48 protein-coding genes and 5 pseudogenes (2 of these 53 cut by a window edge) are annotated in these 56,607 nt (G+C 71.2%); 25 read left to right on the plus strand and 28 right to left on the minus strand.

Going from position 1 to position 56,607, the window contains the following annotated elements:
- Together ACWDAG_RS03275 and ACWDAG_RS03280 are read right to left on the minus strand one after the other, a co-directional pair.
- A protein-coding gene (locus tag ACWDAG_RS03275) for an MFS transporter (protein ID WP_450693846.1) crosses the window boundary here: on the minus strand, positions 1-750 show its start. The gene continues 1,674 nt to the left of window position 1, outside the view; 750 of the gene's 2,424 nt are visible here — the first part of the coding sequence; the start codon lies at positions 748-750; its stop codon lies beyond the left edge, outside the window.
- Between the two features lie 146 nt (positions 751-896).
- Positions 897-1,340, minus strand: a complete 444-nt coding sequence (locus ACWDAG_RS03280; protein ID WP_450693847.1) for an SRPBCC family protein — start codon at positions 1,338-1,340, stop codon at positions 897-899.
- Between the two features lie 179 nt (positions 1,341-1,519).
- Here ACWDAG_RS03280 and ACWDAG_RS03285 point away from each other — a divergent pair, with 179 nt between their 5' ends.
- From ACWDAG_RS03285 to ACWDAG_RS03295, 3 genes and pseudogenes are all read left to right on the plus strand, one after another.
- Positions 1,520-2,563, plus strand: coding sequence for an Rv2578c family radical SAM protein (locus ACWDAG_RS03285; protein ID WP_450693848.1), 1,044 nt, complete (start codon positions 1,520-1,522; stop codon positions 2,561-2,563).
- A 135-nt stretch (positions 2,564-2,698) separates the two neighbouring features.
- Positions 2,699-4,300: an alpha/beta hydrolase gene (locus ACWDAG_RS03290; RefSeq protein WP_450693849.1), complete on the plus strand. Its 1,602-nt coding sequence runs from the start codon at positions 2,699-2,701 to the stop codon at positions 4,298-4,300.
- A 62-nt stretch (positions 4,301-4,362) separates the two neighbouring features.
- Positions 4,363-4,714: pseudogene (locus ACWDAG_RS03295) on the plus strand (RidA family protein); the annotation flags it as partial.
- A 55-nt stretch (positions 4,715-4,769) separates the two neighbouring features.
- On the opposite strand, the gene ACWDAG_RS03300 reads toward ACWDAG_RS03295, so the two are convergent.
- Positions 4,770-5,345, minus strand: coding sequence for an adenylosuccinate lyase (locus tag ACWDAG_RS03300; RefSeq protein WP_450693850.1), 576 nt, complete (start codon positions 5,343-5,345; stop codon positions 4,770-4,772).
- Between the two features lie 398 nt (positions 5,346-5,743).
- On the opposite strand from ACWDAG_RS03300, the gene ACWDAG_RS03305 reads away from it, so the two are divergent.
- The 10 genes from ACWDAG_RS03305 to ACWDAG_RS03350 all read left to right on the plus strand — a co-directional run bounded on the left by ACWDAG_RS03305 (position 5,744) and on the right by ACWDAG_RS03350 (position 18,203).
- Entirely contained in the window at positions 5,744-7,549 is a 1,806-nt protein-coding gene (locus ACWDAG_RS03305; RefSeq protein WP_450693851.1) for a 3-hydroxybutyryl-CoA dehydrogenase, read from the plus strand.
- 136 nt (positions 7,550-7,685) lie between these two features.
- The gene (locus ACWDAG_RS03310) at positions 7,686-8,501 is read left to right on the plus strand and encodes a TetR family transcriptional regulator (protein WP_450693852.1); all 816 of its coding nucleotides are present in this window, start codon (positions 7,686-7,688) and stop codon (positions 8,499-8,501) included.
- A 413-nt stretch (positions 8,502-8,914) separates the two neighbouring features.
- Positions 8,915-10,258, plus strand: coding sequence for a crotonyl-CoA carboxylase/reductase (ccrA, locus tag ACWDAG_RS03315; protein WP_450693853.1), 1,344 nt, complete (start codon positions 8,915-8,917; stop codon positions 10,256-10,258).
- A gap of 17 nt (positions 10,259-10,275) precedes the next feature.
- Positions 10,276-12,324 carry a protein meaA gene (locus ACWDAG_RS03320; protein ID WP_450693854.1) on the plus strand — a complete coding sequence of 683 codons (2,049 nt, stop codon included), beginning with the start codon at positions 10,276-10,278 and terminating at the stop codon, positions 12,322-12,324.
- Positions 12,321-13,286: an HpcH/HpaI aldolase/citrate lyase family protein gene (locus ACWDAG_RS03325; RefSeq protein WP_123972515.1), complete on the plus strand. Its 966-nt coding sequence runs from the start codon at positions 12,321-12,323 to the stop codon at positions 13,284-13,286. Before ACWDAG_RS03320 ends, ACWDAG_RS03325 begins: the two co-directional genes overlap by 4 nt.
- A 5-nt stretch (positions 13,287-13,291) precedes the next feature.
- Positions 13,292-13,804 carry a MaoC family dehydratase gene (locus ACWDAG_RS03330; protein ID WP_099932427.1) on the plus strand — a complete coding sequence of 171 codons (513 nt, stop codon included), beginning with the start codon at positions 13,292-13,294 and terminating at the stop codon, positions 13,802-13,804.
- A 3-nt stretch (positions 13,805-13,807) separates the two neighbouring features.
- Positions 13,808-15,013 carry an acyl-CoA dehydrogenase family protein gene (locus tag ACWDAG_RS03335; protein WP_062710448.1) on the plus strand — a complete coding sequence of 402 codons (1,206 nt, stop codon included), beginning with the start codon at positions 13,808-13,810 and terminating at the stop codon, positions 15,011-15,013.
- Positions 15,014-15,183: 170 nt separating this feature from the next.
- A complete protein-coding gene (locus ACWDAG_RS03340) occupies positions 15,184-15,840 on the plus strand; it encodes a phosphatidylserine decarboxylase (protein ID WP_099932426.1) in 657 nt (218 codons plus the stop codon).
- Positions 15,827-16,681 carry a CDP-diacylglycerol--serine O-phosphatidyltransferase gene (gene pssA, locus ACWDAG_RS03345; protein ID WP_450693855.1) on the plus strand — a complete coding sequence of 285 codons (855 nt, stop codon included), beginning with the start codon at positions 15,827-15,829 and terminating at the stop codon, positions 16,679-16,681. Before ACWDAG_RS03340 ends, pssA begins: the two co-directional genes overlap by 14 nt.
- Positions 16,682-17,039: 358 nt before the next feature.
- Positions 17,040-18,203, plus strand: a complete 1,164-nt coding sequence (locus ACWDAG_RS03350) for an alpha/beta hydrolase (protein WP_450693856.1) — start codon at positions 17,040-17,042, stop codon at positions 18,201-18,203.
- A 31-nt stretch (positions 18,204-18,234) separates the two neighbouring features.
- On the opposite strand, the gene ACWDAG_RS03355 is transcribed toward ACWDAG_RS03350, so the two are convergent.
- Positions 18,235-19,353 carry a glycerate kinase gene (locus ACWDAG_RS03355; RefSeq protein ID WP_450693949.1) on the minus strand — a complete coding sequence of 373 codons (1,119 nt, stop codon included), beginning with the start codon at positions 19,351-19,353 and terminating at the stop codon, positions 18,235-18,237.
- A 289-nt stretch (positions 19,354-19,642) separates the two neighbouring features.
- Between ACWDAG_RS03355 and ACWDAG_RS03360 the strand changes: the two genes are divergently transcribed.
- Positions 19,643-20,758: an ADP-ribosylglycohydrolase family protein gene (locus tag ACWDAG_RS03360; RefSeq protein WP_450693857.1), complete on the plus strand. Its 1,116-nt coding sequence runs from the start codon at positions 19,643-19,645 to the stop codon at positions 20,756-20,758.
- A 39-nt stretch (positions 20,759-20,797) separates the two neighbouring features.
- Positions 20,798-21,292 carry an NUDIX domain-containing protein gene (locus ACWDAG_RS03365; RefSeq protein ID WP_450693858.1) on the plus strand — a complete coding sequence of 165 codons (495 nt, stop codon included), beginning with the start codon at positions 20,798-20,800 and terminating at the stop codon, positions 21,290-21,292.
- 12 nt (positions 21,293-21,304) lie between these two features.
- Here ACWDAG_RS03365 and ACWDAG_RS03370 read toward each other — a convergent pair whose 3' ends face one another.
- Positions 21,305-21,505, minus strand: a complete 201-nt coding sequence (locus ACWDAG_RS03370; RefSeq protein ID WP_450693859.1) for a DUF2191 domain-containing protein — start codon at positions 21,503-21,505, stop codon at positions 21,305-21,307.
- Between the two features lie 76 nt (positions 21,506-21,581).
- Between ACWDAG_RS03370 and ACWDAG_RS03375 the strand changes: the two genes are divergently transcribed.
- Together ACWDAG_RS03375 and ACWDAG_RS03380 are read left to right on the plus strand one after the other, a co-directional pair.
- Complete coding sequence (locus ACWDAG_RS03375; protein ID WP_450693860.1) at positions 21,582-22,319, plus strand: SIR2 family NAD-dependent protein deacylase; 738 nt, start codon at positions 21,582-21,584, stop codon at positions 22,317-22,319.
- A gap of 124 nt (positions 22,320-22,443) precedes the next feature.
- Positions 22,444-23,331, plus strand: a complete 888-nt coding sequence (locus ACWDAG_RS03380) for a TIGR03619 family F420-dependent LLM class oxidoreductase (RefSeq protein ID WP_450693861.1) — start codon at positions 22,444-22,446, stop codon at positions 23,329-23,331.
- A 157-nt stretch (positions 23,332-23,488) separates the two neighbouring features.
- Here the strand turns inward: ACWDAG_RS03380 and ACWDAG_RS03385 are convergent.
- The 4 genes and pseudogenes from ACWDAG_RS03385 to ACWDAG_RS03400 form a co-directional block, all read right to left on the minus strand.
- A pseudogene (locus ACWDAG_RS03385) lies at positions 23,489-23,575 on the minus strand (hypothetical protein); the annotation flags it as partial.
- Between the two features lie 73 nt (positions 23,576-23,648).
- Positions 23,649-24,890 (minus strand): serine hydrolase domain-containing protein, encoded by a 1,242-nt coding sequence (locus tag ACWDAG_RS03390; protein WP_450693862.1) that lies wholly within the window; start codon positions 24,888-24,890, stop codon positions 23,649-23,651.
- Positions 24,891-25,067: 177 nt separating this feature from the next.
- Positions 25,068-25,559 (minus strand): methylated-DNA--[protein]-cysteine S-methyltransferase, encoded by a 492-nt coding sequence (locus ACWDAG_RS03395; protein WP_450693863.1) that lies wholly within the window; start codon positions 25,557-25,559, stop codon positions 25,068-25,070.
- A gap of 11 nt (positions 25,560-25,570) precedes the next feature.
- Positions 25,571-27,052, minus strand: a complete 1,482-nt coding sequence (locus ACWDAG_RS03400; protein WP_450693864.1) for an AlkA N-terminal domain-containing protein — start codon at positions 27,050-27,052, stop codon at positions 25,571-25,573.
- Positions 27,053-27,199: 147 nt separating this feature from the next.
- On the opposite strand from ACWDAG_RS03400, the gene ACWDAG_RS03405 reads away from it, so the two are divergent.
- Positions 27,200-28,348 (plus strand): MFS transporter, encoded by a 1,149-nt coding sequence (locus ACWDAG_RS03405; protein ID WP_450693950.1) that lies wholly within the window; start codon positions 27,200-27,202, stop codon positions 28,346-28,348.
- Positions 28,349-28,928: 580 nt separating this feature from the next.
- Here ACWDAG_RS03405 and ACWDAG_RS03410 read toward each other — a convergent pair.
- Together ACWDAG_RS03410 and ACWDAG_RS03415 are read right to left on the minus strand one after the other, a co-directional pair.
- A complete protein-coding gene (locus ACWDAG_RS03410; RefSeq protein WP_450693865.1) occupies positions 28,929-29,816 on the minus strand; it encodes a M56 family metallopeptidase in 888 nt (295 codons plus the stop codon).
- 60 nt (positions 29,817-29,876) lie between these two features.
- Positions 29,877-30,260: a BlaI/MecI/CopY family transcriptional regulator gene (locus ACWDAG_RS03415; RefSeq protein ID WP_450693866.1), complete on the minus strand. Its 384-nt coding sequence runs from the start codon at positions 30,258-30,260 to the stop codon at positions 29,877-29,879.
- A gap of 136 nt (positions 30,261-30,396) precedes the next feature.
- Here ACWDAG_RS03415 and ACWDAG_RS03420 point away from each other — a divergent pair, with 136 nt between their 5' ends.
- From ACWDAG_RS03420 to ACWDAG_RS03435, 4 genes and pseudogenes are all read left to right on the plus strand, one after another.
- On the plus strand, positions 30,397-31,905 hold the full coding sequence (locus ACWDAG_RS03420; protein ID WP_450693867.1) for a hypothetical protein: 1,509 nt from the start codon (positions 30,397-30,399) through the stop codon (positions 31,903-31,905).
- On the plus strand, positions 31,902-32,957 hold the full coding sequence (locus ACWDAG_RS03425) for a lysylphosphatidylglycerol synthase transmembrane domain-containing protein (protein WP_450693868.1): 1,056 nt from the start codon (positions 31,902-31,904) through the stop codon (positions 32,955-32,957). Before ACWDAG_RS03420 ends, ACWDAG_RS03425 begins: the two co-directional genes overlap by 4 nt.
- A 50-nt stretch (positions 32,958-33,007) precedes the next feature.
- A pseudogene (locus ACWDAG_RS03430) lies at positions 33,008-33,532 on the plus strand (hypothetical protein).
- Positions 33,529-34,422 (plus strand): COG4705 family protein, encoded by an 894-nt coding sequence (locus ACWDAG_RS03435; RefSeq protein WP_450693869.1) that lies wholly within the window; start codon positions 33,529-33,531, stop codon positions 34,420-34,422. Before ACWDAG_RS03430 ends, ACWDAG_RS03435 begins: the two are co-directional and overlap by 4 nt.
- On the opposite strand, the pseudogene ACWDAG_RS03440 reads toward ACWDAG_RS03435, so the two are convergent.
- The 6 genes and pseudogenes from ACWDAG_RS03440 to ACWDAG_RS03465 all read right to left on the minus strand — a co-directional run bounded on the left by ACWDAG_RS03440 (position 34,403) and on the right by ACWDAG_RS03465 (position 38,885).
- Positions 34,403-35,729 (minus strand): annotated as a pseudogene (locus ACWDAG_RS03440) (sensor histidine kinase). The gene ACWDAG_RS03435 and the pseudogene ACWDAG_RS03440 sit on opposite strands and share 20 nt — an antisense overlap.
- 56 nt (positions 35,730-35,785) lie before the next feature.
- Positions 35,786-35,932, minus strand: a pseudogene (locus ACWDAG_RS03445) (DNA-binding response regulator); the annotation flags it as partial.
- Between the two features lie 78 nt (positions 35,933-36,010).
- A complete protein-coding gene (locus tag ACWDAG_RS03450; RefSeq protein WP_450693870.1) occupies positions 36,011-37,036 on the minus strand; it encodes a phosphatase PAP2 family protein in 1,026 nt (341 codons plus the stop codon).
- 230 nt (positions 37,037-37,266) lie between these two features.
- On the minus strand, positions 37,267-37,533 hold the full coding sequence (locus tag ACWDAG_RS03455; protein ID WP_450693871.1) for a hypothetical protein: 267 nt from the start codon (positions 37,531-37,533) through the stop codon (positions 37,267-37,269).
- 66 nt (positions 37,534-37,599) lie between these two features.
- Complete coding sequence (locus ACWDAG_RS03460) at positions 37,600-38,205, minus strand: phosphatase PAP2 family protein (RefSeq protein ID WP_450693872.1); 606 nt, start codon at positions 38,203-38,205, stop codon at positions 37,600-37,602.
- Positions 38,202-38,885, minus strand: a complete 684-nt coding sequence (locus tag ACWDAG_RS03465; protein WP_450693873.1) for a DedA family protein — start codon at positions 38,883-38,885, stop codon at positions 38,202-38,204. The genes ACWDAG_RS03460 and ACWDAG_RS03465 overlap by 4 nt, the downstream gene beginning before the upstream one ends.
- Positions 38,886-38,986: 101 nt before the next feature.
- On the opposite strand from ACWDAG_RS03465, the gene ACWDAG_RS03470 reads away from it, so the two are divergent.
- Both ACWDAG_RS03470 and ACWDAG_RS03475 read left to right on the plus strand, forming a co-directional pair.
- A complete protein-coding gene (locus ACWDAG_RS03470; RefSeq protein WP_450693874.1) occupies positions 38,987-39,412 on the plus strand; it encodes a BlaI/MecI/CopY family transcriptional regulator in 426 nt (141 codons plus the stop codon).
- A gap of 79 nt (positions 39,413-39,491) precedes the next feature.
- Positions 39,492-40,466, plus strand: coding sequence for a M56 family metallopeptidase (locus tag ACWDAG_RS03475; RefSeq protein WP_450693875.1), 975 nt, complete (start codon positions 39,492-39,494; stop codon positions 40,464-40,466).
- Between the two features lie 36 nt (positions 40,467-40,502).
- On the opposite strand, the gene ACWDAG_RS03480 is transcribed toward ACWDAG_RS03475, so the two are convergent.
- Positions 40,503-41,327: an alpha/beta fold hydrolase gene (locus tag ACWDAG_RS03480; RefSeq protein ID WP_450693876.1), complete on the minus strand. Its 825-nt coding sequence runs from the start codon at positions 41,325-41,327 to the stop codon at positions 40,503-40,505.
- A gap of 253 nt (positions 41,328-41,580) precedes the next feature.
- On the opposite strand from ACWDAG_RS03480, the gene ACWDAG_RS03485 reads away from it, so the two are divergent.
- Positions 41,581-43,431 (plus strand): M1 family aminopeptidase, encoded by a 1,851-nt coding sequence (locus tag ACWDAG_RS03485; RefSeq protein ID WP_450693877.1) that lies wholly within the window; start codon positions 41,581-41,583, stop codon positions 43,429-43,431.
- Positions 43,432-43,504: 73 nt separating this feature from the next.
- Here ACWDAG_RS03485 and ACWDAG_RS03490 read toward each other — a convergent pair whose 3' ends face one another.
- The 10 genes from ACWDAG_RS03490 to ACWDAG_RS03535 form a co-directional block, all read right to left on the minus strand.
- Positions 43,505-45,463 carry an ArnT family glycosyltransferase gene (locus ACWDAG_RS03490; RefSeq protein WP_450693878.1) on the minus strand — a complete coding sequence of 653 codons (1,959 nt, stop codon included), beginning with the start codon at positions 45,461-45,463 and terminating at the stop codon, positions 43,505-43,507.
- Positions 45,464-45,533: 70 nt separating this feature from the next.
- Positions 45,534-46,619 (minus strand): NlpC/P60 family protein, encoded by a 1,086-nt coding sequence (locus tag ACWDAG_RS03495; RefSeq protein ID WP_450693879.1) that lies wholly within the window; start codon positions 46,617-46,619, stop codon positions 45,534-45,536.
- A 43-nt stretch (positions 46,620-46,662) separates the two neighbouring features.
- A complete protein-coding gene (locus tag ACWDAG_RS03500) occupies positions 46,663-47,145 on the minus strand; it encodes a poly-gamma-glutamate biosynthesis protein PgsC/CapC (protein WP_450693880.1) in 483 nt (160 codons plus the stop codon).
- Positions 47,142-48,623 carry a poly-gamma-glutamate synthase PgsB gene (pgsB, locus tag ACWDAG_RS03505; RefSeq protein ID WP_450693881.1) on the minus strand — a complete coding sequence of 494 codons (1,482 nt, stop codon included), beginning with the start codon at positions 48,621-48,623 and terminating at the stop codon, positions 47,142-47,144. Before pgsB ends, ACWDAG_RS03500 begins: the two co-directional genes overlap by 4 nt.
- Positions 48,624-48,638: 15 nt before the next feature.
- The gene (locus ACWDAG_RS03510; RefSeq protein ID WP_450693882.1) at positions 48,639-50,840 is read right to left on the minus strand and encodes a HAMP domain-containing protein; all 2,202 of its coding nucleotides are present in this window, start codon (positions 50,838-50,840) and stop codon (positions 48,639-48,641) included.
- Positions 50,841-51,196: 356 nt separating this feature from the next.
- The gene (locus ACWDAG_RS03515; RefSeq protein WP_450693883.1) at positions 51,197-52,540 is read right to left on the minus strand and encodes an alpha/beta hydrolase family protein; all 1,344 of its coding nucleotides are present in this window, start codon (positions 52,538-52,540) and stop codon (positions 51,197-51,199) included.
- Between the two features lie 386 nt (positions 52,541-52,926).
- On the minus strand, positions 52,927-53,439 hold the full coding sequence (locus ACWDAG_RS03520) for an O-acetyl-ADP-ribose deacetylase (RefSeq protein ID WP_450693884.1): 513 nt from the start codon (positions 53,437-53,439) through the stop codon (positions 52,927-52,929).
- Complete coding sequence (locus tag ACWDAG_RS03525) at positions 53,436-54,845, minus strand: phytoene desaturase family protein (RefSeq protein ID WP_450693885.1); 1,410 nt, start codon at positions 54,843-54,845, stop codon at positions 53,436-53,438. Before ACWDAG_RS03525 ends, ACWDAG_RS03520 begins: the two co-directional genes overlap by 4 nt.
- A 132-nt stretch (positions 54,846-54,977) precedes the next feature.
- A complete protein-coding gene (locus tag ACWDAG_RS03530; RefSeq protein ID WP_450693886.1) occupies positions 54,978-55,823 on the minus strand; it encodes an inositol monophosphatase family protein in 846 nt (281 codons plus the stop codon).
- A gap of 126 nt (positions 55,824-55,949) precedes the next feature.
- On the minus strand, positions 55,950-56,607 hold the final stretch of the coding sequence (locus ACWDAG_RS03535) for a gamma-glutamyltransferase family protein (RefSeq protein ID WP_450693887.1). The gene runs 1,193 nt beyond the window's last position; only the last 658 of its 1,851 coding nucleotides appear in the window; its start codon lies beyond the right edge, outside the window; the stop codon is at positions 55,950-55,952.

A 56,607-nucleotide genomic window follows, 5' to 3' on the forward strand; every position in this document is an offset into this window, starting at 1 on the left:
GGCGTACTCGGTGCCACCCCAACTGGTCAGCAGCACAAGGCAGGTGGAGGCGGCGGCGAGCAGCAGCGCGCCCGGTACGTCGAGCCGCGCCTTGGCCTGCGGCTTCGGGAGCTTCAGGACGACGGTGACGACGGCCAGGGTGACCAGGCCGAAGGGGACGTTGAAGTAGAAGCAATAGCGCCAGGAGAGGTGGTCCGTGAAGTACCCGCCCAGCAGGGGACCGGCCACGGACGCCAGGCCGAACGCGGCGCCGATCAGACCCATGAACCTTCCGCGCCGGCGCGGTGGCACGATGTCCGCGATGATCGCCTGCACGCCGATCATGAGCCCGCCCGCTCCGACGCCCTGGACCGCGCGGAAGGCGATCAGCTGGTCCATGCTCTGCGCCCGGCCCGCGAGCGCGGCGCCGATCACGAAGACGACGATGGCGAACTGGAAGACGCCCTTGCGGCCGAGCAGGTCGCCGAGCTTGCCGTAGACCGGGAGGCCCACGGTGGCCGTCAGCAGGTAGGCGGTGATCGCCCAGGACATCCTGTCCAGGCCGTGCAACTCGCCGACGATCTTCGGGAGCGCGGTGGCGACGATCATCTGCTCCAGGGCGGCGAGCAGCAGCGCCAGCATCAGCCCCAGGAAGACCAACCGAATCCGGCGCGGGCTCAGTTCGACCGGCCCGGCCGGCGCGGCGGGGGCCTGCGGGAGCGCCACGGCGGGTTCCTGCCGCCGTTCGCCCTGCGCCGTCGTCCCGCTCACGTCCCGCTCCCCTCGCCGCGCTGCCACACAATTCCGCTCAAGGCGGCAACTACGGGCAAGCGCGACGAGTTACGGCGGACCGGCAGGGCGCAAGGAGATCCACTCGATCCGGTGAGGGGCGTCAACGGCCCCCGAGCGGCCGGGACTTACTTCTCGACCTCGGTGGCGAGCTTGGCGAGCACGGCGTCGTAGATCCGGCCGAGCCCCTTGGGGGCGAACGTCTTCTCGAAGAAGCCGCCGATGCCGCCGGCGCCGTTCCAGACGGTGGTCACGACGACGCGGGACTTGCCCTCACCCGCCGGGGTGACCCGCCAGGTGGTGACCATGGAGGAGTTGCGGTCCTTCTCGACGAGCTCGCCGTCGGTGGGCTCGCTGACCTCCAGGAGGCAGTCGCGCACGCGCTTGCTGGTGGCCTGGAGCTTCCAGTGGACGAGGGTGCCCTCGCCGTCGCCGCCCTCGCGCACCTCGTACTCGCTGAAGTGTTCGGGCAGCAGCTTCGCGCGGGTGCCGCTGTAGTCGGCGACGGCGTCGAACACCTTCTCCGCGTCTGCCGCGACGACCCGCTCGGTAGTGGCTTCGACCTGCGCCATCGGTTTCCTCCAGGACTTGCTTCTCTCGGGGTTGGGGCAAGCCAACCACCCCCGCCCACGGCCGCCCAAATCGGGGTGGCCCAGGACGCTCCCGGAGTTCCCGGAGCGGTCGGAAACAGGCCTTGCACGGGAAATCGAACACGTGTTTCACTCGGGGACAGCGCTACCGAGGAGGCGTCATGCGGTGGGAGAACCTCACAGTGGAGTCCGGCGAACACAGCCGGGCGGCGGACGCCGCGCTGTTCGGCGCGGACGCGGTCGTGAGCAGGACCTTCGACACGCCTGAGTTCCGTGGAATCACCTTCCACGAGGTGCGGGCCCGCTCGATCATCAACCGGGTGCCGGGCGTCTCGCGCATGCCCTTCGAGTGGACGGTCAATCCGTACCGCGGCTGCTCGCACGCGTGCGTGTACTGCTTCGCCCGCAAGACGCACACCTATCTGGACCTCGACTCGGGGATCGACTTCGACTCGCAGATCGTGGTCAAGGTGAACGCCCCGGAGCTGCTGCGTCGCCAGCTCGGCTCGCGCCGCTGGCAGGGCGAGCACATCGCGATGGGCACGAACGTCGACTGCTACCAGCGCGCCGAGGGCCGCTACCGGCTGATGCCGGGCATCCTGTCCGCCCTGCGCGACCACGCCAACCCCTTCTCCATCCTGACCAAGGGCACGCTGATCCTGCGCGACCTGGATCTGCTGGTGCAGTCGGCCCAGGTGACGGATGTCGGCATCTCGGTGTCGGTCGGCTTCACCGACCCCGAGCTGTGGCGCACGGTGGAGCCGGGCACGCCCGCGCCGGAACGCCGCCTGGACGTGGTCCGCACGCTCGCCGAGCACGGCATCGGGTGTGGCGTCCTGATGGCCCCGGTGATCCCGTTCCTGAGCGACCGGCCCGCCCAACTGCGCGCCACCGTGCGGGCGATCGCGGCCGCCGGGGCCACCTCGGTCACCCCCCTGGTGCTGCATCTGCGTCCCGGCGCCCGCGAGTGGTTCATGGCCTGGCTGGGGCAGCACCACCCGTACCTGGTGAGGCGTTACGAGCGCCTGTACGCGGACGGCGCCTACGCCCCCAAGTGGTACCAGCGCCGGATCACCCGTCAGGTCCATGAGCTGGCCCAGGAGTACGGGATCGGCCCCACGCGCGCGGGGATGCCACGGCGGATCCCGCCACCCGAGGCCCCCGAGCCGACGGTGTCCGAACCGACCCAACTCACGCTTATTTGAGAGCATACGAGCGCATCCCGCGACCCAATCGGGTCAAGTCTTGCCAGAACGAGTTCTTCCGAGGCGGCTTTCCGGGACGATGCGGCGAGGACCGTGGGACTCGCGGTCCGAAACCCTCCGTCCTGGGAGGACTTCATGAGGAAACGCGCAGCGGTGCTGTGCGGTGCCGCCGTCGTCGTGGCCGGGAGCTTCACGGCTCTGCCCGCCGGCGCGAGCACCTCGCAGTCCCCGCAAACCGCTCCAGCCGCGAAACTCAGCTGGAAGAACTGCGCCACCACGAACTATCCGACGCTCCAGTGCGCGTCGCTCGACGTGCCGCTCGACCACCGGCACCCGCTCGGACAGCAGATCACGCTTGCGCTCTCGCGCGTGCGGCACACCGCCCAGAAGAGCCAGGGCCCGCTGCTGGTCAACCCCGGCGGCCCCGGCGGCAGCGGCCTCACGCTCGCCGGATTCGTCGCGTCCTCCCTGCCCAAGGAGGTCGCGGCCCAGTACGACGTCATCGGCTTCGACCCGCGCGGGGTGGGCAAGAGCAAGCCCGCCCTCGACTGCAAGCCGGGCCACTTCAACCCGGTCCGCCCGGACACCGTGCCGAGGACGCCGGCCCTGGAGAAGACCAACCTCGACCGCGCCAAGTCCTTCGCCGCCGCCTGCGGATCGAAGTACGCGAGCCTGCTGCCGTACATCAACACCGTTCAGGCCGTGCAGGACATGGACTCGATCCGCGCGGCCCTGGGCGCCGGGCAGACCAGCTACTTCGGCTACTCGTACGGCACCTACCTGGGCGCGGTGTACGCCAAGCTCTTCCCGCAGCGCGTGAAGCACCTGGTCCTGGACTCGATCGTCGACCCGACGGGCGTCTGGTACGACGACAACCTCGCGCAGGACTACGCCTTCGACGCCCGCCACAAGGCCCTGATGGCCTGGATCGCCAAGTACGACTCGACGTACAAGCTCGGCACCGACCCGGCCAGGATCGAGGCCAAGTGGTACGCGATGCGCAAGGCGCTCGCCAAGACGCCGGCCGGCGGCAAGGTGGGGGCCTCCGAGTTGGAGGACACGTTCATCCCCGGCGGTTACTACAACGGCTACTGGCCGTATCTGGCCGAGGCGTTCGCGGCGTACGTGAACGACAAGAACTCCGACCCGCTGGTCGAGGCCTATCAGAACTTCGCCGCCGTCGACGCCTCCGGGGACAACGGCTACAGCGTCTACGCCTCGGTGCAGTGCCGTGACGCCTCCTGGCCGCGCGACTGGAACCAGTGGCGCAAGGACAACTGGGCGGTCTACGACAAGGCGCCGTTCATGGCCTGGAACAACGCCTGGTACAACGCGCCGTGCGCGTTCTGGCCGACGGACTCGCTCAAGCCGGTGCATGTCGCCAACGACAAGCTGCCGCCGGTGCTGCTGTTCCAGGCGACCAACGACCCGGCCACCCCGTACGAGGGCGGCGTGACGGTGCACCGTCTGCTGGCCGGTTCGAGCTTCGTGGTCGAGCAGGGCGGCGGGAACCACGGCATCACGCTGAGCGGGAACGCCTGCCTGGACAAGTACCTGGCGACGTATCTGTCCGACGGCACGGTGCCCCGCAGCGGCGGCCCGATCGACGCGGTGTGCCCGAAGACACCCGACCCCAAGCCGCAGAGCAGCAAGACGGCGCTGAGCACGAAGGCGGCGTCGAGCTCCGCCGCCGTCGGCGGCGCCACGCTGCACGGGCTGATCGGCTTCCGCGGCTGAGTACGACCCGAAGGTGAGGTCCCGTCGGGGGCGCTGTCAGACCCATGGTCCACGATGGACGCATGAGTGAGCTGACCAGGATCACCGCCCCCGACGGGGTCTTCCCCGTCGCGCAGTACGGCCATGTCTAGCTTGCCGTCCTCGTCCAGGGCGAGCTGGCCGGCGATCGCGACGAAACGGCCCGTGTCCATGACGGCCCGTCAGGTCTTCGAGAACCTCCGCCGCTGCCTGGCCGCCGCCGGGGCGACCTTCGACGACGTCGTCAAACTCACCTACTTCGTCACGGACACGGCGCACCTGCCGGCGATCCGCGCGGCCCGCGCCACCCACATACCCGACGACCGCCTCCCCGCCGCCTCCGCGGTACCGGTCGCCGCCCTGGTCCGGCCCGAGTTCCTGATGGAGATCGAGGCTCCCCCACTGCCCAAAGGCGTGGGGTTACCCCCAGCGGTCGTGGGCCGACCCGGCCTCACCTCTGTCTCGGGATCCGTGCCAGCGCCCGCACCGCCGCCTCCGCCAGGGCCGGGTGTGCCAGTGCCTCGTTGAGTACGGGTCTGGCGCGGGCGTCCTCCAGGGTGCCGAGGCCCTCCACGCAGGCGAGCGCCACCCGGCGGTAGGGGTCGTGCGGGCGGAGCCTGCGCTCCAGGGTGGTGATCAGTGCGGGCACGGACTCGGGGGCGCGCAGCTCCGCCAGCAGCCGGACCGGGTGGAGGGCGTAGGCGACGCGGAGTTCGTTGGTGGCGAGGGCGGCCGCCGCGCGGGCCGTGCGCGGATCGTCGAGACGGGCGAGGGCGTGGGCGGCGGAGGCGCAGCGCTGCGGATCACGGTGGTTGAGAAACAGGACGAGGGACTCGAAGGCACGCCGGTCACCCGCGAGCCCCATCCGGAACGCGGCCAGCTCCCTGGCCCACAGCGGCCGACCGGGCTCGGTGAGCACCCGCGCCAGCTCGTCCGGGTCCTCGGTGGCGACGAGACGGTCGTACTCGGCAGTCGCCCCCGACTCCGCCCGTAAACGCTCCGTGAGCGATCGCAACTCTTCGTCCATGACACCGAAGATTAGAGGGGCCGCCGATCTCCGGGGACGTACATCACAAACACGGGGACTAGCGCGCTCGTTACCCGCCGGTTAAGCTCAGACGAGCGAGTTACCCACTCGCATCCCTTATGGCGGCCTGGTGACGCAGCTGCCGTGAGAGCAAGTCGGTTCGGTACTTCAGGTACCGCAGCACGACCCGGCCACGGGACAGGGCCGGTCGAATCACCCACCGTTCGCTCCAGGCGTGTGCGCGCCCACGGCGACGGCAGGTACCGGGCGTGTGCGCTTGCAGCCCGGAAACACCCGCATTCCTTCACGCACCCGGTGCGCCAGATCGGCTTCGGCCGGCCATCCTCGGCGCACCCGGGCGCTCTCCCAGTCGTCACCCTCATGCCTGGAGTCCCGCGATGGCCACTCCCCTGTCCCACACCCCTTCCTCTTCGCTCACGACCATTGCCGTCGTCGGCCTCGGCACCATGGGCACCGGTATCACCGAGGTCCTCGCCAAGGCCGGCCGCAAGGTCGTCGGCATCGACATCAGCGAGGCCGCGGCCACCAAGGCCCTCGCCACTCTGGAGGCGGCCACCGCCCGCGCCGTGGAGAAGGGCCGGCTGACCGAGCAGGAGCGCGCGGACGCCCTCGCCCGTGTGAGCACCTCCACCGATCTGCGGGCCGCGGCCGACGCCGACCTCGTCATCGAGGTGGCTCCGGAGTCGTACGAGATCAAGCACCAGATCTTCCGCGAACTCGACGGCATCGTCCGCCCGGAGACCATCCTGGCCACCGGCACCAACGCCCTGTCCGTGACTCGTCTGGCGGCCGACTCGGCCCGTCCGGAGCGCGTCCTGGGCCTGCACTTCTTCAACCCGGCTCCGGCGATGAAGCTCGTCGAGGTCGTCTCCTCGGTGCTGACCGCGCCGACGGCCGTCACCGCGGTCACCGACCTCGCCCTCGACCTCGGCAAGGAGCCTGTCGCGGTCGGCGACCGGCCCGGGTTCGTCGCCGACGGGCTGCTGTTCGGCTACCTCAACCAGGCGGCCGCGATGTACGAGGCGAAGTACGCCTCCCGCGAGGACATCGACGCGGCGATGCGGCTCGGCTGCGGTCTGCCGATGGGCCCCCTCGCGCTGCTCGACCTGATCGGTGTCGACACCGCGCGCACGGTCCTGGAGGCCATGTACGCCGAGTCCCACGACCGGCTGCACGCCCCCGCCCCGATCCTCAAGCAGCTCAGCGAGGCGGGCCTGACGGGCCGTAAGTCGGGCCGTGGCTTCTACACCTACGAGGCTCCCGGCAGCGCCACCGTCGTGCGGGACGCGCTGACGCCGCTGGACGGCTCCGCCCTCACCCCGGGCCGCCAGGTCCGCTCCGTCGGCGTCGCGGGCTCCGGCACCATGGCCTCCGGCATCGCCGAGGTCTTCGCCAAGGCCGGGTACGACGTCGTCCTCGCCGCCCGCAGCGAGGAGAAGGCACAGGCCGCCAAGGCCCGTATCGGCAAGTCGCTCTCGCGCTCGGTCGACAAGGGCCGGATGACCGCCGAGGCCGCCGCACAGACCCTGGACCGGATCTCCGCGGCGGGTTCGTACGAGGCCTTCGCCGACGTCGACCTGGCCGTCGAGGCCGTCGCCGAGGACCTGGAGATCAAGCAGCAGCTGTTCCAGGCGCTGGACAAGGTCTGCAAGCCGGGCGCGGTCCTGGCCACCACGACCTCCTCGCTGCCCGTCGTCGCCTGCGCCCGCGCCACCTCGCGCCCGCAGGACGTGATCGGCATGCACTTCTTCAACCCGGCGCCGGCGATGAAGCTGGTCGAGGTCGTCCGTACGGTGCTGACGGCCGAGGACGTCCACGCGACGGTCCGCGAGGTGTGTGGACGGATCAAGAAGCACGCGGTCGACTGTGGCGACCGTGCGGGCTTCATCGTGAACGCGCTGCTTTTCCCGTACCTCAACAACGCGATCAAGATGGTGCAGGAACACTATGCATCTCTTGACGACATTGACGCGGCGATGAAGCTGGGCGGCGGCTACCCGATGGGCCCCTTCGAGCTCCTGGACGTCGTCGGGCTCGATGTCTCCCTGGCGATCGAGAAGGTCCTGCACCGCGAGTTCCGCGACCCGGGCCTGGCCCCGGCGCCGCTCCTGGAGCACCTGGTGGCCGCGGGCTGCCTCGGCCGCAAGACGGGCCGTGGCTTCCGCGAATATGCCCGCCGCTGACGGCGCCGGCGACTGGTTCCGAGGCGAGACGGACTGGGGCGGACTGCTCGGCCCCGCCGGAGGACCCCCGCCCGCACAGGGCGGGGTCATCCCCGTACACGCGCAACAAGCTGCGCACATGCAGTACGTTCGGGTCATGTCCCAGCCCGCCAAGTCCTCACGTACACCAGCTACGCCCGACGCGCCGGAAAGTGCCGCAGGCAGTCGCGCGGCCGCCCAGCGGCTCAAGATGCGCCGCGAACTGGCGGCCGCGGCGATGGAGCTGTTCGCGACCAAGGGGTACGAGGCGACCACCGTCGACGAGATCGCGGCCGCGGCCGGGGTCGCGCGCCGCACCTTCTTCCGCCACTTCCGCTCCAAGGAAGAGGCGATCTTCCCCGACCACGACGACACGTTGATCCGTGCGGAGGCCGTGCTCAATGCGGCTCCCGCGCACGAGCACCCGCTCGACACGGTGTGCCGCGGCATCAAGGAAGTCATGCGGATGTACGCGGCGCGGCCGGAGATCTCGGTCGCCCGCTACAAGCTCACGCGCGAGGTGCCCACCCTGCGCGAGGCCGAGATCGCGTCGGTGGCCCGCTACGAGCGCCTCTTCACCCGCTATCTCCTCGGCCACTTCGACGAGCACGCGCACGACGACGACGCCAACGACGACCCGCTGCTGGCGGAGGTCGCCGCGTCCGCCGTGGTCACCGCCCACAACCACGTCCTCAGACGCTGGCTGCGGGCCGGCGGGCAGGGCGACGTGGAGGCCCAGCTCGACCACGCCTTCGCGATCGTGCGCAAGACGTTCGGGACGGGCATCGGGGCGGGGCGCAGCACGACGGCCACCAGGCCGGCGGTTCCCGCGGCCGTCTCCACCCAGGGCGAGGTCCTGGTCACCGTCGCCCGCACGGACGCCCCGCTGGACGAGGTCATGCGGACCATCGAGCAGGCACTCAAGGAACGCTGAGCCCCTCCCAGCCCTGTGATGACGGCCACCCCTCGGGGTGGCCGTTTTGGCATGTCAGAGCCCCTTTTCCAGCATCTTTCAGCCCCCGTTCGATCGATCATCGCTCATTTGTTACGTAAAGATTTCACCTGAGAGCAATCTCTGGCACTCAGTGCCTTGCGAGGTGACACGCGGTGTCATACGTTGAAGGGGTCCGGGCGGCCGGCGTGCAGAGACCTACCGCACGTCGGCTGTCCCCTCAAGCCCATGGCTTGCGCGCCCGGACGCCTGCGTCACAGGCAACCTCCCGCGCCACAAAGCGCTGCCGAACAGCACCACCGCCGAACCGACGGCACTTCTCAAAAAACCCTCAGCAGCACCGACGTAACCCTCAGCGTCCCTCCCTCAGGACGCGTATCGCCGGAGGCAACACCGTGACCACGAAGGACATCCTGGACGCGATCCAGTCGCCGGACTCGACGCCGGCCGACTTCGCCGCCCTGCCGCTCCCCGAGTCGTACCGCGCGATCACCGTGCACAAGGACGAGACGGAGATGTTCGCGGGCCTGGAGACCCGCGACAAGGACCCGCGCAAGTCGATCCACCTGGACGAGGTTCCGCTGCCGGAGCTCGGCCCGGGCGAGGCCCTGGTGGCCGTCATGGCCTCCTCGGTCAACTACAACTCCGTGTGGACCTCGATCTTCGAGCCCCTGTCGACCTTCGGATTCCTGGAGCGCTACGGCAGGCTGTCGGAGCTGACCAAGCGCCACGACCTGCCGTACCACATCATCGGCTCCGACCTCGCGGGCGTCGTCCTGCGCACCGGCCCCGGCGTCAACGCCTGGAAGCCCGGTGACGAGGTCGTCGCGCACTGCCTCTCCGTCGAGCTCGAGTCGTCGGACGGCCACAACGACACGATGCTCGACCCCGAGCAGCGCATCTGGGGCTTCGAGACCAACTTCGGCGGCCTCGCCGAGATCGCGCTCGTCAAGTCCAACCAGCTGATGCCGAAGCCGGACCACCTCAGCTGGGAGGAGGCCGCCGCTCCGGGCCTGGTCAACTCGACCGCGTACCGCCAGCTGGTCTCCCGCAACGGCGCCGGCATGAAGCAGGGCGACAACGTGCTGATCTGGGGCGCGAGCGGCGGCCTCGGCTCGTACGCCACCCAGTTCGCGCTGGCGGGCGGCGCGAACCCCATCTGTGTCGTCTCCAGCCCCCAGAAGGCCGAGATCTGCCGCGCCATGGGCGCCGAGGCGATCATCGACCGCAACGCCGAGGACTACAAGTTCTGGAAGAACGAGCACGAGCAGGACCCACGGGAGTGGAAGCGCTTCGGCAAGCGCATCCGCGAGCTGACCGGCGGCGAGGACGTCGACATCGTCTTCGAGCACCCCGGCCGCGAGACCTTCGGCGCCTCCGTGTACGTCACGCGCAAGGGCGGCACCATCGTCACCTGCGCCTCGACCTCGGGCTACAACCACGAGTACGACAACCGCTACCTGTGGATGTCCCTGAAGCGGATCATCGGCTCGCACTTCGCCAACTACCGCGAGGCCTGGGAGGCCAACCGGCTCATCGCGAAGGGCAAGATCCACCCGACGCTGTCGAAGGTCTACTCCCTGGAGGAGACCGGGCAGGCCGCGTACGACGTGCACCGCAACCTCCACCAGGGCAAGGTCGGCGTGCTGTGCCTGGCCCCCGAGGAGGGCCTCGGCGTGCGCGACGAGGAGATGCGCGCCAAGCACATCGACGCCATCAACCGCTTCCGCAACATCTGAGACACCCGGGGTCATAGATGACTGAGCGTCAGCCCGCCGAAGGCGTGCGGGAGAAGGACCGGCCGTGGCTCATGCGCACGTACGCCGGTCACTCCACGGCCGAGGCGTCCAACGAGCTGTACCGGCGCAACCTCGCCAAGGGTCAGACGGGCCTGTCGGTCGCGTTCGACCTGCCCACGCAGACCGGCTACGACTCCGACCACATCCTCGCCCGCGGCGAGGTCGGCCGGGTCGGTGTGCCGGTCGCGCACCTCGGTGACATGCGCCGGCTGTTCCAGGACATCCCCCTGGAGCAGATGAACACCTCGATGACGATCAACGCCACCGCCATGTGGCTGCTGGCGCTCTACCAGGTCGTCGCCGAGGAGCAGGGTGCGGACATCACCAGGCTCCAGGGCACGACCCAGAACGACATCGTCAAGGAGTACCTGTCCCGCGGCACGCACGTGTTCCCGCCGGGGCCGAGCCTCCGTCTGACGACGGACATGATCGCGTACACGGTCTCCCACATGCCGAAGTGGAACCCGATCAACATCTGCAGCTACCACCTGCAGGAGGCGGGCGCCACGCCGGTCCAGGAGATCGCGTACGCGATGTCCACGGCGATCGCGGTCCTGGACGCCGTCCGGGACTCCGGTCAGGTGCCGCAGGAGCGCATGGGCGACGTCGTCGGTCGCATCTCCTTCTTCGTGAACGCCGGCGTCCGGTTCATCGAGGAGATGTGCAAGATGCGCGCCTTCGGGCGGATCTGGGACAAGATCACGCTTGAGCGCTACGGGATCCAGAACCCCAAGCACCGCCGCTTCCGCTACGGCGTCCAGGTCAACTCCCTGGGCCTGACCGAGGCGCAGCCGGAGAACAACGTCCAGCGGATCGTGCTGGAGATGCTGGCCGTGACCCTCTCCAAGGACGCACGCGCGCGTGCCGTCCAACTCCCGGCCTGGAACGAGGCGTTGGGCCTGCCCCGCCCCTGGGACCAGCAGTGGTCGCTGCGCATCCAGCAGGTCCTGGCGCACGAGAGCGACCTGCTGGAGTACGAGGACATCTTCGAGGGCTCACACGTCATCGAGGCGAAGGTCGCGAAGCTTGTCGAGGAGTCCCTCGCCGAGATCGAGCGCATCCAGGAGATGGGCGGCGCGATGGCCGCCGTCGAGTCCGGCTACCTCAAGTCGCAGCTCGTCTCCTCGCACGCCGAGCGCCGCGCTCGTATTGAGTCCGGTCAAGAGAAGATCGTCGGCGTCAACATCTTCGAGACGACCGAGCCCAATCCACTCACCGCGGATCTCGATACAGCCATCCAGACAGTTGATCCAGCTGTCGAGGCCCGGGTCATCGCCTCCCTGCAGCACTGGCGCGACACCCGCTACCAGCCGCCCTTCAACCACCCGCGCCCGTGCAAGGCGCTGGAGAAGCTGAAGGAGGCCGCCAAGGGCACCGACAACCTCATGGAGGCCACCCTGGAGTGCGCCCGCGCCGGGGCCACGACCGGCGAGTGGGCCGGGGCCCTGCGCGAGGTGTTCGGCGAGTTCCGGGCCCCGACGGGCGTGTCGTCCGCGCCGGTCGCGGTCGCCGCGGCGGAGGGCTCGGCGCTGAGCGAGGTGCGCCGCAAGGTGGAGGACACAGCCCGCGACCTCGGCGTCGGCAAGCTGCGCTTCCTGGTCGGCAAGCCGGGCCTGGACGGGCACTCCAACGGCGCCGAGCAGATCGCCGTGCGGGCCCGTGACGCCGGCTTCGAGGTGGTCTACCAGGGCATCCGGCTGACGCCCGAGCAGATCGTGGACGCGGCCCTCGCCGAGGACGTGCACGCGGTAGGGCTGTCCATCCTCTCCGGTTCGCACGCCCAGCTGGTCCCGGACGTGCTGGAACGCCTCCGTGTGGCCGGTGCCACAGATATACCGGTGATCGCCGGTGGCATCATCCCCAATGGTGACGCCGAACAGCTGCGGGCCGCCGGAGTGGCCGCGGTCTTCACCCCGAAGGACTTCGACATCACCGGAATCATCGGCCGCATCGTCGACGAGATCCGGACAGCGAACAAGCTCGACCCCCTGGAGGTCCCCGCATGACCACGCCCGTCAACCGTCTGCGTCCGCGACGCTCCTGTCTCGCGGTCCCCGGGAGCAACCCCCGCTTCCTGGAGAAGGCGCAGGGCCTCCCCGCCGACCAGGTCTTCCTCGACCTCGAGGACGCGTGCGCGCCGCTCGCCAAGCCCGAGGCGCGGCACACGATCGTCAAGTTCCTCAACGAGGGCGACTGGACCGGCAAGACGAGGGTCGTGCGCGTCAACGACTGGACGACCGAGTGGACGTACCGCGACGTCGTCACGGTCGTCGAGGGTGCCGGCCAGAACCTCGACTGCATCATGCTGCCGAAGGTGCAGACGGCCCAGCAGGTCGTCGCCCTCGACCTCCTGCTGACCCAGATCGAGAAGACCATGGGCTTCGAGGTCGGCAAGATCGGCATCGAGGCGCAGATCGAGAACGCCCAGGGCCTCAACAACGTCAACGAGATCGCGACGGCGTCCCAGCGCGTCGAGACGATCATCTTCGGCCCGGCCGACTTCATGGCCTCGATCAACATGAAGTCGCTGGTCGTGGGCGAGCAGCCGCCGGGCTACCCGGCGGACGCCTACCACTACATCCTGATGAAGATCCTGATGGCCGCCCGCGCCAACAACCTCCAGGCGATCGACGGCCCCTACCTGCAGATCCGCAACATCGACGGCTACCGCGAGGTCGCCCGGCGCGCCGCCGCGCTCGGCTTCGACGGCAAGTGGGTGCTGCACCCGGGCCAGGTCGAGGCCTCGAACGAGATCTTCTCGCCCTCGCAGGAGGACTACGACCACGCCGAGCTGATCCTGGACGCGTACGACTACTACACGTCCGAGGCGGGCGGCAAGAAGGGCTCCGCGATGCTCGGCGACGAGATGATCGACGAGGCCAGCCGCAAGATGGCGCTCGTCATCTCCGGCAAGGGGCGTGCCGCGGGCATGCAGCGCACGTCGAAGTTCGAGATCCCGGAGGCCTGAGCGCGATGCAGTTCGGACGCACCTACGAGGAGTTCGAGGTCGGGGCGGTCTACAAGCACTGGCCCGGGAAGACGGTCACGGAGTACGACGACCACCTCTTCTGTCTCCTCACCATGAACCACCACCCGCTCCACATGGACGTCAACTATGCGGAGAACACGACGGACTTCGGCAAGAACGTCGTCGTAGGCAACTACATCTACTCGCTGCTGCTGGGCATGTCCGTGCCGGACGTGTCGGGCAAGGCGATCGCCAACCTGGAGATCGAGTCCCTGCGGCACGTGGCGCCGACCTTCCACGGCGACACGATCTACGGCGAGACGACCGTCCTCGACAAGACGCCGTCGAAGTCGAAGAACGACCGCGGCATCGTCTACGTCGAGACCAAGGGCTACAAGCAGGACGGCACGCTGGTGTGCGTGTTCCGCCGCAAGGTCATGGTCCCCACCGAGACCTACATCAAGGAGCGCGGCGGCGAGCAGCCGGGCCGCCCCGAGCTCAAGCAGCAGGAGAAGTAAGCCATGGCCCGTCTCGCCCAGACCGCCGGTCTGACCGACATCCAGCAGGAGATCCTCTCCACCGTCCGCGACTTCGTGGACAAGGAGATCATCCCGGTCGCCACCGAGCTGGAGCACCGCGACGAGTACCCGCAGCAGATCGTCGACGGCCTCAAGGAACTCGGCCTGTTCGGCCTGATGATCCCCGAGGAGTACGGGGGCCTGGGCGAGTCGCTCCTCACCTACGCCCTGTGCGTCGAGGAGATCGCCCGCGGCTGGATGTCGGTCTCCGGCATCATCAACACCCACTTCATCGTGGCGTACATGCTCAAGCAGCACGGCACGCAGGAGCAGAAGGACCACTTCCTGCCGCGCATGGCGGCCGGCGACATCCGCGGCGCCTTCTCCATGTCGGAGCCGGGCCTCGGCTCGGACGTGTCCGCCATCACCTCGAAGGCGGTCAAGGACGGCGACGAGTACGTCCTCAACGGCCAGAAGATGTGGCTGACGAACGGCGGAACGTCATCTCTGGTCGCCGTACTGGTCCGAAGTGATGAAGGACACCCCGAGGGCACCGCGCCCCACAAGTCGATGACGACCTTCCTGGTCGAGAAGGAACCCGGCTTCGGAGAGGTCCGCCCCGGCCTCACCATCCCCGGGAAGATCGACAAGATGGGCTACAAGGGCGTCGACACCACCGAGCTGATCATGGATGGCCTGCGGATTCCGGCCAACCGCGTGCTCGGCGGCGAGACCGGCCGAGGTTTTTACCAAATGATGGACGGCGTGGAGGTCGGCCGTGTGAACGTGGCGGCGCGTGGCTGCGGCGTCGCTCAGCGTGCGTTCGAGCTCGGCGTCCAGTACGCCCAGCAGCGTCACACTTTCGGCAAACCGATCGCCCAGCACCAGGCCATCCAGTTCAAGCTGGCCGAGATGGCTACCAAGGTCGAGGCCGCGCATGCCATGATGGTGAACGCGGCACGCAAAAAGGACTCTGGGGAACGAAACGACCTTGAGGCCGGGATGGCGAAGTACCTCGCCTCCGAGTACTGCAAGGAGGTCGTGGAGGACGCGTTCCGAATCCACGGCGGCTACGGCTTCTCCAAGGAGTACGAGATCGAGCGCCTCTACCGTGAGGCTCCGATGCTGCTGATCGGTGAAGGTACCGCCGAAATCCAGAAAATGATCATCGGTCGCAGGTTGCTCGAAGAGTATCGGTTCCAGGGTTAGATGTCCGGATACGGGGTGTTTTCTTGGAGAAGAAGATCACACCCCGTCAGCACTCTTCGGTCGCCGACTCGGCTTCCTGGCTTGCCCAGTTGCGGCCCGCGACCGGTACCATCCCGGGAAAGCCGCCGTCCCCCGTTACTGCGCGGCATCATCCGCTACGAAGGTCATCCATGCCCCACAGCCAAACCTCTGCACCACGCGACAGCCGGGCCGGCGTACGCCTCGCGCGCGGAGCATCGCCGTGGCTTCTGCCGACCGTCGCCACCGCAGCCCTCAGCCTGGCCCGTGCGCGCCGCTCCGGCGTCGCCAAGGCCGTGGCCGTGCCCGCCACCGCGCTAGCGGCGGGCATGCTGTGGTTCTTCCGCGACCCCGAGCGCGAGATCGCCCCGGGCCGGGTCATCTCGCCCGCCGACGGTGTGGTGCAGAGCATCATGCCGTGGAAGGACGGCCGTACCCGCGTCGCGATCTTCATGAGCCCGCTCAACGTCCACGTCAACCGCGCGCCGCTCTCCGGCACGGTGACGTCGGTCGAGCACATCCCCGGCGGGTTCGTTCCGGCGTTCAACAAGGAGAGCGAGAACAACGAGCGCGTAGTCTGGCACTTCGACACCGAACTCGGCGACATCGAGATGATCCAGATCGCCGGCGCGGTGGCCCGCCGCATCGTGCCGTACATCCCGCAGGGGACGAAGGTCGAGCAGGGTGACCGCATCGGTCTGATCCGCTTCGGCTCGCGCGTCGACATCTACCTGCCCGAGGGCGTGGACGTCGCGGTCGAGGTCGGCCAGAAGACCGTGGCTGGGGTGACTCGCATTGACCGTGATTGATCCTGATACCCAGGCGGGCTGGGTGCCCGAGGCCGACGAGGTGGACGAAGAGGAGGAGATGCCCCTCTCCCTCCGCCTCTCAATAGCGGACACCCTCACCCTCGGCAACGCCACGTGCGGCTTCATGGCGGTGTACTTCACCACCACCGGCATCCTGATCCCGCACCTCACCGGCGACCAGGAGACCGGCATGGCCCGCAACAGCGCGGCCACGGCGGTCATCCTGATGCTGTGCGCGGCGGTCTTCGACCTGTTCGACGGCCTGGTGGCGCGCAAGCTGCGCTCCTCCCCCATGGGCGCGGAGCTGGACAACCTGTCGGACCTGATCAGCTTCGGTCTGGCGCCGGCGTACTTCGTCCTCGTCTACGGCATGGTCGCGGAGGGCGCTCATCAGCGGGTGGCCGCGGTCGGGGCAATCGTGGTGCTCTTGGCCGTGGTACTGCGCCTGGCGAGATTCTCGTGCGTGACCGTCCCGAACGGCATGTTCCAGGGCATGCCGTCACCGTTCGGCGCACTGACGGTCGTCTCGATCGTCCTGCTGGAGCTGCCCTTCTTCGCGACGCTCCTGGCGATCCTCGGTACGGCCTGGCTGATGGTGAGCCGGGTCGAGTACCCGAAGCCGCGGGGTCGTCTCGCGGTGGCGATGCTGTCCTGGATCGTCGTGTCGATGGGCCTGCTGGCGGCATGGGCGTTCGACGCCCCCAGCGGCCAGCTGCTCCTCCAGACGGGGTGTGCGCTCCAGTTGGTCACCGGTGCGGTGATTCCGCTGTTCGCCACGGCCCGCCGGGTGAACAACTTCCGCGACAACCGGCGCGAGGCGCGGGCGGCGCAGCTGCCCTGACCCTCGCCCCCACTGACGGGTGTGGCCCGAGCCTTGAAGGCTCGGGCCACACCCGTTTCGCGTCACCCGTTCTGCGTCACCCGTTTCGGGTTCAAGGGCGTACGGCTTTGCCCTTGACCGGTCAACTACCCCTGGACCGGGCCGGGTTGCAGAGAAGAGGGGCGGGGAGGATGGTGGAAACCGGGGGATTCCACTGGAAATTGACCGGGACATATCCCCATTCGGGGGCGCGGGATTCAGCGATGGGGATTCATCCCTCCTCTCGGATCGGAGGACAGCCATGCCCGCATCCGGACTCACTCCCACGGATCATGTCGTCCCACACATCTCGACGATTCCGGCGAACGGGAGTCAAACGGTGGGCCTGTTCGTGCGCGAGTACCGCAAGCCCAACACGCCCGACGCGCCGCCGGTGCTGATGCTCCACGGCAGAAGCACACCCGCGGTCGCCGGCTTCGACCTCGTGGTCCCCGCCGGCTCCGGCGGCCCCGCCACCCGCTACAGCTGGGCGCAGCAGCTCGCCCAGCACGGCTACGACGTCTTCCTGATGGACCTCCAGGGCAACGGGCGATCGCCCCGCCCGGAGATGGACAACCCGTGCAACGCCAACCCGGCGCAGCAGGAGTCGGTACTCGTCCCCAACCCGCTGACCGCCAAGTGCACACCGAGTTACCCGCACCAGCTGGGCAACGCCGAGAGCGAGTGGGCAGAACTCAACACGGTGGTCCAGTTCATCAAGACCCAGACCGGCACGACCGGCCCGATCGACTTCATCGGCTGGTCCGCCGCGGCCTTCGTCATGGGGCCCTACATCCTCCAGCACCCCGAGAACGTCAAGAGCCTGTTCCTGCTCGCCCCGATCTTCCCGCCGGGCGGCCGCTGGTCCGGCGACATCTCGAACCCCTTCGGGCGCCCGGCGGAGGCGGCGACCCTGCCCCTGTCCACACCGGCAGTCCTCTGGGGCTTCCCGATGAACGTCGGCAGCAAGACCGGCTTCAAGAGCGCCTGGGACCGCGAGCAGGGCAGCCCGCTCCAGCGGGAGCCCAACATGGGCGACGTGGTGTGGGACGCCATGATGGCGAACGACGCCGTGGGCAGCACCTGGGGACCGGAGCTGTCACCGGGCGTCTTCGAAGGCGTCCTGCGCTACCGCAACACGTACTGGTGGGGCTGGAACAACCAGACCGCACCGCTCAAGGACGCGTCGGACACCGCCATACTCGGTGACCGGGTGCCCGTGGCCATCGTCTACGGCGAGCTGGACAGGCAGGCCAACACCCCGCCGGTCCCGGTGCTCCCGCCGGTTCTGACGTTCTCCGTCCCCGCCCTGTACAACGCGGTGCAGGGGTCGCACAAGCTGATGTTCGAGCTGGCCGATGTGGGACACTCCGTCGTCTGGGAGCGCCCCGCCAAGGTGGTGCACCACATGTCCATGCAATGGCTCGACAAGGGCAGGATCGAGGACCAGACCAGCGGCAGCTTCTACCGTGACGACGACGGCGGGCTGACTCCGCTCCCCTAGGATCTCCGCCCGGCTTCCTGGGGCCCCGGGCTCAGCTCAGGAAGTCCCGCCCGATCTGCTCCGCCACCCGCTCCAGGATGGGGCCGGCGTCCGCGATGCACTTCGCGACGTCCGGCTCCTCCGCCGTGAGGGGATACGCCCGCCGGATTCCGGCCCGACCGAGCGCCTCGGGCGGCAGGGCGAGCCGCCCGCACACCGCCACGACCTCCTTGTCGCGGGCACGTGCGGCTGCCGCGACCCCCGCCGGGGCCTTGCCGTGCAGGGTCTGCTCGTCCAGGGAGCCCTCGCCGGTGATCACCAGATCCGCCCACTCCAGCGCCGCCGCGAAGCCGAGCACGTCGAGCATCACCTCGATGCCGGGGCGGAAACGGGCACCGAGGAGCAGGGCGCCGTAGCCGATGCCGCCCGCCGCTCCCGCGCCCGGGGACGCGGCGCATTCCGCCGCCTTCGCGCCGACCGCTTCCTCCAGCACCTTCGCGTAGTGCGCGAGGGCCGTGTCCAGGCTCGCCACGTCGTCCGGGGAGGCGCCCTTCTGCGGGCCGTAGACGGCGGGTGCGCCCTTCGGTCCGGTCAGTGGGTTGTCGACGTCGCTGGCCAGGACCAGTTCGACGGAGGCGAGGCGCGGGTCCAGGCCGGACAGGTCGGCGGAGGCGAGCTCCCTCAGTCCGCCGCCGCCCGGGGGAACCGGCTCACCGTCCGCGTCCAGGAACCGCGCGCCCAGTGCGGACAGCATGCCGGCACCGCCGTCGGTGGTCGCGCTGCCGCCGACGCCGAAGACGATCGTGCGCGCGCCCGCGTCCAGCGCGGCCCGCAGCAGTTCACCGGAGCCGTACGTCGATGCCGTGAGCGGCGCGAAGACGCCGGCCGGCAGCCGCTGCAGCCCGCTCGCCTCGGCCATCTCCACGACCGCCGTACCTGCGCGCAGTGCGAAGGCCGCCGTCACCTCGTCGCCCAGCGGCCCCGCGACACGCACCTCGTGCCGCTCGAAACCGGCCGCGACCGCCGCGTCCACGGTCCCGTCGCCGCCGTCGGCCACGGGCAGCGACTCCACCTGGAGCTCCGGCACGACCCGGCGCAGCCCGGCCGTCACCCGCTGGGCGACCTGCACGGCCGTCAGCGACCCCTTGAACTTGTCCGCGGCGATGAGCACGCGCTGTGTCACCTGTTTCCCCTTGCTCTCCGGGCCTCGCGCACGTCAAGGCCAGTCGCGCCGCTGCGACCTTAACCGGCGGATGCCGCCGGCGTCATTCCGTGACCGCAGCCTGGACGCCTGGCGCTCCGCGGGATGAGCGAATACGCCGTCGATCGTCTGCAGCGTCGTCGTGGCTGGTCGCGCCCACGCGGCGGAGCCGCACATCGACACAGCCCCGCGCCCCTTTGGGGCGCGCCCCTCGTCGAACGCCGCGCAGCCTGCGGCCAAATTGGGTAAACCTTCTGCTATGACCCCTGTGGGCACTGAGCCAGAGCTCGCGGACCGCATCCTCGGGGGCTGGCTGGGCCGGATCTCGGGCAACATGCTCGGCAAGCCGGTCGAGCAGGGCGACCTGTGGACGCGGGACCGGATCGACCGCTATCTGCGGCAGGCCGCCGCCCTGCCCCTCACCGACTATCTTCCCGAGCCCGCCGACGAGAGCGACGGCTTCGAGCTGCGCCCCGAGTGGCGGCAGTGCGTGCGCGGCCGTATCCACGGCAGCTGCCGCGACGACGACGTCGACTACGCGATCCTCGGCCTGGACCTCCTGGAGACGCACGGCTTCGACTTCAGCACCGAGCAGGTGGGCGAGCTGTGGCTGCTGCGGCTGCCCTATCTGCAGACGTTCACGGCGGAGCGGGCCACCTACCGCAATCTCGCCAACGGGCTGAAGCCGCCGCTGACGGCCACGTACGACAACCCGTACCAGGAGTGGATCGGCGCCCTGATCCGCGCCGACATCTATGGCTGGACCTGCCCGGGCACCCCGCGCCGCGCCGCCTCCCTGGCCCGCCGGGACGCGGTGCTGTCGCACACCGGCAACGGCGTGTACGGCGCGATGTGGGCGGCGGCGCTGATCGCGGCGGCGTTCACCGCGCCCACCGTGCGGCACGCGGTCGACCAAGCCCTCGCCGTCATCCCGGCGAGCAGCCGGCTCGCCCGTACCGTGCGGCGGGTCGTCTCCCTCCACGACACGCGGATGACCTGGGAGGACACGCTCACGACGGTCGCCGAGGAGACCGCCGGGCTCGGCTGGATCCACACCATCCCGAACGCCGCCGTGCTCACCGCGGGGCTTCTGTACGGCGACGGCGACTTCACCCGCACCATCACGCTCACCGTCCGCGGCGGCCTGGACACCGACTCCAACGGGGCGACGGCCGGCTCGGTGGCCGGGGTGCTGAGCGGGGCCGACGCGATTCCGGCGCAGTGGAAGGAGCCACTGGAGGACACGGTCCGCAGTGCGGTGTTCGGCTTCGACGGGGTACGGATCAGCGAGCTGGCGGAGCGGACGGTGCAGCTGGCGGAGGCGGAGATCCAGCCGAAGGCCGAGCCTGGCCTGTCATCCCCGGCCGGGCGGTGAGGACGGGAGAAGGCTGCGCGGGCTGGTTACCCTTCCTGGATGACGTCCACGCCAGACTTCGCCACGTACCTCGCCGGCCTGCCCCGGATTCTCGCCGGGGCCGCCGCCCTCTTCCGCGACGCCGAGGGCCGGGTGCTGCTCGTAGAGCCCAACTACCGTGAGGGCTGGGCCCTGCCGGGCGGCACGATCGAGTCCGACGACGGCGAGACCCCGCGCCAGGGCGCGCGCCGCGAGACGCTCGAGGAGATCGGTCTCGACCGCGAACTGGGCCGGCTGCTCGCGGTCGACTGGGTGTACAAGCCGAGCTGGCCGCCGCTGGTGGCCTACCTGTACGACGGCGGCCTCCTCGACGAGGACGACCTCAAGGCGATCCGCCTCCAGGAGGAGGAACTGCTCTCCTGGCGCCTCGTGCCCCGCGAGGAACTCGACGACTACCTGCTGGGCACCCTCGGTCACCGCGTCCGGGTCGCCCTGGACGTCCTGGCTGAGGGCTCGGGCACCGCCGAGCTGGAGAACGGGCGGCGGGTGGCGTGACCGGGCGTCGACTCACCCCTCGGGATCGCGGGGCTTGAGGTCCACCTCGCGCAGACCCTCGTCCCTCGCGGCGACCCGGGCCTCGGTCCGGTGGCCGCGCTCGATGTAGTCGCGGACGACCAGCTCGACGGCGTCCTGAGGGTTGCCGACGCCCGCAAGGACCATGACTTCCACGACGAGTTCGGCATCGAGCGAGACGGTGACCTTGGCCATGGCCGGAACCTAGCACCGGAGAGCGCCCACGAATATCCGTTCGCCGCACCCGGTCCTGCGTCCTACCCTCGGTGCCATGAGCAAGCCCCTCGTCGCGATCCTCAGCGGTGCCGGTATCTCGACGGACTCCGGGATTCCCGACTACCGCGGCCCGAACGGGCTGTGGCGGAAGGATCCCGGGGCCGAGAAGCTCGTGACGTACGAGTACTACATGGGCGATCCGGAGATCCGGCGGCGGTCGTGGCAGATGCGACGCAAGAACCGGGCGCTGAAGGCCGAACCCAACGCCGCGCACCGGGCGGTGGCGGAGTTGGAGCGGTCCGGGGTGCCCGTGCGGGTGATCACGCAGAACGTCGACGGGCTGCATCAGCTCGCCGGAATGCCCGCCCGCAAGGTGCTCGAACTGCACGGCTCCGCACGGAGTTTCGTGTGCACCGGGTGCCATGCGCGCGGGCCGATGGAGGACGCTCTCGCCCGGGTCGAGGCCGGGGAGGACGACCCGGCGTGCCTGGAGTGCGGGGGGATTCTCAAGTCGGCGACCGTGATGTTCGGCGAGCGGCTCGATCCGGTGGTCCTCGGTGAGGCTCTCGCCATCACCAAGGCCTGCTCCGTGTTCATCGCCGTCGGCACCAGCCTGCAGGTGCAGCCCGCGGCCGGGCTCGCCGGCGTCGCCGCCGACAACGGGGCGCGACTCGTGATCGTCAACGCCGAGGCGACGCCGTACGACGACCGGGCCGACGAGGTGATCCACGAACCCATCGGCACCGCACTGCCGGAACTCCTGGACCGGTTGAACGCGGAGAGCCGCAGCTAGTGCTGTGACCGGGAAGGTGCACTGCCTCCCGGCCGGGATGAATGCGGGGGGAGCGTGAGTTGAGTGTGGTGACGGATCAGGTGATCGTCGTGTCGCCACCGGACTGCCACCGAAAGGCAACCTCATGCCCCTGCTGCGCCTGGGCGTCTCCCTTCAACCACGCTGGCCGCTCGACGACGGAGCCGGCGTGCTCCGCGCCGCACGCCACGCCGAGGAATTGGGCTTTGATCATGTCGCGGTCGGCAACCGGCTCCTGGACAGCGGTTTCGGCCTCGACGCGGACCCGCTTGTCCTGCTGTCGGCCGTCGCAGGGGCGACCACGCGCCTGCGGCTGCTGACGTCCGTCCTCGTCGCGCCGTACTACCCGGCGCTGGTGCTCGCCAACCAGGCAGCCACCCTGGACGTGGTGTCCGGCGGCCGCCTGATCCTGGGCGTCGGCACCGGCTGGAACCCGGACGAGTTCGCGGCCGTCGGCGTGTCCGCGCGTGAACGCGGTGCACGCACCGACGACCACCTCGCCGCCGCCAAGGCCCTGTGGACCCGACGGCCCGCGGACTTCGACGGGCCTTTCACGACACTGCGTGAGGCGCACTTGGGAGTGCCTCCGCTCACCGCCGGCGGTCCGCCCGTGTGGGTCGGCGGACACAGTGACGCAGCCCTGCGCCGGGTGCTGCAGTTCGGCGACGGCTGGTACGGCACCGGCGCCGACGCCGCGGAAGTCACCGACGTCCGGCGCCGCCTGTATGCCCTCGCCGACGGCGGGGGAAATGTCGACCGCATGGCGCTCGCTTCAGCTGCCTTCCTCACTCCGCCCGGTATCCCCGCGGCGGTTCCGCCACCGGGGCGACCACTCGGGGGCGCTGCGCCCACCGCAGCGAGCGTCGCCGACGACCTCGAGCAGCTCGCCGAGGCAGGGCTCACCGATTGCACCCTGTGGCTGCCCGTCGCGGCGGAGCATGTCGAGGCGGCGATGGAGTGGGTCGCAGCCGAGATCACCCCACGACTCACCTGATGGCGTGGCAGGGAACGGGGTGATCAAGCGACCGCATCGAGGGGGCGTCCGCCCCAGCGGATGCCCTTCCCCCAGCGGCGGATGTCCGCGCCGGTGGAGGCGGCCTCCCGCCCATTGAGCGGTCCAGACATTCCAGGCCGATCTCATTGAACCGGTGGACAACCTCCCGCACCGTGACCTCGTCGGCCTGGACCAGCCGGGCGATCGCCGGGGCCGGTTCCCCCGCGGACGCCGGCAGCATCATGGCCCGCCGCTAGCGCACCGAACCGGTACCACCCCGGCGCACGATCTGCTGCACGTATGCGCCGGGCACGGTGTCAGCTCCCGGCCGGGACGATGGTGCCGAAGGAGGCTGCGGCGATCTGCTGTATGTAGCGCATCTCGGTGCCGTCGAGGTTGTTGGGGTTGAGGGAGTAGACGATCTTACGGGAGAGGTCTCTGGTGGCGAAGACGCCGCTGGTGCAGCCGGGCCTGGAGCCGGTCTTGCCCCAGAGCACGACGCCGTTGGAGGCCTTGACCCGCATCAGGCCCATGGTCATGCAGGCCCGGCCGGCGTCCGCCTGGGTGCGGCACTGGCTGCTGTGGTGGCTCGGGACGTCGGGAACCGTGAAGAGCTCGGCCTGCTGGGCCGGCGGCAGGAGTCGGCCGCGGAACAGCTCGGTGATGAAACGGTCGAGGTCGGCGGGGGTGGAGATCATGCCGCCCTCGGCCCAGGGCCAGGGGCTCTGCTCGGTGACGTCCACCGGGTGCCTGGTGCCGTCCGCGGACTTGACCATCAGATAGCCGTGCGCGTGCGGGCCGGGCAGGTCCGGGTCGTCCGCGTCGGGGACGTAGGTGTCGTGCAGGCCGAGGGGGCGGGTGATCCGGGACCGCACCTCGTGGGCGAAGGTGTGCCCGGTGATCTTCTCGACCAGCACGCCGGCCACGTAGTAGTTCATGCCGTTGTACTGCTGCGCGGTGCCCGGCGCGAACTGCATCGGCTGACCGGCCATCAGGTCGATCACCTGCTGCGGGGTGAAGCTCTTCAGACGGTTGGCGGCGAACCATTCGGGGCTGCCGTCGCCGAAGTCCGGGTTGGCTGCCGTGCGCGGCAGGCCGCTGGTGTGGTTGAGCAGTTGGCCCACCGTGACCGGCGGCAGATCCGCGGGCAGAACGCCCGGCAGGTAGTGCTGGACGGGTGTGTCCAGGTCGATCCGGTGCTCGGCCGCGAGTTGGAGCACGACGGTGGCGGTGAAGACCTTGGAGATGCTGCCGATCCGGACGTGCCCGTTGCGCGGGACGCCCTGGCCGGTCGTCAGGTCGCCCACGCCCGAGGTGCCCGACCAGTGACCGGCGCTTCCCGTGATCCGCAGCAGTGCGCCGGTGACGTCCTCGCTGGGCAGGCCGCCTATGGCAGCCCTGAGCTCGACCGGGTCGAGCGTGGGCAGCGGCGTGCCGGTCGTCGCGGCCGCGGGCGCCATGGCCGGGATCGCGGCGGAGGCGGGGGCGGCGACGCTCACGGCCAGGGCGGCCAGCACGGCGCCGGCGGCTGCCACGGTGGACCAACGGGTACGACGCACGGAGCAGTTCACGACAGGGCTCTCCCAAGATGACGGGTCGGGCCGGCGAACACCCGGCCCGACCACGAGTCTCATGCACCCCGGCAGCCCCGCCCATCAGGAACGTCCCCGACCAACCCCCCATCGCACCCCGACAACTGACTCGGGGTCAGGGTCATACCTGATCAGGGTGCCCTGTCAGAACAGGGCGGTTCCCCGCTCGAAATCGAGCAGTCGTCGTTTTCGGTCCAAGCCGCCGCCGTAGCCCGTCAGGCTGCCGTTCGCGCCGACGACTCGATGACAGGGGACGATGATGCCGATCGGGTTCTTGCCGTTGGCGAGGCCGACAGCGCGGGAGGCGGACGGGTTGCCGAGGGCCGCGGCGAGTTCGCCGTAGGAGCGGGTCTCGCCGTACGGGATCTCGCGGAGCTGCGCCCACACGGTGCCCTGGAACGGGGTTCCGTGCAGGTGGAGTTCAAGGGTGAACTCCTTCAAGTCCCCTGAGAAATAGGCCTCCAGCTGTTCCTCGGCCTCGGCGAAGAGGGTCTCGTCCCGTGCACCGAAGGACTCCTCCGGTGGGCGGTGGCGCTGTTCGGTCATGTAGAGGCCGCACAGGATGCCGTCGGCGGCGACGAGAGTCAGGGGGCCGTACGGGCTGTCGATCACGGTGTGGTGCTTGACGGGACTCATCGCGAACGTCCTTACACAGGCAGGAAGTTGATCGGGTGGCTGTCGGTCGCCCACAGGTACTGCACCGCGTACGCCCGCCAGGGTCGCCAGGCCGCCGCGCGTGCGGTGAGGGCCCCCGGGGTGGACGGGAGGCCCAGCTCCTGGGCGGCGCGGCGGATGCCGAGGTCGGTCGGGAGGAAGGCGTCGGGGTCGCCGAGGGCGCGCATGGCGATGACGTCGACGGTCCAGGGGCCGAATCCGGGAAGGGCGAGGAGCATGGCGCGGGTTTGCGGCCAGTCGCTCTCCGGGCCCAAGTGAATGGTTCCGTCGGCGAGTTGGCGTACCAGTGTGGTGAAGGTGGTACGGCGGGTGCGGGGCATGGCCAGGGACTCGGGGTCGAGGGCGGCGAGTGCCTCCGGGGTGGGGAAGAGGTGGGTGAGGCCGCCCTCGGGGTCGTCGATCGGGTCGCCGTGTGCCGTGACCAGGCGGGACGCGTGGGTGCGGGCGGCGGCCGTGGAGACCTGCTGGCCGAGTACGGCGCGTACGGCGAACTCCGCCTCGTCGACCGTGCGCGGGACGCGCCGGCCGGGGGCCTTGTCCACCAGCGGCGCGAGCAGCGGGTCGGTGCGGAGCTGGTCGTCGATCGCGACCGGGTCGGCGTCCAGATCGAGCATCCGTCGGCAGCGGCTGATGGCGACGGGCAGGTCGCGCAGGTCGCTGAGGGTGAGGCGGCAGGCGATGTGGTCGGGCTCGGGGGCCAGGGTCGCGATGCCGTGGCCGTAGGGGAGGCGGAGGGTGCGGCGGTAGGCGCCGTCGCGCCACTCCTCCACACCCGGTACGGCGGTCGCCGCGAGGTGGCCGAAGAGGTTGTCCGGGTTGAGCGGGGTGCGGAAGGGGAGGCGGAGGGTGAGAGCGCCGGGTGCCGCGGGGGCGTTCTTCTTCGGCAGTCCCGCCCGCAGTTCGCTCGGGGAGAGCGCGAAGACCTCGCGCACGGTGTCGTTGAAGGTGCGGATCGAGGAGAAGCCGGCGGCGAAGGCGATCTCCGCCATGGGGAGGACGGTCGTCTCGATCAACAGGCGGGCCGTCTGGGCGCGTTGGGCGCGGGCCAGGGCCAGGGGGCCGGCGCCGAGTTCGGCGAGCAGCTGGCGTTCGATCTGGCGGGTGCTGTAGCCGAGGCGGGCGGCGAGGCCGGGGACGCCGTCGCGGTCCACGACGCCGTCGGCGATCAGGCGCATGGCGCGGGCCACGAGGTCGGCGCGCTGGTTCCACTCCGGGGAGCCGGGGCTGGTGTCGGGGCGGCAGCGCTTGCAGGCCCGGAATCCGGCCTGCTGGCAGGCGGCGGCGCTCGGGTAGAAGGTCATGTTCTCGGGCTTGGGCGGTACGACCGGGCAGCTGGGACGGCAGTAGATGCGGGTGGTCAGGACCGCCGTGAAGAACCATCCGTCGAAGCGGGCGTCCTTGGACTGGACGGCGCGTACGCAGCGCTCTCGGTCGGTGTGCATCCCGTTCTGCATGCGTCCAGCATCGGCGATGGGCGGCGCCGGGGCTGGCGAGAATCCGACATCAAGGTGGTGTGGGCTGGAGCGGTGCGGATCACCCTCTCCTCTGCGCTGTACGTGATGGGTACGCTGCCCTGCATGGACCGTGGACGGCAGCGACCGATGTGGCCGCTGTACGCGGCGGGGTTCACCACCGCCTTCGGGGCGCACGGTATCGCCGCGAACCTCGGTGGTGCCGGAAAGGGCGCGGTCACCTCGCTGCTCGTCCTGGGCGGTCTGCTCGCGCTCTACGACGGTGCGGAGGTCGTGCTGAAGCCGGTGTTCGGCACGGTGGCCGACCGGGTGGGGGCGCGGCCGGTGCTGCTCGGCGGGCTGGTGGCGTTCGCCGCGGCGTCCGCGGTGTACGTCCTCGCGGACAGCCCGGGGTGGCTGTGGGCCGCGCGGCTCGGGCAGGGGGCGGCGGCGTCCGCGTTCTCGCCGGCCGCCTCCGCATTGGTGGCCCGGCTCAATCCGGCGGCCAAGCATGGGCGGGTCTTCGGGAGTTACGGCTTCTACAAGTCCGTCGGCTACACGCTCGGGCCGCTGCTCGGCGGGGTGCTGGTGTGGGCGGGCGGGCTGCGGCTGCTGTTCGCCGTGCTGGCGGTGCTCGGTGCCGCCGTCGCGGTGTGGGCACTGGTCGCCGTACCCGTCGTGGCGCCGCTCCCCCGCGCCCGGCAGACCCTGCTGGACCTGGCGCGACGGCTGACGGACCCGGCGTTTCTCGTACCGACGGCCGCACTCTCGGGTGCCACGGCCGCGCTCTCGGCCGGGGTGGGCTTTCTGCCGGTGTCCGGTGCGGTGGCGGGCCTCGGGACGGTGGCGACGGGTGCCGCGGTGTCGGTGCTGGCCGCGTGCGCGGCGGTCGTACAGCCGCGTGCCGGGCGGGCCTTGGACGCGGGGCGGCTCACCGCGGGCGCCGGGCTCATCGCCGGGCTGCTGCTCGCGGCGACCGGCCTGGCCTGCGCGATGCTGCCGGGCCTGACCGGCGTCCTGCTCGCCGCCGCCCTCATCGGCACCGGCACGGGTCTGATCACCCCGCTGGGCTTCGCGGCCCTGGCCTCGGCGACTCCGCAGGAACGGCTCGGGCAGACGATGGGCGCGGCGGAACTCGGGCGCGAACTGGGGGATGCGGGCGGGCCGTTGCTGGTGGCGGGGGTGGCGGCCGCAGCGACCCTGACGTACGGGTTCGGGGCGTTGGCAGTGGTGTTGGGGTGCCTGGCGGTGGGGGTTGTCGCGGGTGTACGGAGGGGGACGGCCGGAGCCCCGCGCTGAGGCGGGAACGGGGCCGCGCAGTCGCCGCGCACGCCGCGTCGACAGCCGGGGTGACCGGATGACGGGGCGCACGCACGCGGTACGCGCCAGCAGCTCCCGCCCCGCCCCCCATCGGGTAGACACCCGCCGCCCGTCCACGCTGGACAAGCGCCCGCGCCCCGTCGGGCCCAGGCGAGCGCCCGGCCCCCGCCCGGTCCAGGCCGGCCCCGCCCGTCCACCCCTGGCAAAGGACCCGCCCCATTCCGGCCCGCCCACCCTGGACAAGCGCGCGTCCGTCCTCAACCCCTGGGCAAGCACCCGCCCCTGACCAGCCCAGGCAAGCCCCCGACCTCCACCAGCCCAGGCCGGCCCCGCCCGTCCACCCCTCGCAAAGGACCCGCCCCATTCCGGCCCAGGCGAGCCCCCCCTCCCCCGCCCCGGACAAGCACGCGTCCGTCCGCAACCCCTGGGCAAGCACCCGCCCCCGACCAGCCCCGGAAGGCGCCCGCCACCCGTCCACCCCGGCCAAGCCCCTGCCCTACGTCCAGCCCAGGGGAGCCCGCACCCTCGCCCGCCCTCGCCCCCGGGCCAACTGCCCGCCCTAGGTCAGCACGCTCCCCAGAAGCTGCAGCAGATCCCCCGTCGCGTCCGCCGCGCCGAGTGCGGGCAGGATTCCGAGGGCCAGTACCGCCGCGGCGATCGGGCGCAGGTGGGGTGGCGGGGCCGTCTGCAGGGCGGCTACGCGGCGGGTGACTGCGCGGTCGGAGAAGTGCAGTGCGCAGCCGGGGCGGTGGGCGACGAGGGCGGCTCGGGCCAGGGCCTGAGCCGTGGTGCGGCGATCGCCGACCGCGGTGGCGGCCTGTTCGTCGGCCCAGCGCTCCACCAGGTAGGCGACCGTCGTACGCACCGGCACGAGCAGCGGGTTCGCCGCGGCGGCGAGGGTGACCGCGTGGACCAGCAGGGAGTGGCGGTGGGCGAGGTGGGCGCGCTCGTGGGCGAACAGGACGCGGCGTTCGGCGGGGCTCAGCGCGGCGAGCATCGCGGAGGTGACCAGGATCCGGCCCGGGGTGCCGGGCACCGCGAACGCCTGCGCGGTCGGTGAGGCCGCGACGACGAGTTCGGTGCCGTCCGGGTGGCCTTCGCACAGGCGGCGCAGGGTGCGGCGGGTGGCGCGTTCGGCGCGGACCGCCCGCAGGAGCCGGCAGGCGGCCACCGCGAGTATCGCGAGCGCGGCGATAGCGACGATTTCGGGGACCGGATCGGGCAGCACCCGGCCGTCCTCACGGGCGTCGGCGACGACCGGCGGTGCCTCGTCGACGAGCGTGACGGTCAGCAGGACCAGCGCCCAGGTCGTGGCGCCCGCGGCGAGGACGGCAGCCGCGGTCAGGGCCCGGGCCGCCGGAGCGGGCGCGAGGCGCAGGCCGACCTGAGGGGTCACGACGGCGAGCAACAGGGACAGGAGGAGCGGGGTGTAGACGTCGATCCTCATGGCCCGCGCCGCCTCCCTCTCCTAGTGATCCCCGTTGCCGCTGCGGCTGCTGTCGCCGCCTCACGCACCGCTCTCGCCGAGCAGTGCGCGCAGCGCGGCCTCCTCCACCGGGCTCAGGCCCGTGACGAACTGCTGGAGGGCCGCTATCGGGTCGGGGCCGCGGTCCAGGGCCTGGTGCATGGCCTCTGCGGTCATCTGCGCCGCGTTCTTCGCCGGCCGATAGGCTCCGCGCCGGCCGTCGGCGTCGCGCAGGACGAGGCTCTTGTCGTGCAGTCGCCGCAGGATCGTGTGCACGGTGTTGTAGGCGAGGTCGCCGCCGAGGTCGGCCTGAATCTCGGCAGGCGTGAGGGGCCGGTCCGTCGCCCACAGGGTGGCGAGGACCTCGCTCTCCAGCTCACCGGGGCTGCGGCGCTCGCCCCTGCCGCGAGAAGTCGTGCCTGCCATGGCCACCACCTTACGGTGCGTAGGGTCCGACGGTCACCAATCCGTACCCGCCCCTTACCCGGCTCCGGTTTGCTCCCGACCTACAACCTGTAGGGTGAGATCAACCCTACAACTCGTAGGGCTGGATGGGTGAACGATGACGAGGACCCCCGACACCGCTCCGACCCACGCCACCCGGCACGGGCCGCCACCGACCGCCCGGCCGCCGTGGCGCTCCGCGGGTGAGTGGTGGCTCGCGGCGGTGGCGGCCGCCTTCACACTGCTCCAACTCGCCCTGGTACGGCCCGGAATGGGCCTGGGCTGGGACGAGGCGGTGTACGTCAGCCAGGTGAGCACGCACGCCCCGGCGGCCTACTTCAGCGCACCCCGCGCCCGCGGCATCACTCTGCTGGTGGCTCCCGTCGCCTCCTGGTCGTCGTCCACCGCGCTGCTGCGGGTGTACTTGGCGGTCCTGTCCGGGCTCGGTCTGTACTGGGCCCTGCGAGCCTGGCGGGGCCTGTTCCCGGTACGGGTGATCGCGGCCGGCGGCGCCCTGTTCGCATCGCTGTGGATCACCCTCTTCTACGGCCCGCAGGCCATGCCCAACTACTGGGTTGCCGTGGGCGCGTCGGCCACCGTGGGCTTCTTCCTGCACGCCCGGTCCGACCGCACCCGGCGCGGCGCCCTGTGGGGCGTGGCCGCGGGTACGGCGCTGATGGCATGGATGCGCCCCACGGACGCCGTCTGGGTCACACTCCCACTGCTCGCGCTCGTGCTGTGCATCCGCCCCCGACGCCACCTGCGGCTGCTGCTGGCCCTGGTCACCGGTCTCGCAGCGGGGGCCACCGAGTGGATCGTCGAGGCATACGTCGACTACGGCGGTGTGGGCGCCCGGCTGGCCGCCGGCTCCCGCATCCAGGGCGGCCTGGGCCTGCACAACGCCGTCGTCGACCAACTCCGCAGCCTCGGCGGACGGGCCCTGTGCCGCCCGTGCACGGGGGCCATCGCGAGCCCGCCGGTGATCGCCTGGTGGTTCGTCCTCCCGCTGCTCGCCGCCGCCGCGCTGGTGATCGCGGTGCGGGCCCGCCGTACGGCCGCCACGCTGCTGCCGCTGGCCTGCGCGGCGACCGCGGCCGTGCCGTACCTCTTCCTGATCGGCTACGCCGCACCCCGTTTCCTGCTGCCCGCGTACGCACTGCTCGCGATCCCGGTCGCGGACGCCCTGGCCCGCCTGGTCACAGCGCCGAGAGGACGCTGGCGGACGCTGGCCGTGACGCTCGTGGCCGTGGGGCTCGCGGGCCATCTGGCCGTCCAGTTCGCCGTGTTGGAGCGCGCCGTGTCCAGAACCACCGCCGACCACCGGGTCTGGGGTCGCACCGCCGCGGACCTGCGCCGTCTCGGCGTACACCCACCGTGCCTGGTCACCGGGGGCGATTCCGTGCCGGTCGCCTTCGCCGCAGGCTGCGCCTCCGCCCACACCGGCGGCCACGACGCCAACACCACCGCCGCAGAACTCGCCCGAACGGCCCGCCGGATGCCGGTCGTTCTCCTCACGACACACCTCGTCCAACCGCCGCCGTACGCCCGCACATGGCAGCCACACCGCTTGACGGGCGGCTATGCGTACCTCGCTCCGGGAGCCGTACGGAAGGGTGGTCAGGAATGACCACTACCGTGGGCAGGGCGGCACGCACGAACGCCCTCGGCGAAGTCCAGTACGGTACGGCAGCTCCCCCAAGGGGCGCGGGGCTGTATCAATCTGCGGCTCCGCCGCGGGGTGCGACCAGCCACAACGGCGCCGCAGACGAAAGACGCCCCATCGCGGCCCTGGCCGCACTCCTCCTCACCGCGGGCGCCGTCGCGCTCGCCGCCCGACACTGGCCCGTCCTCGCCTCAGGCATCGACCGCCTGACCGCCGCCGACCCCGGCTGGCTACTGCTGGCGGCCCTACTCACCCTGCTGACCTGGGCGTGCGCGGGACTCGCGCAACAGGGCGCCGTGCGCGAGGCGCTGCCCGCCGCCCGGCTGCTGACGGTCCAGTTCGCGGCCTCCGCCGCAAACCATCTGCTGCCCGCCGGGCTCGGAGCGGGAGCGGTCAATCTGCGGTTCCTGATGCGCTGCGGACTGGCACCCGGCCGGGCGGCCACGGCCCTCGCGGTCAAGTCCACCGCGGGAGCCGTCGTCCGGATCGCCCTGATGGCGCTGCTCGCCCTCGCCTGCCCCGGCGTGCTGCGGCTGCCGTCGGTGGGCGGACCGAAGCTGCTGGTCGGCGCACTGGCGACGGCGGCGGCCGTACCCTTGGCAGTCCTGCTCGTACGGCGGACAAGGCTGCGGCGGGCGCTGGCCTGCGCGGCGGCCGACGTACGTGCCGTGCACGAGAACCCTCGTCGCGCGGCGGCCCTGTGGGGCGGCTCGCTGGCCTTCGCCTCCCTGCACACGGCGGTGGTGATCGCCGTCGTGCACGCCCTGGACGTACCGCTGCCCGCAGGGCGCATCGCGCTCGCCTATCTCGCCGCCAGCAGCGCCGCCGTCCTGCTGCCGACCCCCGGCGGCCTCGGCTCCCTTGATGCCGCGCTCGCCTGGGCGCTGACCACGGCGGGCGCCTCGGGCTCGGCGAGTGTCTCGGCCGTGCTCGGCTACCGGTTGCTGACCGTGTGGCTGCCGCTGGTGCCGGGGCTGCTGGTGCTGGCCGGGCTGGTCCGTTCGAGAGCCCTGTGAGGGCACCGCGGTCAGGATGCGTTCAGGTTTCCGGTGACAGCGTCCCCCGTATGACGTCAGATACGTCTGGGACAACTGAGGCGGCTGCGGCGTACGCGCACGGCGCCACCGGGGCACCGCCCACCCGTCACCGATCGCGCCTGCGTTTGAACAAGGTTCCCGAAGTCACCGTATATTTCTGGGTGATCAAGGTGCTGTGCACCACCGTCGGCGAGACGGCGGCGGACCTGCTGAACGAGAAGGCCGGCCGGCGACCTGGTCGCCGAGCGCATGGACCTGGGCTACTGGCTCTCCGCCGTGCTCTTCGCGCCGGCCATCGCGGCGGCGCCGTCACGCGCTTCGCGCTCGGCCTGGACGCGGTGTGGAGCTTCTGGATCGCCTACGTCCTGACCCGCCCGCTGGGCGCCTCGGTCGGCGACCGCCTCTCCCAGCCCACCGGGGACGGCGGCCTGAGCCTGAGCACCGTGGTGACGAGCACGCTGTTCCTCACGGTGGTCCTTGGCCTGGTCGTCTTCCTCGCGATCACCCGCAAAGACGTCACCAAACCCAACGAACAGGAGCTACAGGCCGCATGACCGACCAACCCCCCACACAAGCGGCGGAGCCGACGGTCCTCACCGACGTCGACGCCGCCGCCGGCCGTCGCGACGTACTCAAGAAGCTCCCGGAGGTCACGCTGGCCTTCTGGATCATGAAGATCGCGGCGACCACCCTCGGCGAGACAGCGGGCGACCTCTTCTCGCAGACCCTCAAGCTGGGCTACTTCCTGACCACGATCGCCCTGTTCCTGGTCTTCGTCGTGACGCTGGTCGTCCAGCTCAGGTCGCGGCGCTACAACCCGTTCTTCTACTGGACCGTCATCCTGTCGACCAGCATGGCCGGCACCACGATGTCCGACTTCATGAACCGCGACGCCAGCGCCAAGTACCTTTCGGGCGGCGCCACTTCGCTGGGCTGGGGGCCGCAGGGCCTGGGCCTCGGCTATCCGGCGGGCGCCGCGATCCTGATCTCGCTGCTGGTCGTGATCTTCGCCGTGTGGAAGCTGAGCGGGATGACGTTCGTCATCCGGGACATCGTCAGCTTCCGCGGGGAGGCGCTGTTCTGGTCGGCGATCCTCGTCTCCAACACGCTCGGCACCTCCATGGGCGACTTCCTCTCCGACAGCTCCGGTCTCGGCTACGCCGGTGGTGCGCTGCTGGTGGGCGGGGTGCTCGCGGTCCTGGTCGCCCTGATGAAGGTGCCCGCGGTGCCGAACGTGCTGCTGTTCTGGTTCGCGTTCGTGCTGACCCGGCCGCTCGGTGCGACGGCGGGCGACTTCCTCACCAAGCCCGTCGCCAAGGGCGGCCTCGACCTCGGCACGGCGGGATCGTCGGCGGTGCTGCTGGCCGTACTGGTCGGACTGATGGGGTACGCCCACGCGCGCGAGCGACGTCCTGCGGGCGGGGTCAGCCGGCCGGCAGTCTGACGACGAAGCGTGTGCCGGGGGCGAGTTCGGGCTCGTAGGAGACCTCGCCCCCGGCGGAGCGGGCCAGGCGCCGCGCCAGCGGCAGCCCCAGGCCCGCTCCGCCATGTCCGTCGTCCGGGTCGGCGCGGCGGCCGGGCCGGAAGAGCTGTCCGGCGAACGCGGGCGGCACGCCCGGCCCGTCGTCCATGACACAGATACGTACGCCGCCGCCGTCCCGGTCCGCGTGCAGGGTGACGCTCGACTCTGCGTAGCGCGGCGCGTTGGCCAGCAGCGGGCTGACGATCCGTTCGAGGAGGGCGTCTTGCACGCCCGCCTCCAGCTGTGCGCCGGGGCCGTCGACGGTGACCGTCACGTGGTCGGGGGCGTCCGACTGTGTGGCGAGGCGGCGCAGGACGGGCAGGACCGGGGCGGTACCGGGGGGGGGCAGTGGTCGCGTCCTCGCGGGCGCTGGTCAGGAGCGTGTCGCAGATGGTGCGCATCGACTCGGCGGCCTCGGCGATCGTCGCGTGCACGGCCCTGGTCTCGGCCGCTGTGCGAGGGCGCGAGCGGTACCACTCCAGCTCGGCGAGGATCCTGCTGAGCGGGGTGCGCAGCTCGTGCGAGAGCTCGCCGGTCAGCTGCCGCTCGTGCCGCAGCACCGCGCGGATACGGTCCAGCAGTTCGTCCAACGACGCGCCCAGGCGGGCGAGTTCAGCCGGGCGGTCCGGGCTGCCGAACCGCTCGTCGGAGGCCACCGCGCTCCACTGGGTCGCCTGGTCGGTCATCGTCCCGACGGGGCGCAGCGCACGTCCCACCGCGAGCCGGGTCAGTGCGTAGGTGCAGGCCAGCATCACGGCGTCCAGGGAGAACGAGCCCAGCAGCAGGGTGTCGGCCGAACTGCGGTACGGGGACAGGTCCAGGGCCGTGACGATGGTGGCCGCCTGCCGCGCGCCGGGGACGGGCTCGGAGCACAGGCGGACGGGACTCGATCCGTGGCCGGAGGCGGTGACGCAGCGCCGTCCGCCCTGGCGGACCAGGCCTTCGGCGACCTGGGTGAGCGCACCGGCGGAGGGCGGTTGCTCCAGCAGCCGCGGACCGGCGTAGATCCACACGTTGGCGTCCAGGAGCCGGTCGTTGACGGTCTCCAGGACCCGCACCCGCGGGCCGACGGCGTCGACGGTGGTGGCGACGGCGGCCGCTCGGGTGCGCAGCTCGTCGTCCGCCTGGCGCCCCAGATGGTGGCGGACCACGGTGTTGAAGACGACGGTGAGGATCACCATCAGGAGGGCGGCGGTGGTGAGAGCGACCAGGGAGAGCCGGCCGCGCAGGGTGCGGGGGACGAGACGGGGACGGAGCCCGGCGCGCGGGGAGCACGAGGCCGACCGGCCGCAGCCACCTGGTCCCCGGCCAGCCGCAACGCGGTCGCCCCGTCGGCAGCAGGCACGCCGTCGAAGCCCTCGTCCCGCAGCCCGCGCAGCAACACATCACGCAGGGCGTGATCGTCCTCCACGACCAGGATCTTGGGAGGCATGGTTCTCCGTCGGTGGTGGTGCGTCGGGTGCGGTGTGCAGGGGGCTCTGCGTGGGACGCGGAGCGGTGGGTGGGTTTCCTAGGAGGGGGATGCGTCGGGGGTGTCCGAGGGTGGGTGCGGGCCCGGAGAGTCCTCGGGCGAGGGCGGGTGGCCCGTGTTGCCAGGCGGCAGAGGGCCAGGACCGTCTGAAGACGAACTCAGGCCAGGAGCCTTCGCGGACGAACGCAGGCCGAAGGGGTCCGAACGCAGGAGCGAGCCGGGGTACCGAGGTCGGCCAGCAACGTACGTAGACAGACTCGGGCCGGAGGCCTCCGGAGACGGAGACGCCCCGGAAGCACCCGAAGACGGGGACAAGTCACGAGCGTCCGCAGGCAGACGCGGGCCGGAAGCCTCCGGGGGCGGCGGTGCGGCGGGAGCGTCCGATGCCGTACCCGTGCCGGGTGCCCCTGGCCCACCGCGCCCCGTCGACTCCGCGGGCAGCCACCGGGCCCAGCCCCACCACCACAGGCCCAGCCAGGCTGCCGCGAGCAGCCAGCCTCCGATGACGTCGCTCGCCCAGTGCACCCCGAGGTACACGCGGGTCAGACCGACCGCGACCGCCCAGCACACCGCGAGCGTGCAGGTCGTGCGGGCGAGGTCCACGCGGGCGCGACGAGTCGTCGCCCAGCACAGCAGGCCGGCGGTGAGGGCCGAAGTGGCGGCGTGCCCGGAGGGGAACGAGAAGCCGGACGCATGCGTCGCCCAGTCGGCAGGGGCCGGGCGGGCCCGCGCAAACAGTTCCATCAGCCCCGTGCGGACCAGTTGCCCGGCGACCAGGACGATCAAGAGGACGACGGCGTTCCGCAGCCGCTCACGCGCGGTGCGGCCCGCGATGAACGCGGCGATCACGACGAGCACGTATGGCCAGGGCCCCGTCCCCGTCGCGGTGATCCCGCGCGCGAGCGCCACCGCTTCCGGGGGCCGGTGCGCGAGCCCCCACGCGTGGGCTGCCGTGTCCCCCGGCAGGGGGGTGCCGTGGCGCAGACCCACCGTGGTCGCGAGAGCGGCGAACAGCAGGGCGCAGACGACGGCGAGCGGCACCGGCGCTCGTCCGGTCCGGTTCACACTTGGCGCTTTCCCGGCCCGGTTCCCGCCCGGCCGTTGGCCGGCCCGGTCGCCTGGCCCTCGTCCGGCCCGGTTCACGCTGAGCCCTTGGCCCGTTCGACCCAGCCCTCGCCCGCTCCGATCGGCGCTCGACCCTCGTCCGCCCGGGTTCCTGCGCGGCCGCCCGGCAGGGTCGCGCGCCTGCGCACCCTGCACCGCCGGCCGCCGCGCCTCCTCGGCCGGGCTCCGGGCTACTCGCCCAGCCCCTCCGCCTCCTCCCGACCCGACGCCACTCTCACCGCCCCCAGCCTCACCACCCGGCGCGGCAGTACCACCCCCAGATCCGGCATCCTTGCCGCCCTGCCCGGCACCTCCACCAGACCCAGCAGCCTCGCCGCCGTTCCCGGCACCTCCACCAGACCCAGCTGCGCCACCACCGCCCCCAGCAGCACCGCCGACACCAGCAGCACCCCCACCGCGCCCAGACGCATCACCAGGCCCGCTGACTCCCCCACCACGTCCACCACCCGAGCCGCCCCCTACCGCACCCCCACCCCGCTCGTCCCGCTCCCCTTCGTGCCCCGTCATGAAGCCGTCACCAACGCCCTGAACCGAGTGCCGGCCGCACGGCCGACCAGTGGGGCAGCCCGGTCCGTCAGGTGCATGAGGGGCCAGGCGAGGACCGCGCCGAATGCCAGGCCCACGGCCACGTCGTGCGGATAGTGCACTCCTATCCACACCCGGGAGACGGCCATCAGGATGGCGGCCAGGGCCGCGATCCTGCCGAGGCGGTGGTGCGCGAGCCACAGCGCCACCGCGGCGGCCCCGGCGATCACCGCATGGTTGCTGGGGAACGACCAGTCACCCGCGGCCGGGCAGGCCTCGACCGTCACGGTGTGCAGCGTCCGGCACGGTCTGCGTTCGGCGACGGCCGACTTGACCAGCACATCGACCACGTAACAGACCACCACGACCACAGGTGCCGCCAGCGCCCGGACCATCCGCGTCTCCCCCGCGCTGCGGGCCCGCCACCACGCGGCGAGCATCATCACGCCGAACAGCGCGAGGCCGTAGTCGGACCAGACGGCGATCACCGTGTTCACGGGGTGCGGGGTGTGGCGGGCCAGGCCGGTGATCCAGGTGTAGGCACCGCCGTCCACCGAGGCGCCGCCGAAGGCGAGGCCGGTCACGAGGAGGTCCCCTCCGAGGCACGGCGGGCACGCGCACGCCTGGCCTCCAGAGCGATCGGGGTCAGGGAGAGGACGACCACGAGCGCGACCAGCGGCAGCAGGTAGCGGTCGACGTTCGGCACCGAGGAGCCCAGCGCGTAGCCGCCCAGCACCAGACCGACCGTCCAGACAAGGCCGCCGATCACCTGCCAGAGGGTGAAGACCCGCACCGGCACGTCGAGCGCCCCGGCCAGCGGGTTCAGTACGGTGCGTACGACCGGTACGAAGCGGGCCAGGACCACCGCCTTCGCGTGACCGTAGCGCCCGAGCAGTTCCTCGGCCCGCGCCGCGCCCTCGTGCAGCTTCTTCGCCCGGCTGCGGGCCAGCAGCGCGCGGCCGCCCCGCCGCCCGAGCCAGTACCCCGTCTGGGCACCGAGCAGCGCGCCGACCACGGCGGCGGCCAGCACCTGCGGAAGCGACAGGTGCACGGATCCGCGGACGCCGGGGACGCACAGCAGCCCGGCCGTGAACAGCAGTGAGTCGCCGGGCAGGAAGAAGCCGACCAGCAGGCCGGTCTCGGCGAACATGGCGACCGCGATGCCGAGCGCGCCGAAGGCGGACAGCAGGGATCCGGCATCCAGGACGTTCACCGCTTGGGCGACGGCGAACTGGGCAGCTGCCACGGAGGCGACCCCTCTCATACTGGGACGTGGAAGGAGCGGGCACGGACCCGCGTCTAGCGACTACAGTCATGTAGACCGTCTACTGAACTGTAGACGAATCAGAGCCGAGGAGTGTTCCCATGCCCGAGGGGCAGTTTGACGAGCCGGCCGACGGCCCGGTCGACGGGCGCACGGACCGACGCCCGGCCGGCGAGCTCGAGGCGAGCGTGCTGGCCGCACTGTGGGCCGCCGACACGCCGCTCACACCCGGCGCCGTCCAGCTGGAGCTCGGCGGCGGTCTCGCCCGCACCACGGTGACCACCATCCTCACTCGCCTGCACGCCAAGGGCGCCGTCACCCGCGCACGTTCCGGCCGCGGCTACGCCTACGCCCCGGCCCAGGACCCCCCCGGCCTCACGGCCCGCCGTATGCACGCCGAACTCGACAAGGACGAGGACCGCGGCACCGTCCTCGCCCGCTTCGTCTCCGATCTGAGCCCGGAGGACGAACAGCTTCTGCGCGCGCTGCTGGAGGGCGGCCCGGCGGCCGGTGAGGACAGCGTGTGAACAGCGCCTTACGGATCTTGTTGTCGGACGCGGCGCGTAGGCTGGTCGACCACGGTCCGGCGGCCCCTGGAGGAATCCCGTGATCTACGCCGTGTGGCTCCCGCTGCTCATGCCGTTCCTCGCCGTGCCCGTGGCCCGGCGTGGCGCCGAGCAGCTGCGGCCGCGGACGGCCGCCTGGGCGCTGACGGCTCTCGCGCTGGTCCTCGCCCTCTCCAGTACGGCAGCGCTGGGCATGCTCACCCTGGCCGGTGCCCTGCGCCTCTCCCTCGTCGCCCAGGCGGCGCACCTCTCCCCGCATCTGCTGGGTGACGGCTCGCCCGCCACGGTGCCGGCCGCGGTGCTGGCCGCCCTGGCGCTGACCGGTCTCGCCACCCTGATCCTCGACCGGGCCCGCCGCCACCTGCGCGAACTGCGCGCCGCGCACCGGCAGTTCCGCGGCGGTGCGAGCGCCGGCGATCTCTGCGTGCGGCACGACGACCGGCCGGAGGCCTATGCGCTGCCCGGGCGGCCCGGCCGCATCGTGGTGACGACGGGAATGCTGCGCGCCCTCAGCGCCGGCGAACGCGAGGTGCTGTTCGCCCACGAGCGCGCCCACCTCACCGGGCGCCACCATGTCTTCCTCGCGGCCGCCGAGTTCGCCGTCGCGCTGCACCCCGCCCTGCGCGGCCTGCGCGCGCCGCTCTCGTACGCCCTGGAGCGCTGGGCCGACGAGTCCGCGGCGCAGGCGACTGGCGACCGCGCCCTCACCGCCCGCGCTGTCGGCCGCGCCGCCCTCGCGGCCCGCGCGGCGGGCACCTCCGCTCGCCCTCGCCTGTCGCTGACGGCCACGGCGGGCCCGGTCCCCCGGCGTGTCACCGCCCTCCTGAGCACCCCCGCACCCGCCGCCCGCCTGCTCCCCCGCTCCCTGGCCTGTCTGCTGCTCGCCTGCGTGGCCGTATCGGCGACGGCGGCTCTGGACGCGGCCACCGATCTGCACGCCGGCATCGAGGTCGCCCAGGGCGAGCAAGGAGCACAGGGACAGCAGGGACACGCGGCCGTCGGCGACGGCGACTGACCGCGCGCGGTCCTCATCGCCCCGTGGCACCAAGTGTCACGAGGACCGGCGGGCCCCTTCGACGAAACCGGTCACAAGGCCGACGTAATCGTCCGGATGCGTGACATGAGGGATGTGCCCCGCACCTTCGAAGGTGTGGGTCCGCGCCTGCGGCAGAACCGCGGACAACCGGCTGACGATCGTGGCGAACCATGGCGGGCTCTCCGTGCCCTTCGACAGCAGGGCGGGCCCGGTGTAGCCGGCGAGGCGGCCGAGGTCGAGGCCGGCCCAGTTCGGGTCGGACTGCTCGTCGGCGAAGGTGGGGGCGTTGCGGAGGAACGTGTCCCGGACCGCGTCCGGCAGTTGCTCCCACGCGCCGGGGCCCAGGGCGACCTCTTCGACGAACCCGCGCGCTCCCGCCAGGGTGTCACCGGCGCGCAGGTGGGCGAGCACGGATTCGATCTTCTTCGCGGTCTCCGTCATCACGGGCTGGAGCTCGGGAACGTCGGCCACGACTCCCAGGAGCGGGGGCTCGTGGGCGATGAGGCCCCGGAAGAGTTCGGGGCGTCGGGCGGCCAGACCCAGTGCGGTCGAGCCTCCGAAGGAGTTGCCCGCCACGTAGGCCGGCGCGTACCCCAGTGTCTCCATCAGCGCCGCAAGGTCGTCCTCGTCCTCGGTGCGGGTGCCCTGCCCGGGCGGGCGCTCGCTGCGGCTGTGCCCGCGCCGGTCGTAGACGAGGACCCGGAATCGCTCCGCGAGGGCGGCGAGGACCGGGTCCCAGTTGTTGTGGTCGCCCCATGATCCGTGCACCAGGACCAAGGGATCGCCGTTCCCGGCCGTCTCGTAGAAGAGCTCTACGCCGTTCACTCCGACCCGTGCCATAACCAGCCGGTCCTCTCGTCGACAGGTGAAGACTGCCGCCACTGAGACCCATCGTCCCCCCTGTCTGCGGCGATTTCCCGGCGATCACCCCAACCCGCTTTACCCCCTTTTCGTGGCATGCCCCCGACAAATCTGCCACGCTACAGCGGTCGCACCACCGATGCACGCACCCCACTGCCGTCCCCAGGCGCACCCCAGCCGACCGGGCGGCCCCGAGCAGGCCGGGATCCCGGCCGCCGCAAAGGAGTTTCGCGTGAGATTGACCCCCCACAGATCCATCGCCGTGCGCGCACTGGCAGTCGCCGCGCTGGCCGCCGTATCCCTTCCCGCCGCCCCTGCGGCGGCCGCCCCGTCGGCCGCTGCCGCCTGCACCCCGGCCCAGGTGGTCACCAACGGCGGCTTCGAGAGCGGCACTTCACCGTGGACCCAGTCCTCGACGAGCGTCATCACCAGCCGTTCCGGCCAGACCGCGCACGGCGGCACGAGCTACGCCTGGCTGGACGGAACGGGTGGCACCCACACCGACACGCTCTCGCAGAGCGTCACGATCCCGTCCGGGTGCAGCACCGCCACCCTCTCTTTCTGGCTCCACATCGACACCACCGAGACGACCTCGTCCATCGCGTACGACAAGCTGACGGCGAAGATCGGCAGCACGACGCTGGCGACGTACTCGAACCTCGACAAGAACACCGGGTACGTGAAGAAGACGCTCGACGTGTCGGCCTTCGCGGGGCAGACCGTGAGTCTCGCCTTCACCGGCGCCGAGGACTCCAGCCTGCAGACCAGCTTCGTCCTCGACGACATCGCCCTCGACACGTCCGGAGGCAGCACTCCGCCGGCGGACTCCACGCGCACGCCCGCCACGCCCTCGTACACGGTCAGCCTCAGCAGCAACACCAGCGGCACGGTGTGGACCGGCCACGAGAGCGCGACCTTCACCAACGCCTCCTCGACCGCGCTGAGCGAGGTGTACCTGAGGCTGTGGGACAACTACCACGGCACCTGCGACGCCATGCCGATCACGGTCACCAACGTCACCGGCGGTACGGCGGGTTCCCTGTCCGTCGCCTGCACCGCCCTGCAGATCACCCTGCCGACGCCGCTGGCGCAGGGGCAGTCCGCCACGATCGGCTTCGACCTGGGCATCACCGTGCCGAGCGGCGCGGACCGGTTCGGTCACGACGGGGCCTTCAACAACATCGGCAACGCGCTGCCCGTCCTCGCCGTCAAGGACGGCTCGGGCTGGCACCTGGACCCGTACACCAACAACGGCGAGTCGTTCTACTCCCTGGCCGCCGACTTCAAGGTGACCCTCGACCACCCGAGCACCCTGCTGGTCCCGGCCACCGGCACCTCGACCGACACCCCCGGCTCCAGCGGCCGTACCGTCACCACCGCGACCGCCTCCAAGGTGCGTGACTTCGCCTGGGCGGCGGGCCCCTTCAGCAAGATCTCCGGCACCTCGGCGGCCGGGACCGCGATCAACATCTACTCCGTCTCGGACATCAGCTCCTCCGACGCCCAGTCGATGCTCTCCACCGCCAAGTCGGCCGTGGACGCCCATGCGGCACGCTTCGGGGCTTACCCGTACGGCGAGTTGGACGCCGTGATCGACAACAACTACTGGTTCGGCGGCATGGAGTACCCCGGGTTCGTCCTCGACCTCGTCAGCACGACCGCGCTCACCCATGAGATCGGTCACCAGTGGTGGTACGGCATCGTCGGTGACGACGAGTACAACAGCCCCTGGCTGGATGAGGCGTTCACCGACTACGCCACCGACCTGGCCCTCGGCAAGTCCGGCACGAGCTGCTGGAACAGCGTCTCCTGGGCCTCGTCCGCGGAGAAGATCACCAACTCCATGGCCTACTGGGACGCCCACTCGTCCCGCTACTCCACCGTCGTCTACGGCTACGGCAAGTGCGCCCTGCACGACCTGCGGCGGACGATAGGCGACTCGGCGATGACCAAACTGCTGAAGGACTACGCCACCTCGCACTGGTACGGGGTCTCGACCACGGCCGAGTTCAAGGCGGCCGCGCAGGCCGCGACGACCACGGACCTGACCTCCTTCTGGAGCACGCACCGCATCGACGGCTGAGCTTCCGATCGATGACCCACGGCTCAGCGGGCCTGCGCGGCGAACGCCTCGTGGGCCCGCTGGTCGTTTCGCTTCACCGCTTGGGACTGCAGTCGTAGAGGGTGAAGCCGCCGCCGGTGCGGCGTCCGTAGGCCGTGGGCCGGATGAGGGTGCAGTGGGACTTCACCCAGGTGGTGGCGGGAGTGGTGGCGCGCTGCGTGGTGAGCAGCGCATAGCGCAGTTGGTGGGTGATGACGAGGTTGCCGAGTTGCTGGGCGGTGGGGAAGGGCGTGCTGCCGGTGAAGCCGCCCATGACGAGGATGGGCTCGGACTTCGCGCGCAGCAGGGGCTCGGCGGTGTACGCGGCCTGGGTGGCGAGCAGGTACTTCTCGCCGTGGCGGTGCGTGGTGAGGTAGTCGAGCAGCGCGGTGTCGCGGGCGTTGGGCCGGCCGAGTCCTCTCCTCCGCGGAGCGTGGCGGGGATGCTCGTAGTACGACTTGCCGACCGGACCGGCCATCGGCGAGGTGGCGGCGCCCGCGTAGAGCGGGTTGAGGCCGGAGACGGCCCAGCCGGCCGGTACGACCAGGGTGGCCGCGATCCCGGCGGCGAGGGAGGCGTGGATCATCCGCGGGGAGGTGCGCGGCCCGCGGCTCCACAGGCCCACCACGCCGCACAGTGCGAGCATCACGGCGACCGGCAGCAGCCAGGAGACGAACCGGGTCGGCCAGTCGAGCACCAGCGCCCACGCCGCCGTCAGCACGATCGCCGCCGGGAGCGCCAGGTCCCGTCGGCCGACCGCCTCGTGCTCCGCCTCCGGATCCGGTTCGTACTGCGCCGCCGGCTCGGGCTCGTACTTCGCCTCGTACTCCGATCGGAAGAGCGCGAGCCCGCCGCCTGCCAGCGCGGCGAGCGCCGGGGCGATGACGGCGGTGTAGTAGGCGTGGTTGCCGTTGGAGGCGCTGAACACCAGGGTGTGCGCGGCCAGCCAGCCGCCCCACAGGACAAATCCCGTGCGCAGCAGGTCGGTTCGCGGTTGTCCGGTGCGCCAGACGATGCCCAGGATCGCGGCGAGCACGGCTAGCGGCAGGAACCAGGCGACCTGCGGGCCCACGGTGTGGTTGATCAGCATGTCCCAGCCGGTGTTGCCGGTGGTGCGGCTCGCTGCGGTGCCCGCGACGGCGCCGAAGGCGGTGGCGTCGCTGCTGAAGCGGCTCAGGCCGTTGTAGCCGAAGACCAGGGCGAACGGGTTGTTGTCGGACGTGCCGTCGAGGTACGGGCGGCTCGCGGCCGGTGTCGCCCAGGCGATCAGCACCCAGGAGCAGGAGACCGCCAGGGCGACCGCACCGGCCAGCAGGACGCGCAGGGCCCGGTTCAACCGGGTTCCGGGTGCGGCGAGTTGGTACACGGCGGCGAAGACCGGCAGCACCAGCCACGCCTGCAGCATCTTGGCCTGGAAGGCGAGGCCGACCCAGATGCCGCAGGTGATCAGCGGCAGCAGCCGCTCTGTGCGCACCGCCTTCTGCAGCGCGCCGGCGGCCGCCACCAGGAGCAGGGTGAGGGCGGTGTCCGGGATGGTGGCACGGTTGAGCGCCACGGTGACCGGGGTGAGGGTGAGCGCCAGCGCGGCGATCAGCGCGGCGAACGGACCGGCCCAGGCCCGTACGATCCGGTGCAGCAGCCATACGGTGAGCACGCCCTCGACGACCTGGGGAAGCGCCGCTGCCCAGGTGTGCGGGCCGAAGATCCAGACGGAGACGGCGTCGGGCCAGAAGGCGCCGGGCAGCTTGTCGATGCTGATCGACCCGCTCGCGTCGAGCCCGCCGAAGAAGAAGGCTCGCCAGCTGCCGGCCATCGACCGTATCGCCGCGCCGTAGAAGGGGTGGAGTGCGGCATGCCCGATGCCCCAGGAGTACAGCACCGTGGCGACGACCAGCACCGCGGCGAGAGCCGGGCGCTCCCAGCGCGGAGCGTCCTCCGGCAGGCCGGAGCGGCGGCCGACCGTCCGGCGGCCTCGGTGCGCTCCGGTGGGCCGGGCGGCGGGGATGGCGGTCATGGCAGTGGTCCTCGGATCGGCAGGTCAGGTGAGGCGGTGGTGCACAGGCGGCGGGATCAGGGCCGCGGGATCACAGGCGGCGGGCCGCCCGGAAGCCGCGGGCGTAGAAGTCGGTGCCGTCCAGCAGCGCATGGCCCGACATGTCGCCCATGGTCGGACCGTTGGCGGCGGAGCGGCTGGAGTAGAAGCGGTGCCGGCCCTGGTCGTCGAGGCCCATGTACATGCCGCAGTGGTCGATGAAGTCCGGCCGGTCCTTGATGATGGCGAAGAAGACCAGATCGCCGGGTTGCAGGACGCTCAGGTCGGTGGCCTGCCGCTTGCCGGTGTGGGGGATCACGAGGCGGCCGGGACCGTGGGCGGCGATGGCGAACGCGCGGCGCGGCAGGCCGGCGCCCTTGGTGTTGGTGTTGTGCAGGGGAATGCCCATCCGGTAGCCCCACACCAGCCGTTGGAAGCCGGAGCAGTCGGCGTCGCCGTAGCGGTCCTTCTCCGGCTGCACGCGCGTGCCGTCCGGGAAGGTCCAGGGCAGGCCCAGATAGTCGTAGAAGTCGGACTGTTCGTCGTGGAAGGCGAAGTCCAGCGGATTGTTGACCGCAGCGTTGCGCGGACCGAAGTGCGCGGTGCCCGCGTAGCGCACGCCGGCATCGTTGTGCTTGTCGGGCGCCCCGGCGCTGCTGTACTGGAACGCCACCGCGAAGACGTCCGGGCTGGTGTCGACGAGCGCCTTGCGGAACCAGCTCTTGAACGAGGCGGACTTCTCCATGCCCCGCTGCCACTCGTGCGGCAGCACCCGCACCCAGGCGTCCGTGGTCACCTTGGCCTCGGTGGTCCGCGGCTCGCTGAAGGTGCGGGTGGGGCCGGTGAGTACGGCCGTACGGGCTCCGTCGGTGAAGGTGGCGAGTGTGCCGCCGTCGGCGGCACGGACGACGGTGCGGGCGGGAGCGGACAGCCGCTCGAAGGTGTGGGCCCCGGTGGCCCGGGAGCCCGGGTCCGTGCCCGTTCCGTCGGCGACCGTACCGCCGTGGTCGTCGCTGCCCTGCCTGAGGTGGTCCCAGGCGTACCCGCCCGCCACCCCGGCGGCTGCTACGCCCGCGATCGTCCCGAGCACGGCGCGGCGCGTCGGGCGGCTGCCTCTGCCGGCGGAGTGGGAGTGCATGGCCGATCCTCCTGGAAGTGTGAGGTGAGTGGGGGTGGGCGGGTCAGCTGGTGGGCAGAGCGCCCATCAACAGGCCGGAGACCAGAACCACGTAGGTGGCCAGCGTCACCGCCGTGGTCGAGATGACCGTGGCCGCCATGGGCTGCCGGACCATCTGGTAGGAGACCAGGCCGGGGACGATGAAGCCAAGGGTCTGTGACGTGTACAGCAGCGGGAACTCATGACTGAGGGCGAGCATCACGGTGGACTGCATCACCACCGCGCACAGCACCACTGCGGCGAACAGCCGCTTGCCGTAGAGAATCACCGTGCGCTGCAAAAGCTTCGTCATGAAGTACGTGGCCGCCGCCACAGCGACCATCAGCCCGGCCATCCGCACGTCGGTGACGAGCGTGAGAGCGATCCAGCCCGGGGTGATCATGCCCCCGGGGGAAAGGTTGGTGGTCAGATAGCAGACGAGCGAGAAGACCAGCCCGAGGGCGATCCCGAGTGCGGCGGTCTGTGCGGTGAGGTTGGCGGGGATCACGGGTTCCTCGTGGACTGGGGCGAATCGTAGGGGTGGTAACGCTCGTCGGAGTGGTGCGGGTGGTCTGTGGTGCTCTGGTCGTCGGACCGGCCATGGCGGGCGGCGAACCGGCGGGCGAGGTCGCGCTGTTCGGGAACGCGGAAGGCGTACGTCGGTGTCTCCAGCGGTGCCACCCAGCTGTACGGCTCCGGCTCGGGCGGCCGGGCCACCGAGACCCGCGGCCGGGGGATGGCGATCTGCATCGTCTCCTGGTCCAGGCCGTCGCCGTCGGGAACGGCGTCGAGCAGGTCCTCGAACTCGTCCACCGGCAGCTCGGCGAGGCATTCCAGGAACAGCTCGCCCTGGCCGTGGATGTTGCCGATCGCCACCAGCGAGGAGGCCGGGCCGAGTTCCGCGAGTATCGCCGCGGTCAGCTCCTCGGGGTCGCGGCGGTCACCGCCGAGATCCACCACGCGCCCGGTGAAGCCGGCGGGAATCGCATCGCGGGCGCTCCTGGTCGGATGGCCGATCAGGAACACCGTCTCGGCGGCGAGGCCGGGGACGATGGCGCCCATCTGGCCGTTGCGCTCCACCCGGTCCGGGCGGCAGTTGATGACCACGTTGATCGGTCGTCTGATCGCGCCCAGATCCTCCAGCTGCTTCACGTTCATCAGCGTCGACTCGGGGTCGTTGGCCGCGAAGACGTTCGCGAACCGCAGCTTCTTGCCCTCGGGCGTGACGTAGCGCTCCACCGACAGCACGCCCGGGTCGGGCGGCGCGTCCCACATGCCCTGCATCGCGGTCTGCCGCTCCACGCCGAGCAGTTCGGCGACGGCGAGCGCGATCGCCACGTTCTCCTTGAAGGTGAACCAGCTGAAGCCACGGAGCTCGGCGTCGGTCACCGACTCCGGATCGACCGCGATCAGACGGCAGTTCCGCTTGTCGGCCTCCTCCTGGAGGATGTGCAGCCGGTCCTTCTCCGCCGTCACACACACCCCGCCCACCGGCATCGAGCGGGAGAGGGAGCGGGCGACGTCGTCCAGCGTCGGCCCCATCTCCTCCAGATGGTCCTCGCGGACGTTGCACAGCACGCCGATCGTGGAACGGATCAGCTTCTCCTGGTTGGTCTCCTGCAGCGCGGGCATCACCGCCATGCACTCGATCACCAGCGCATCGGGCCGGTAGGTCGCCGCCCGCCGTACGATGCCGATCTGCTCGACGATGTTGGAGATGCCGAATTTGCGGTAGATCGGTTCCTCGGTGGCGTCCGGATGGATGAACCGGGCCGCGGTGCCGGTGGTCTTGGCCACCGTGACCAGGCCGCCGCCGCGCAGCGCCCCCGCGCACAGCCGGGTGATCGAACTCTTGCCGCGGATGCCGTTGACCAGCACCCGCGTCGGTATCTGCTCCAGCGAGGCGAAGTGGCGCCGCTGCTCCAGGATTCCGGCGATCCACAGCACGGCACAGCACATCAGGACGATGACATAGAGGAAGAGCACGTCGATTCCGTCCTTCTACCGCTGGAGGGTGTTCTCACGCAGGGACCGCGAGGGCCGGGCCGCATGGCCGGATCTGGCCGCCCGGTCGCGTTCCGCCAGGGCCTGGCGCATCAGCTCCAGGCTGCGGGTGACCGAGCCGATCTCGTCGTGGTTGACCGGATGCAGCACGGTACGGCGGTCTCCGCCGGCGAGCCGCTCGACGAGCGCGGCGACCGCGCGCAGCGGCCGGACCACCACGACATGCAGCCAGCCCAGGCAGGCCGCGCCCACGGCGAGGGCCAGGATGCCGGCGAGCATGGTGCGCTGCTCGGCCTGCACCGCGGGGATCTGGAGCGCTGCCGCGGGCTCCGCGGTCACCACGTGCCAGCCGAGGCGCGCCGTCGGACCACTCTGCGCCAGCGGCGCGGCGGCGTCGACCGAGGGGCCGGAGGAGGTGAGGTGCACCGCCGAGGTCGCGGTGCCCGCGGTGCCCGGGGCGCTCTGGGTGGAACGGGCGAGACGGGTCAGGCCGGGGTCGGGCAGCGACTGGAACGCCTGGTAGCCGACGCTTGCCGCCAGCACCCGCTCGTCGCGGTCCGTCACCCAGACGCTGCCCAGCTTCGGCCTGGGCAGGACGGAGTTGAGCGCGTTCACGTCGATCTCGCCGAACAGGACCACCCCGGCCGCAGGAGCCTTGCCCTTCACGGCCCGGACCTGGGTGTAGGCGGCGATCGCCGGGATCCGGCCGGAGGTGTTGACGGTGGTGATCCCTTCGCCGCCGGGCACGTGGACGAGGGTGCGCAGCGGTGTGCCGCCCACTCTCAGGGTGATGCCGCCCGAGCGGTCCAGGAGATACAGCGAGCGGTACTGCTTGTGGTCGTCGAGGGCATGCCGCAGAACCTCGGTCTGGGCGGCCCGGCTCCTGCCCGGCAGGTCCCCGGCCGCGGCGCTCAGGTCGGTGTACGACTGGTCGAGGGACTGCCGGATCCGGTTCGCCGCGATCTCGGTACGCGCCTGCTGGTCGGCGAGGACCGAAGCCGGAACCGAGGTCGCGGCGTCCGCCCGGTTCAGCAGGAAGATCATCGGCATCGCCCAGCAGCCCACCACCAGCACACCGACCACGGCCAGCGCCCGGTAGCCCGGTCCGCGCCGGGCCGGGAACTCCTGCGGTCCGCTCTCGCCGAGCAGTTGCCGGCGCAGTGACTCCAGTGCCCGCCCGATCCGGGCCAGTTCCCCGAAGCCATGCACGGGAACGGGCCGGGACAGCTCCTCCCACGCGGTCGGCCCGTCCTCGGTCGCTCCCCGCGCGAGGCGGCTGGCGGACAGATACAGCCGCAGCAGGGGCCGCTGCACGCAGAAGTACAGCGCCAGCCCGAGCAGCAGCGCGACTCCGGCCAGCGCTCCGGCGGCCTCGAGCGCGAAGCGCGAGTAGTCGGCAGTGGTGGTCGTGGCGGGCACCGCGCGGGACGTGAGCACCACCAGCCCCAGGTCGTCGGTGTCGCCCGGACCGGTCGCCGAGGCGACCTGCGCCCAGCCGGCCACGGTGCGCCGTTCACCGGTGCGGGCGCCCAGCATGCTTCCCGAGGCCTCGGTGTCGACGCCGGATCCATGCGCCGCGCGAGCCGCCGCCGCGGACAGATCACCGGCGGCGCCCGGCGACGCCTTGCCATGGACCGCGGTGGCGAGGGCCTTGCCGCTCGCGTCCAGCACTTCGGCCGTGCCGCCCTCGCCGTACGCCGCGACGGAGGGGAGCGCCTCGGAGACCACCAGCAGCCACTGCCGCTCGGGCCGGTTCGGGGTCTGGTAGTCCTGGTCGGGGTCGTCCTGCTGCGCGGGCAGCGTGACCTTGGTGAAGTACAGCAGTTGCGGCGGGCCGCCCGACGTCACCAGCCGGGGCGGGACCGTCCCGGAGGCCTTCCGGGCGGCGTCCACCCCGGCCAACGGCACCATTTTGCCGCCGGCCGCAAGCAGTTTGCCGGTGCGCCGGTCGAGCAGCGCACTGCCGAGGACCGCCTTCCTGGCGGAGGTCAGCGCCTTGAGCGTGGTCACGGGGGTCGAGGTGCTCGTCGCCGGGTACGCGCCCGCCGTACGGCGTACGGTGCTCGCTTCGGCGTCGATCGCGGTGCGCAGCGACTGTGCGCTGTCCGCAGCGATCTGCTGCTCCCCGTTCAACACGGCCTGCGGGACGGACGCGGTGCGGACGCCGTCGAGGCCGACCACGGTCAGGGCTGCGACCACCAGCAGAAGTATGACAAGTGAGGCTATAGGCGGGCGAACTCCGCCAAGCATCGGCATATCGGCACGGCGACGGATGCGGTGTCGGCGCGGCGCCCGGGGTGCAGAGGGCAGGGGAACGGATCCTTCCTCAACTGGCGTCGAGCGCCCAGATGTTCGAGAGTGCGAACATGTTAGCTCCCACTCGTCACACGACCATCACATTTTCGCCCCATGTGACGTACGTGTTAATTCGAATTCGCGGGACCACTGGGCGGCGGCGATACAGGCCGCACCGCCGCGGCGGCGCAACGAAGGGCGGACCTGCAAGCAGGCCCGACCCTTCGAACGCATGGTCAGCTGTCCGGTCGACTCTCCGGTCAGCGGACGAAAGAGATCTCCGGGTACTTGTCGGCGGGCCCGTCGAGCAGAGTGCTGTGCTTGTGACGCAGCGTCTGGTCGAAGAAGGCAGCGAGGTAGACGCGCTGCACCTGGACCGCCCGGTCCGGGTCGATCGTGCCGTACTGCTGTTGGATCTGCTCCTGGGAGAGGCCGAGCAGGCCTGCCTCCTGCGGCACCATCCACTCCTGGTCGCAGAACGACAGGTGCGCCGCGCCATGGAGCTTGATGTCGACCTTGTACCCCTTCAGATGCGACCACAGCGTGCGCCACGAAGCGTCGTTGTTGCGGTTGTGGGTGCCGGAGCTGAAGAGCATGAAGGGGCGGTCCAGATCCTTGCTCGGCGCCGTCCCGAAGAACTGGCCGTCCAGGTCGGCACCGGCGGCGATGCGCTTGTCGAGCTGCATGGCGGTGTCGACCGCCCCGCCGCCCAGCGACCAGCCGAACATCCCGATACGGGACATGTCCACCGAGTGCGTCAGCCCGGCGGGCAGCGTCGCGTGTCCGGCGTCCGGGTTTCCGCCACTGCTGATCTTGCCGAGCGCGTTGATGACGAACTTGATGTCGGCCGCGCGCACCTTGAGCGTGTCGGAGGAGTGGGTGCCCGGCGGCATCGCGTTGAGCTCGAGCCGGTTGCCGGGGAACTGCACCTCGTTGGCGTCGTGGGTGTGGTCGACGGTGACGACGAGGTAGCCGCGGCTGGCGAGATCCTGGGCGAGCGCGGTGCCCTGCGCGCGGTCCGAGTGCAGCCCGGTCGAGTACAGCAGGACGGGCAGCTTGCCGAGCGAGGTCTTCACCGGGGCAAGGACATGGCCCGCCGTCTTCGGCAGGGTCACCTGCTGCGGCGACATCCCGTGCGTGGTGAGGTAGTGGTTCCCGGAGATCGACGGCATCCACGGCGCCTGGTAGTGCCCGGACGTGGCGGTGGCCGGATACCAGAGCGAGACCATCACCTCGCGCTTGCCGCCCACATACGGATCCGTACGGGACGAGTCGACCAGATGCAGGCCGACCATGCCCACGCTGTTCGGCCCGGTCGGCGCGGGCATCTTGAGCTGGAGACCGGACGCGGCCGTACGGCCGGCCGCGAATGCCTCAGGGTGTACGGCCTTCCGGGGCAGCGGCGCCTCGTCGTTCTCGGGCGCCCAGTTCGTGTTCGGGTCGGGCTCGTCGGGCGAGAACCCGGTGGCCGTAGGTGTGGCCGACGTCTTCCCGGCGGCGATCGCCGGCGTCACCCCCACACCCAGTGCGACGGCCAGCGCACCCGCCGAACCTACCGCTCTGGCGATGGCTCTACGGCGGGGCCGCGGGCGGCGGTGCTTCATGGAACCCCCTTGTTCGTCAGCGATCGTAGAACGCGCGATCGACTGCGGCATACCGTATCGCTGCTGCGACGGGCGGACTCACACGCCCGGGATATTGCCGGCGTGACCTCCGGTACAGAACGCGGGCATTTCGGCGCACCTCATGCCGATCTGCCGCGATGGCCTCAGCCTCGCAGAGGTGAAGAGCGCCCCGAGCCGCGGCACGAACGTGGGGCGACGGCTTCACGTTGCCGTTCCCACTGCTGGTGATCTTCGTGCGGGCCGTGCATCTGTCCGAGGTCGTGCTCTGGCCGACCACGGTCCTGGAATGGCTGATCTTCGACGTGCTCGCTTTCCCCGCCCAGGAGGGCCGCCTGCTCCACCCTTCCCGCTGGCCCTGGATTCTATCAACCGAGTTGCCGGCCGAAAGCCTCGTACGCCCGGTCGTCGAAGAGAACGAACCGCACCTCTTCGACGTCTGTCGATGCGTCCCGCACCGTCTGAACCGCGATACGGGCCGCTTCTTCCATCGGCCACCGATACACCCCGGTGGAGATCGCCGGGAACGCGACCGTCCGCGCACCCAACTCGTCCGCCACGCGGAGCGACTCCCGGTAACAGGAGGCGAGCAGTGCGGAGCGGTCCTCGGTGGACGACCAGACCGGGCCCACCGTGTGGATCACCCAGCGTGCGTCCAGGTCGCCCGCGGTGGTGGCGACCGCCTGGCCGGTGGGAAGGCCCTTGCCGTAATGGGATGCGCGGAGTTTGCGGCACTCCTCCAGGATCGCGGGGCCGCCGCGGCGGTGAATGGCGCCGTCCACGCCTCCGCCGCCGAGCAGGGAGGAGTTCGCGGCGTTGACGATCGCGTCGGCGCTCTGGCGGGTGATGTCGCCCTGGGCGAGCGTGATGGTCGGCGTCATGTCTGTCTCAGCCTCCTCCAGACGGCCTTCGCGGCGTTGTGCCCGGACATGCCGTGTACCCCCGGCCCGGGCGGGGTGGCCGAGGAGCAGATGAAGACGGCCGGGTGGGGGGTGCTGTACGGGGACAGGGAGAGTTTGGGGCGCAGCAGGATCTGGAGTCCGGAGACCGCGCCGGAGGCGATGTCGCCGCCGATGTAGTTGGCGTTGCGGGCGGCGAGTTCGGGCGGGCCGGCGGTGGCGCGGGCGAGGACGCGGTCGCGGAACCCCGGGGCGAAGCGCTCCAGTTGGCGCTCCATGGCATCCGTGAGGTCTCCGGTCCAGCCGCTGGGGACGTGACCGTAGGCCCAGAAGACCTGTTTGCCGTCGGGTGCGCGGGTGGGGTCGACGACGCCGGGCTGGACCGTGATCATGAAGGGTTTGTCGGGAGCGCGGCCTTCGCGGGAGGCCGCGGTCAGGGCGGCGCCGATCTCCGCGCTGTCCGCACCGATCTGCACGGTACCGGCGGCGCGGGCCTCCTCGGCGGTCCACGGCACCGGACCGTCCAGCGCGTAGTCCACCTTGAAGACTCCGGGGCCGTACTTGTAGCCCTCGTAGTAGCGGCCGAAGCCCGCGATACGGGCCAGGGCGGCGGGTGAGGTGTCGAAGACGTAGGCGCGGGCGGGCGGCAGGTCGTCGAGGCGCTTGACCTCGTAGTCCGTGTGGACCAGGCCGCCCAGGTCCTTGAGGAACGCGGTGAGCGCGTCGGAGATGGACTGGGAGCCGCCGCGGGCCACGGGCCAGCCACGGGCGTGCGCGGCCAGGGCGAAGACCAGGCCGATGGCGCCCGTGGCGAAGCCGTTCAGCGGGGCCATGACGTGTGCGACGAGGCCCGCGAACAGGGTCTTCGCGCGTTCGTCCTGGAAGCGGCGGGTCAGCCAGGTCGACGGGGGCAGGCCGGCCAGGCCGAAGCGGGCGAGGGTCACCGGGTCGCGCGGGAGCGTGGTGAGCGGCAGGGACATGAAGTCGCGGACCAGGGTGTCCCACTTGGGGAGGAAGGGCGCGACCAGCCTGCGGTAGGCGCCCGCGTCCCGTGGGCCGAAGGACGCGGCCGTCTCGGCGACCGAGCGGGACAACACGGCGGCGGTGCCGTCGGTGAAGGGGTGCGCCATGGGCAGCTCGGCGTGCAGCCACTCGAGGCCGTACCGCTCCAGGGGCATGGCGCGGAACGCCGGGGAGTTGATGGCGAGGGGGTGGGCCGCGGAGCACGGGTCGTGCCGGAAGCCGGGCAGGGTGAGCTCTTCGGTACGGGCTCCCCCGCCGACGGTGTCGCGGGCTTCGAACACCGCCACGGAGAAGCCGCGGCGGGCCAGTTCCACGGCGGCCGTCAGTCCGTTCGGCCCCGCACCCACCACGACAGCATCGAGCATCGACGGCACCTTGGGACCCCTTCGTCAGCCGATGGCCTCTGAGGATCAGGATATGCCGGGGCACTGACAGTCTCCGGCGGCGGGTGGTTCACGCTGATCAGGCCCCTGGACCGGCCGGAACGGACGCCTGGATCAGACCCTGCCCGACAGCAGCCCGTGCACCCGGCGGGCCGTCGCCGCGTCACGTGCGGCCGTGAACGGAAGGGCGTTGCCGCCCGTGATGCGGAAGGGTTCCCCGCTGAGCGTGAGGTGGGCCCCGCCCGCCTCCTCGACCAGCAGGATGCCCGCCGCGTGATCCCACGCCGCCTCCCACGAGAAGGCGACGGCGTCCAACTCGCCGCGGGCTATGGCGAGATACTCCAGGCCGGCCGAGCCGCAGGAACGGAACGCGACACCCTCGGTCCGCAGACCGAGCAGGGCGCGCTTCTGCTCGTCGGTCGTGTAGTCCGGGTGGGAGGTGGCCACTTGGAGGTCGCGGCCGGGGACGGGCGAGCCCGCGTGCAGCCGCACGCCGTCGAGGAAGGCGCCCTGGCCCCTTGTGGCCGTGGCCAGTTGGTCCTGCGCGGGTGCGTAGGTCCACGAGGCGAGCAGAACTCCGCGGTGCGCGAGGGCGACCAGCGTGCAGAATCCGGATTCGCCGCGCACGAACTGGCGTGTTCCGTCGACCGGGTCGACGATCCAGACCGGGGCGTCGCCCTGTATCGCCTCGTACGTCACCGGATCGGCATGAACCGCCTCCTCGCCGACCACGACCGAACCGGGCAGGAGCGCGCCGAGGACGTCCGTGAGGTACTGCTCGGCGAGGCGGTCGGCGTCGGTCACCAGGTCGTGCGGTCCGGCCTTCTGGTCGACCTCGTGCGCGGCCAGCCGGCGGAAGCGGGGCATGATCTCGGCCGCGGCGGCCTTGCGGACCGCCTCCTCCACGTCGGCCGAGTGGCGGGCGAGAAACTCGTCGATGGTTTCCTTGTCTTCGATCATGGCTCCATGAGAGCACGCGCCACTGACAATCCCCACCGTGCCGGTGGACCTCCGGTGGAATCGGCGTGAACTCGGCGCGCTCGGTCAGCGGGCCGGTGTGCGCGATCAGCGGGCCGGTGCACGCACTCAGCGACCGACCGCGTACCCCTGCATCCCCCGCGGGTTCGCGGCCGCCGACAGGATGCCGGTCTCCGGGTCCCGGGCGACCGCGCACAGCCGGCCTTCCGACCAGGGGTCACCGACGGTGATGTCGTGCCCGCGGCGCCGCAGCTTCTCGACGACGCCGGGGTCCATGCGGGACTCGACCGTCACGCTGCCCGGCCGCATGCCGCGCGGGTAGAACGACCCCGGGAAGCCGTCGTTGTGCCAGTTCGGGGCGTCGATGGCGCCCTGCAGGTCGAGGCCGCCGCGGGCCGGTGCCCGCAGGGCGACGGCCAGGAAGAAGTGCAGCTGCCACTGGTCCTGCTGGTCCCCTCCGGGCGTGCCGAACGCCATGACCGGGACACCGTCGCGCAGGGCGATCGACGGTGTGAGGGTGGTGCGGGGGCGGCGGCCGGGCGTCAGCGAGTTCGGCAGGCCCTCCTCCAGCCAGGTCATCTGCAGCCGGGTGCCGAGCGGAAAGCCCAGCTCGGGCACGACGGGGTTGGACTGCAACCAGCCGCCACTGGGCGTGGCCGCGACCATGTTGCCCCAGCGGTCGACGACGTCGAGGTGGCAGGTGTCACCACGGGTGGCGCCGTCGGCGCGCACCTCCGGTTCGACGGCACGCGCGCGTGGCTCACCC

It is taken from the genome of Streptomyces sp. NPDC001157, from assembly GCF_053598255.1.

Coding starts and splice junctions, on each gene's coding strand:
- ACWDAG_RS03515 (WP_450693883.1), bottom strand. CDS start 52,540: ATGAAGCACCGCCGCCCGCGGCCCCGCCGTAGAGCCATCGCCAGAGCG.
- ACWDAG_RS03370 (WP_450693859.1), bottom strand. CDS start 21,505: ATGGCCAAGGTCACCGTCTCGCTCGATGCCGAACTCGTCGTGGAAGTC.
- ACWDAG_RS03300 (WP_450693850.1), bottom strand. CDS start 5,345: ATGGACGAAGAGTTGCGATCGCTCACGGAGCGTTTACGGGCGGAGTCG.
- ACWDAG_RS03530 (WP_450693886.1), bottom strand. CDS start 55,823: ATGATCGAAGACAAGGAAACCATCGACGAGTTTCTCGCCCGCCACTCG.
- ACWDAG_RS03380 (WP_450693861.1), top strand. CDS start 22,444: ATGCCCCTGCTGCGCCTGGGCGTCTCCCTTCAACCACGCTGGCCGCTC.
- ACWDAG_RS03310 (WP_450693852.1), top strand. CDS start 7,686: ATGTCCCAGCCCGCCAAGTCCTCACGTACACCAGCTACGCCCGACGCG.
- ACWDAG_RS03410 (WP_450693865.1), bottom strand. CDS start 29,816: ATGAGGATCGACGTCTACACCCCGCTCCTCCTGTCCCTGTTGCTCGCC.
- ACWDAG_RS03520 (WP_450693884.1), bottom strand. CDS start 53,439: ATGACGCCGACCATCACGCTCGCCCAGGGCGACATCACCCGCCAGAGC.
- ACWDAG_RS03375 (WP_450693860.1), top strand. CDS start 21,582: ATGAGCAAGCCCCTCGTCGCGATCCTCAGCGGTGCCGGTATCTCGACG.
- ACWDAG_RS03425 (WP_450693868.1), top strand. CDS start 31,902: ATGACCACTACCGTGGGCAGGGCGGCACGCACGAACGCCCTCGGCGAA.
- ACWDAG_RS03285 (WP_450693848.1), top strand. CDS start 1,520: ATGCGGTGGGAGAACCTCACAGTGGAGTCCGGCGAACACAGCCGGGCG.
- ACWDAG_RS03320 (WP_450693854.1), top strand. CDS start 10,276: ATGACTGAGCGTCAGCCCGCCGAAGGCGTGCGGGAGAAGGACCGGCCG.
- ACWDAG_RS03290 (WP_450693849.1), top strand. CDS start 2,699: ATGAGGAAACGCGCAGCGGTGCTGTGCGGTGCCGCCGTCGTCGTGGCC.
- ACWDAG_RS03330 (WP_099932427.1), top strand. CDS start 13,292: ATGCAGTTCGGACGCACCTACGAGGAGTTCGAGGTCGGGGCGGTCTAC.
- ACWDAG_RS03335 (WP_062710448.1), top strand. CDS start 13,808: ATGGCCCGTCTCGCCCAGACCGCCGGTCTGACCGACATCCAGCAGGAG.
- ACWDAG_RS03360 (WP_450693857.1), top strand. CDS start 19,643: ATGACCCCTGTGGGCACTGAGCCAGAGCTCGCGGACCGCATCCTCGGG.
- ACWDAG_RS03525 (WP_450693885.1), bottom strand. CDS start 54,845: ATGCTCGATGCTGTCGTGGTGGGTGCGGGGCCGAACGGACTGACGGCC.
- ACWDAG_RS03465 (WP_450693873.1), bottom strand. CDS start 38,885: ATGAGAGGGGTCGCCTCCGTGGCAGCTGCCCAGTTCGCCGTCGCCCAA.
- ACWDAG_RS03400 (WP_450693864.1), bottom strand. CDS start 27,052: ATGCAGAACGGGATGCACACCGACCGAGAGCGCTGCGTACGCGCCGTC.
- ACWDAG_RS03305 (WP_450693851.1), top strand. CDS start 5,744: ATGGCCACTCCCCTGTCCCACACCCCTTCCTCTTCGCTCACGACCATT.
- ACWDAG_RS03405 (WP_450693950.1), top strand. CDS start 27,200: ATGTGGCCGCTGTACGCGGCGGGGTTCACCACCGCCTTCGGGGCGCAC.
- ACWDAG_RS03365 (WP_450693858.1), top strand. CDS start 20,798: ATGACGTCCACGCCAGACTTCGCCACGTACCTCGCCGGCCTGCCCCGG.
- ACWDAG_RS03435 (WP_450693869.1), top strand. CDS start 33,529: ATGACCGACCAACCCCCCACACAAGCGGCGGAGCCGACGGTCCTCACC.
- ACWDAG_RS03490 (WP_450693878.1), bottom strand. CDS start 45,463: ATGACCGCCATCCCCGCCGCCCGGCCCACCGGAGCGCACCGAGGCCGC.
- ACWDAG_RS03480 (WP_450693876.1), bottom strand. CDS start 41,327: ATGGCACGGGTCGGAGTGAACGGCGTAGAGCTCTTCTACGAGACGGCC.
- ACWDAG_RS03415 (WP_450693866.1), bottom strand. CDS start 30,260: ATGGCAGGCACGACTTCTCGCGGCAGGGGCGAGCGCCGCAGCCCCGGT.
- ACWDAG_RS03340 (WP_099932426.1), top strand. CDS start 15,184: ATGCCCCACAGCCAAACCTCTGCACCACGCGACAGCCGGGCCGGCGTA.
- ACWDAG_RS03470 (WP_450693874.1), top strand. CDS start 38,987: ATGCCCGAGGGGCAGTTTGACGAGCCGGCCGACGGCCCGGTCGACGGG.
- ACWDAG_RS03325 (WP_123972515.1), top strand. CDS start 12,321: ATGACCACGCCCGTCAACCGTCTGCGTCCGCGACGCTCCTGTCTCGCG.
- ACWDAG_RS03420 (WP_450693867.1), top strand. CDS start 30,397: ATGACGAGGACCCCCGACACCGCTCCGACCCACGCCACCCGGCACGGG.
- ACWDAG_RS03395 (WP_450693863.1), bottom strand. CDS start 25,559: ATGAGTCCCGTCAAGCACCACACCGTGATCGACAGCCCGTACGGCCCC.
- ACWDAG_RS03495 (WP_450693879.1), bottom strand. CDS start 46,619: ATGCACTCCCACTCCGCCGGCAGAGGCAGCCGCCCGACGCGCCGCGCC.
- ACWDAG_RS03280 (WP_450693847.1), bottom strand. CDS start 1,340: ATGGCGCAGGTCGAAGCCACTACCGAGCGGGTCGTCGCGGCAGACGCG.